This window comes from Aeromonas sp. FDAARGOS 1417 (assembly GCF_019046985.1).
Taxonomy (GTDB): Bacteria; Pseudomonadota; Gammaproteobacteria; order Enterobacterales; family Aeromonadaceae; genus Aeromonas; species Aeromonas veronii.
Window position 1 is genome coordinate 4,027,194 of record NZ_CP077221.1, and the last position, 56,829, is coordinate 4,084,022.

Consider the following 56,829-nt stretch of genomic DNA (forward strand, 5'->3'; position numbering starts at 1 on the left):
CGTCAGCATCTAAGAGAGGAGCCAGCTTATTGCTGGCTTTTTACTGTATGGGTGAATTTGAGCTGATTGATAAGTACTTCAAGGTCCCCCACGCCCGCAAGGACGTGGTGATGGGCCCTGGAGATGACTGTGCCCTGCTGACCCTGCCCCCCGATACCCAGCTGGCGGTGAGCACCGACACTCTGGTGAGCGGCGTACACTTCTTTCCCGACATGGATCCGGTGGATCTCGGCTACAAGGCGCTGGCGGTCAATCTCTCCGATCTCGCCGCCATGGGGGCCGAGCCGCGCTGGGTATCGCTGGCGCTGACCCTGCCTGCCATTAACGAAGGTTGGGTCGCCGGTTTTGCCGAAGGGTTTCTGGAGCTGGCCGAGTACTACAATGTGGCGCTGGTGGGCGGAGACATGACCCGCGGGCCGCTCTCCATCACCATCTCGGTGAAGGGATCGGTGCCTGTCGGTCGCGCCCTGATGCGCAGCGGTGCCAAAGCCGGTGACGGCATCTATGTGACCGGCACTCTGGGAGATGCCGCGCTGGCGCTCTCCCACCTGCTGGGCAAACGCACTCTCAACGAGAACCAGCTGGCGGCCGTGCTGCCACGGCTCGACCACCCCCATCCCCGCATTCTGGCCGGTCAGGCGCTGCGCGGGCTGGCGGGCAGTGCGCTGGATCTCTCCGATGGTCTGGCATCGGATCTCGGCCATATCCTCAAGGCCTCCGGCGTGCGGGCCCAGATCGATCTCGATCTGCTACCGTTCTCGCCGGTGCTGCAGGATGCGGTGAGCGAGCAGGAGGCGTGGCAACTGGCGCTGGCCGGTGGCGATGACTACGAGCTCTGCTTCACCGTACCGGAGGAGCACCGCGGCGCGCTCGATACGGCGCTGGCCCACAGCGGGGTCAAGTTCAGCCGCATCGGCCGCATCGTGGCGGGCGAGCCGGGCATCGACTACCTGCGTGGCGACCAAGCGGTCGAGCTGCAACTGAAAGGGTGGGATCACTTCGCATGAGTTTGTTCAGGATAAAGCCCGAGCTGACACGACTGGATCTGAAAAATCCGCTTCATTTTTTGGCGGTGGGGTTTGGTTCCGGTCTCTCCCCCAAGGCGCCGGGCACCATGGGCACCCTGGCGGCCATTCCGCTCTACCTGCTGGTGAGCGGGCTGCCGACCTATTGGTTTATCGCCTTGCTGGCGGTGGGTTTTGTTGTGGGGATCCGTATCTGCCAGAGCGCCACCGATGCCATCGGCATGCCGGATCACGGCGCCATCGTCTGGGACGAGGTGATCGGCTTTGGCGTCACCATGATCGCCGCGCCAGCCGGTTGGGAGTGGGTGGTGGCGGGCTTCGCGCTGTTCCGGTTGTTTGATGTGCTCAAGCCCTGGCCCATCTCCTGGTTTGATCGCCGGATCCACGGTGGCCTGGGCATCATGCTGGACGATCTGATCGCCGGCCTGTTCGCCCTGTTTTGTATGCAATTACTGGCATTCTGGCTCGGTTGAGAGCCATCTTCCGGGGGATGACCGCTCTGGCATCCCCCGATTTATATCTGCTTAATTTTCATTCATCGGCATATGCTGCCGTTTATCATCCATTTCACATAAATATTCACTACTCATTCGGGGCTCGTGATTGTTTTGGAAATAGTGATAAATGCTGCTTGTTGCGTTGTTGTTGAAATTAAAGTAATGATACCAATAGATGTACGGACGCACCGGCCATTTTTGTGATGAAAATCATCATTTATCTCTGCCGAATTGGTGGTTATCTGCACAAAACATTGCGGAATTGTATAACTCAATCATTTACACCCGTGGTCAAACCGTCTAAGTTACTCGCGGGTTATTCCAAAAAAATGCAAAAAACCCGCCCGGATCGCTGGTTTCGCTGCCTCATGGATTGAGCAAATATTGCCCAAGGTAACAACCGGCATCTGCGGCTGATTTACGGACGAATTATTTGGGACGGATGTCCCCCGCAGAGGTAAACATGTCCTTGCTCGAAGTAAAGAACTTGCGGATCGAGTACCCCTCCCGCTACGGGGTGCTGGCCGCGGTGAAGGATCTCTCTTTCTCTATCGAAAAGGGTGAGATTGTCGGGGTGGTCGGTGAATCCGGCGCCGGCAAGTCCACCATCGGCAATGCCGTTATCGATCTCCTGAGCCCGCCGGGTCGCATCGCCCGTGGCGATATCTATCTCAATGGCGAGCTCATCTCCGGCAAGAGCCAGAATGAGATGCGGGCCATCCGTGGCTCCCGTATCGGGTTCATCTTCCAGGACCCCATGACCTCCCTCAACCCGCTGTTCACCGTTGAGCATCAGCTGGTGGAGACCATTCTGGCCAATACCGACCTCTCTCGCGAAGCCGCTTTTGCCAAGGCATTGGAGCTGATGGGGGCGGTGGGTATCCCGCAGCCGGAGCTGCGCATCAAGCAGTACCCACACCAGTTTTCCGGTGGCATGCGTCAGCGGGTGGTTATCGCCATTGCGCTCTCCTGCGATCCGGAGCTGATCATCGCCGACGAGCCGACCACGGCGCTCGACGTCTCCATTCAGGATCAGATCCTCCAGCTTATCCGCGCCCTCTGCAAAGAGCGTCAGGTGGGTTGCATGCTGGTGACCCACGATATGGGGGTGGTCTCCAACGTGACCGACAAGGTGGCGGTGATGTATCGCGGCGATCTGGTGGAGTTCGGCCTGACCGAACAGGTGCTGGGCAGCCCCAATCACCCCTACACCCGCAGCCTCATCTCGGCGGTCCCCCGCTCTGACGTGAAGCTGGTGCGCTTCCCGCTGGTCTCCTATATCGAGGATGCCAGTGCGCCGGATACCAATATCGACCTCAAGACCCACTGGCTCGGCCAGAGTCAGGACGAGCGTGCCTATGAAGGGGCGCTGCTGCGGGTGGAGGACGTCGATCTGAAGTTCGTCACCAAGGACTCCATCTTTCCGAGCCGCCGCCAGTATGTGCGCGCCTGCAACAACATCAGCTTCGAGATCTTCGAGGGTGAAACCTTCGGTCTGGTAGGGGAGTCGGGCTCCGGCAAATCGACCATTGCCCGCGCTATCACCGGTCTCTATCCGCCTGATACCGGCAAGATTTTCTTCGAGGGGATCGATCTGACCGCTCTCAAGAGCGAGCGCGAGCGTCGCCCGCTGCGTCGCCAGATGCAGATGGTGTTTCAGAACCCCTATTCCTCGATGAACCCGCGGATGAAGGTGCGCGACATCATTGCCGAGCCGATCCGCTTCCATCAGCTGGCGAGCAGCGAGAGCCAGATCGAGGGGATCGTCGGCGATCTGCTGGATCACGTGGGTCTCGGTCGTGGTGCTGGCCTCAAGTACCCCCACGAGTTCTCCGGCGGCCAGCGCCAGCGTATCTCCATTGCCCGCGCCCTGGCCACTCGCCCGCGCTTCCTCATCTGCGACGAGCCGACCTCGGCGCTGGATGTGTCGGTGCAGGCCCAGATCCTCAACCTGCTCAAGGATCTGCAGCAGGAGCTCAAGCTCACCATGCTGTTTATCAGCCACGATCTGCCGGTGATCCGCCAGATGTGCGACCGCATCGGGGTGATGCAGCACGGTCATCTGGTGGAGGTGGCCGAGACCGAGAAACTCTTTACCAATGCCGAGCATGAGTACAGCCGCAAGCTGATCTCCCTCATGCCGGAGTTCAAGGGAATGTCCCGCGAGGGGCTGGAAATCGCAAGCTAGGAGAGCGCCGGTGCGCCGGTCTGCTTGTCAAAAAAAGTGTCATAAGAAAGCCAAAAGCATGGAGAACAAGATGAAGAAAGGATTGTCCAAGATTGCCCTGGCGCTGTTTGCCGCCGGTTTCGCCTTCAGTGTCTCAGCCGCTGATATCAAGGTGGGTGTCGCTTCTGACGCCACTTCGCTGGATCCACAGGAGCAGCTCTCCGGTCAGACCCTGGAGATGTCGCACCTGGTATTCGATCCCCTGATGCGTTACACCCAGGATCTGAAATTCGAGCCCCGTCTGGCCGAGAAGTTCGAGCGTGTCGATGACAAGACTGTCCGCTTCCACCTGCGCAAAGGGGTCAAGTTCCACTCCGGTAACGACTTCACCGCTGACGACGTGGTGTGGACCGTCAACCGCCTGAAATCCTCCGTCGACTTCAAGGCGATCTTCGATCCCATCAGCGAAGTGAAGAAAGTTGATGACTACACCGTGGATCTCGTCACCGCCAAGCCGTTCCCGCTGGTGCTGCAGACCGTCACCTACATCTTCCCGATGGACTCCAAGTTCTATACCGGCAAGACCGAAGCGGGTAAAGACAAGGCCGAGATCGTCAAAAACGGCGACTCCTACGCCTCTACCCACGTCTCCGGTACTGGCCCGTTCACCGTCAAGTTCCGCGAGCAGGGTGTGAAGCTGGATTATGCCCGCAACGCCAACTACTGGGACAAGGCCTCCAAGGGTAACGTCGAGAACCTGACCGTGGTGCCGATCAAGGAAGATGCGACCCGTGTTGCAGCCCTCCTGGGTGGCGACGTGGACATGATCTATCCGGTTGCGCCGAACGATCTGGAGCGCGTGAAGAATGGCAAGGACTCCCAGCTGGTCACCCTGTCCGGTACCCGCGCCATCATCATCGAGCTGAACCAGAACACTAATCCGGCGCTGAAAGACAAGCGCGTGCGTCAGGCCATCAACTACGCCATCAACCAGGTGGGTATCGTCGAGAAGATCAACAAGGGCTTCGGTACCCCTGCTGGTCAGCTGAGCCCGAAAGGCTATGCCGGTCACAACGAGGCGCTGGTACCCCAGTATGATCTGGCCAAGGCCAAGGAGCTGATGAAGGAAGCCGGTTACGAAAAAGGCTTCAAGATGACCTTCATCTCCCCGGCTGCCCGCTACGTCAACGACGTCAAGATTGCCCAGGCTGTCTCCGCCATGCTGGCCAAGATCAACATCAAGGTGGATCTGAAGACCATGCCGGTGGCCCAGTACTGGCCCGAGTTTGACAAGTGTGCCGCAGACATGCAGCTGATCGGCTGGCACTCCGACACTGAAGATACCGCGAACTTCTTCGAGTTCCTGACCTTCACCAAGGACGCCAAGACCGGTATGGGTCAGTACAACTGCGCCGGTTATGCCAATGCCGAAGCTGACAAGCTGGTGATGGATGCCAACGCCGAGACCGATCCGGCCAAGCGTGCCGAGATGCTGAAGAAGGTCGAAGCCATGCTGATCGAAGATGCTGCCTACGTGCCGTTGCACTGGGAAGATCTGGCCTATGGCGCCAAGAAAAACGTCGACATCAAGCCGGTGGTCAACGTGATGAACTTCCCTTACCTGGGTGACCTGGTGGTCAGCAAGTAAGAGAAGCGCTAAGGAAGGACGGGGCGGGGTGGTCAGCTGGCCACTCCGCCCACTAACAGAAGCCTGTGCCACGACACAGGCCACGTAGAAGGACAAGCATGTTTACATTCCTGCTGAAACGGTTCTATCAGGCCGTGATAGTGATGTTCGTCATCAGCCTGGTCGCCTTCTCCATCCAGGACAACCTGGGTGACCCGTTGCGCGAGCTGGTGGGACAATCCGTCTCCGAAGCCCAGCGTCACGAGTTGCGCGAGAAGATGGGCCTTAACGATCCCTTCCTCATCAAATACAGCCGCTTTTTGAAAAATGCGGTGCATGGGGATTTGGGCACCTCCTATTTCTTCAAGCGACCTGCTCTCGAGGTGATCCTCGACAAGCTGGTGGCTACCCTTGAGCTGGTGTTTGCTGCCGCGCTCATCATCGTGGTGGTCTCCATCCCGCTCGGTGTCTATTCGGCGATCCGCCCGCGCAGCATTCCCACCAAGATCATCATGGCGGGGAGCAGTATCGGCATCTCGATCCCGGTATTTTTGACCGCCATCATGCTGATGTACCTCTTCTCCATCCAGCTGGGCTGGCTGCCGGCCTATGGCCGCGGCGAGACCCATAACCTGCTGGGCTGGGAGTCGGGCTTCTTTACCTGGGATGGCATCCTGCACCTGATCCTGCCCGCGGTGTCCCTCTCTTCCATCATGTTGCCGCTGTTTATCCGGCTGGTGCGCTCCGAGATGCTGGAGCAGCTCTCCTCCGAGTACGTCAAATTCGCCCGCGCCAAGGGGCTGGACAACAACAAGGTCTACTATCAGCACGCTCTCAAAAACACCATGCTGCCGGTCATTACCGTCGGCGGGGTGCAGATCGGCACCATGGTGGCTTACACCATCCTGACCGAGAGCGTGTTCCAGTGGCCGGGCACCGGCTTCCTGTTCCTTGAGGCGATCCACCGGGTCGATACGCCCCTCATCACCGCCTACGTCATCTTCGTGGGACTGATCTTCGTGGTGACCAATACCCTGGTCGACCTGCTCTACGGGTTGATTAACCCGACCGTTAACCTGACTGCCAAGGGGTAAGCATGAGTAACGCTGTAACTGCAAGCCCAAGCCGTTGGGCACGATTCAAGAACTCTGACATCGTCTACTACTTCCTGCGGGACAAGGTAGCCATGTTCAGCTTTGCGGTGTTTGTGGTGTTCGTGCTGGCGGCGCTGCTGGCGCCCTGGCTCGCCCCGCACAACGTCTATGACCAGACCAGTTTTGATCTGATGGATGCCGAGTTGCCCCCCTCCTGGCTCGAAGGCGGCGAGGAGCGCTTCTGGCTCGGCACCGACAACCAGGGGCGGGATATCTGGAGCACCATTCTCTATGGCGCCCGTATCTCCCTCACCATCGGCCTGTTTGCGGTGGCGCTGCAGCTGGTGCTCGGTATCGTCATCGGTCTGATTGCCGGTTACTTCGGTGGTCGTATCGACAACCTGCTGATGCGCTTTGCCGATGTGCAGCTGTCGTTCTCCACCATGATGGTGGCGATCATCATCTCCGCTATCTTTCAGGCAACATTTGGCTCTGAGTTTTACTCGAAGTTTGCCATCATGATGCTGGTGGTGATCATCGGTATTGCAGAGTGGCCGCAGTATGCCCGTACCGTGCGCGCCTCTGTGCTGGCGGAGAAGAAGAAGGAGTATGTGGAAGCGGCCAAGGTGATGGGGTTCCGCGCACCGCGCATCATGTTCCGCCACATTCTGCCCAACTGTTTGTCGCCCATTCTGGTGATCTCCACCGTGCAGGTGGCCAACGCCATCATGAGCGAAGCGGCGCTCTCCTTCCTCGGTCTGGGGATGCCGGTTGATCAGCCCTCGCTCGGTTCGCTTATCAGCGTCGGCTTCAACTACATCTTCTCCGGCTCCTGGTGGATCACCGCCTTCCCGGGCATCTGTCTGGTGGTGCTGGTGCTGGTCATCAACCTGCTGGGTGACTGGTTGCGGGATGTGTTTAACCCCAAGATCTACAAAGGTTAACGCGGGCTGATTCTTAGGCGCCGAGTCGCAGCTATCAGGCCATTTGGATGAAAAAAATCCGAAACCGGTTTTGCCGGTTTCGGATTTTTATTGGTCTTGAGCAGACAGCTTGTTTATTGCACACCCATCAATAGTGCGGCGGCGGGGTCTCTTCGGCCATGCTGGCAATCTGGCTGGGCTGTACGCTTTGCAGTTTGTCGATCAGCAGCTGGATCTGGTATTTGAGTCGATCGAGTTCACGGCCCTGGGTGGTTACCTCGTCGTTGAGCTGCTCTATGGTGTATTCCGCATAGGCGAGACGGGTTTCCAGGGTTTCGATGCGATCGTTAAGTTGCTGACTCATGGGCCTTCGGGTCCTTACTTGATTGTCCAGATTTCGGCCAGACCACTGGAGCTGGCACTGACAAGGTGGCTATTGTCGCGCAAAGCGACGCCGTAGACCACTGCGCTGGGCGGTTTCACCTTGGGTTGCGGCGAGACGCGCCAGCTCTGCAGCAGGGCACCATCGCTCACTTGCCACAGGGAGAGCTGACGGGAAGGGGCGCCGGTGATGAGCCACTTGCCATCGTTGGCAAAGCGGGCGCTGGTGTAGACCTCGAAGCGGTGATCATATTGCAGCTGACTCACCTCCTTGCCGGTTTTCAGATCCCAGATGCTGGCCCGGCTGCTGTCGGCGGTGAAGGCGTAGCGGCCGCTCGGCTCCAGTCTGGCCATGATCACCCGGCCACCATGGTTGAAGCGCCAGATCACCTGCCCGCTACGGGTATCCCACAGATAGGCGCTGTAGTCGTTGCCGCCGGTCAGGGCGTAGCGACCGTTGGCGGAGAGATCCACCGTATTGACCTGTTCGGTGTGCCCCAGAAACTGCAGGCGACGGCCGCTTCGGGTGTCGAGCCACTCGGCCTTGCCATCTTCCCGACCTATCAGCACATAACGACCGTCGGCAGAGAGCGCGATGTCCCTCAGCCTGGATTCAGGAAGTGAGTAGTAGCCTTGTGATTGCCCGTCGTTCAGCCGCCAGGTAGCAAAGGTGTCTGGGGTGGCGGTGACGGCATGGCTGTTGCCTTCGGAAAAGCGGGTAATGAATACCAGATCTTCCGTAGAGTCGGATTGCTTCCAGCGCCAGCGTTGACGGTTCTGTTCCAGATCCCAGACGATGATGCCCTGGCTGATGCTGGAGACGATGGCCTGCTTGCCATCACTGGAGAGATCTGCGGTCAGCAGACCCGTGCTGGCGAGGGTCATTTGCTGGTTGGGTTGGGAGCTTTGCTCGCAACCGGTGAGCATTAAACAGAGGCTCACCAGATAAATGGCACTTTTTATCATTTTTGCGGTCTCACGCTTTTGTTACCTGCGATCACGGCGTTAGTATAAGGCGCTTATCACGATAAACCTCTCATTTCACGATGGAACCGAGAGCGGTATTTGGAGTTTGGAGAAACTGATGAACAAATTTCTGAAGGTGTCCCTGTTGGCGGCGGCCGTTGCCGTCGGTCTGACTGCTTGCCAAAAAGACGAGAAGCCTGCTGCGGCCAATACCGCCGAAGTGAAGGCAGAAGCCAGCAAGCCGGCAGAGGCGACCAAGGCCGAAGCCAAGAGCTTTGAAGAGCAATCTGGCTACGCAATTGGCCTCTCCATGGGTCGTTACATCGCCAATACCCTGGAGCGTCAGCAGGAACTGGGCATCAAACTGGACAACGCCGTGATCCTGAAAGGGGTGACTGACGGTCTGGGCAAAGAAGCCAAGATGACTGATGAAGAGATCCAGAAGGTACTGCAGAATTACGATGCCAAGATCAACGAGCTGACCAAGGCCAAGGCCGAGAAAGACGCCGTTGAGAATCTGAAGAAGGGCGAAGAGTTCCTGGCTGCCAACGCCAAGAAAGAGGGTGTGAAGAGCACTGAATCCGGCCTGCAATACGTGGTCGAGAAGATGGGCACTGGCGCCAAGCCGAAATCTACCGATATCGTCAAGGTGCACTACACCGGTACTCTGACCGACGGCACCAAGTTCGACAGCTCCGTCGATCGCGGCGAGCCGGCTACCTTCCCGCTCAACCAGGTTATCCCGGGTTGGACCGAAGGCGTTCAGCTGATGCCGGTTGGCTCCAAGTTCAAGTTCTTCCTGCCGTCCAAGCTGGCCTATGGCGAGCACGGTGCAGGCTCCATCCCGGCGAATGCCGTACTGGTGTTTGACGTTGAGCTGCTGGCTATCGAGAAGCCGACTGCAGACGATGCCAAGAAGTAATCTTTTCTTGTAGTGAAAAACGGCTCCTTAAGGAGCCGTTTTTACTTGTGTATTCCCTGCAATCGCGGGATAACAGAGCTGTCTTGGCGTTGGGTTTGCGCGCGAAAATAAGGCAAAATAGATCGCAGAATCAAATACAAGGATGAGTCCAGTGGCTGAAAATAAATCGCGTGTCCTGCTGGTGGAAGATACCCGTAGTCTGGCGGTGGTCTATGAACAGTACCTGCGCCAGGAGGGGTACGAGGTAGTGCTGGCCGACTGTGGTCAGCAAGCGTTGGCACAGTTGCTGGCAAGTCCTCCCCCCGTGGTGCTGCTGGATCTGGAGCTGCCGGATATGTCCGGTATGGATATTCTGCAAATGATCACCGAACAGCAGTTGCCCTGCTCTGTGGTGGTGATCACCGCACACGGCTCGGTGGATGTGGCTGTGGAGGCGATGCGCCTCGGTGCCTTCGATTTTCTGACCAAGCCGTTTGACAGCAAGCGGCTCTGCGCCACCGTTCGCAATGCCTTGAAACACCAGCAGTTGAGCTCGCTGGTTGCCCACTATCGGGAAAACTTCGAGCGTAGCTCCTTCTTCGGTTTTATCGGTGCCTCCATGTCGATGCAGGCGGTCTATCGCATCATCGAGAGCGCGGCGCCCAGCAAGGCGACCGTTTTTATCACTGGCGAGAGCGGCACCGGCAAAGAGGTGTGTGCCGAGGCGATTCACCAGTGCAGTCCCCGCAGTGAGCAGCCCTTTATTGCCCTCAACTGCGCCGCCATTCCCCATGATTTGATGGAGAGCGAGATCTTCGGTCATGTGAAGGGCTCTTTTACTGGCGCCCAGGGGGATCGCAAGGGGGCGGCCAGTCTGGCCGATGGCGGTACCCTCTTTCTCGACGAGATCTGCGAGATGGACCTGGATCTGCAGAGCAAGCTGCTGCGCTTTATCCAGACCGGCACAGTGCAGCGAGTCGGCAGCGGCAAGCTCGAGACGGTGGATGTGCGCTTTATCTGCGCCACCAACCGGGATCCGCTGGTGGAGGTGAAAGCAGGCCGTTTTCGCGAGGATCTCTACTATCGGCTCCACGTCATTCCCCTCACCCTGCCGCCGCTGCGGGAGCGTGGCGAGGATATCCTGCTGCTGGCGCGTACCCTGCTGCAGAGCTACGCCAAGGAGGAGAACAAACGCTTCAAGGATTTTGATGTCGAGGCTGCGCGAGTGCTGCTCGACTACCCCTGGCCCGGCAACGTACGCGAGTTGCAGAACGTGGTGCGCAATATCGTGGTGCTCAACGATAAGGAGCTGGTGAGCCCGGATATTCTGCCGCCACCGCTCAATGGGGTTCGTCCCCAGCTGCCGGCTGCGATTGCGGCAGCGGTGGCATCGGCTCCGGCAGCCACCGGGGTGGCCAACGGGCCAATTCGTCCGCTCTGGCTGGTGGAGAAAGAGGTGATCGAACAGGCCATCGCCAGCTGTGACGGCAACATTCCCAAGGCGGCGGCCCTGCTCGAGATCAGCCCCTCCACCATTTACCGTAAAAAGCAGGGGTGGGAGGAGTCCAATCGGGCCTGAACCATCTTGCCAGCAGAAAGGGCGGCTAGCGTGCCGCCCTTTCTATTTTGGGGATCAGAGTTTGGCGAGGCGCTTGAGGCGGGCCAGTCGCTCCCCCTCGTTGGCGCTGAACCAGCGGTCCTGCGATAGCAGAAACCAGGCACGGGAGAAGTATTCCGCGGCCAGCGGATCGTCCAGCACCAAGGCATTCTCCCCCAGCTCCTCGAACAGATAACCATCCTCAGGTTCGCCTGCCTCGGCCATATCAACCTTGAGTTGGTGCAGCTCTGCCTGCGCCTGCTGGTGCTGACCCTGGGCCCGGGTCAGGCGAGCCAGACTCCAGCGGGCGATAAACGCCTTGGCCGGCTGGTTATGCTGCAGATGCCAGGCCAGACACTTCTGCTGCTGGATTTTCGCCTCCTCAAAGCGACCCAGTTCGAACAGGGTCCAGCCCTGATTGTTGTAAAGGGGGGCCAGCCAGCCACGCACCTTCTCATCACTACTGCGCTCCGCCAGCTCCATCGCCAGTTGATGCCAGCGGCTCTGCTCTTCCAGCGGTGCGGCGATGGCGATCATGTGAGCGGCGTCGATGGCAAGATAGGTCTCCTTCTCCTTGAGCCCCCATTGCCAGGCTTGTTCAAACAGCGGTTTGGCACTGGCTTTGTCGCCCGCCGAGTTAAAGGTGCGGCCTCGTTCCAGCAGAGCCCGGATCCGCGCTCTGGGGGTTGTATCTGTGAGGCGAGGCGCTATCTCGTCGAGCAGCTGATGGGCTTCGGCAAACTGGCGCTGCAGCGAATGGGTGCGGGCAATTTGGGTCAGCAACTCCAGTTCGAGTTGCAGGTCGGCGGCGGCGCGCGCTTCGGGAAGACGGGTGTGAAAACGCAGGGCGCTGGCGGCGGGATCCTGATAATCCCACAACGCCATGAAATCGGGCGGATTGTCCATTTGGCCTCCTTGCTGGTTATCCTGTCACCAAGATGCCTGCAGGCCATTGTTTGTACAAGGGGCTCCCGTCACAGAGCGCCCCTTGCATCATACTAACGGCTGTGGCCGGTTGGTCAGTAGACCATGGCCAGGCTCATCAGCATCAGGCCGAGGGCGGCAAAGGCCCCCTCCTTGATCGCGAGCCGTGGCACCAGCGCCTTGGGCAGGGCCGGAAACAGGCTCAGGGCAAAGCCAAGGCCCGGCATCAACCAGTGGAATGCTGGATCGCGCAGGGTGGGATCGGCGGCACCGTTGATGATGATCAGTAAAATAAACAGGGTGAAGGCGGGGAGGATAAACCAGCGTACCCCGCCGGCGGCGACCGCCCGCAGCGGCGAAATGCGATAGAGCAGCATGGTCACAAGGAACAGTACAAAAGGGGCCAGCAGATAGAGCGGAGCGGGGTTCATAACATCTTTCCTGAAAACTGATCGTCAAAAAACCGGTTGCCCGGTGCAAGAGGCGCGGGATTTAACCACTCTTCGCTGGTAATCACCAGCAGCCCGGGCCCGGGCTGTGAAGAGGATCCCGGATAAAGGTTTGCTAGCGCGTCTTAGTGCAACCAGAACCAGGCTGCAGCAAATCCAAGCCAGCTCAGCACCAGCAAGATCCAGGGCAGGGGATGCTGATGGCTTACTTCAACCAGCTCCAGCTGATCGTCTTGTTCTTCGGTTTGTGGCGTGCCCTGTGGCTGCCTGGCTTTGGCCTGCAATTTTTTCTGGCGGCTCGCTTCACGGGCCCGCGCCTTCATCTGTTTCTTGTATTCGTCGATGCCTTTCTGGATCCCTTGCGCGATAAGCTGGGTCTGCTCCTTGGTCTGCCCCGGCTTCTGGTTGGCACGGGCAATTTTCATCGCCTCCTGCTGGGTCTCGGGGGAAATCTTGTCGTACTTGGCCATCAAATCATCTCCTCGGGCATGGCTGGCTGGGGAGTATGCCATAAAGGCGCGTCCGGGTGGCGTCTCCTTGGTGCGGGAGGGGATCAAGTGAGTGACAGCTCAACAAAAAACCTGACAAATCAGCAGGAAGCCGGATGTTGGGCCGAAGATCACAATTAGCAGAATTTGTGAGTCATCGATGAAAAACGGTCATCTGTTGTTTGTTATATTGGCGCCCGACCCGCTGGATAGGGTTGATAAATAACAAAACAATCAAGGTGATATGGAAATGAATAATAACTTTATCAAAGGCGGCGTGGCACTGGCCGTGCTTGCTGCACTGACTGGCTGTAATACCTCGAGCAATGACACCGTTGCACCCTGCACCGAAAATGTCTGCAAACTGACTATCCTGCACACCAACGATACCCACGGCCGTTTCTGGCACAACGCTGAAAATGAGTATGGTATGGCTGCCCAGAAGACTCTGGTCGAACAGCTGCGTGCCGATGCCAAGGCTGCTGGCAGTGACGTACTGGTTCTTTCCGGTGGTGATGTGAATACCGGCGTGCCGGAGTCCGATCTGCAGGACGCCGAGCCTGACTTCATGGCGATGAACAACATTCGCTACGATGCCATGGCAGTGGGCAACCATGAATTCGACAACCCCCTCAGCGTGCTGGAGAAGCAGCGCAAGTGGGCCCAGTTCCCCATGCTCTCGGCCAACATCTATGACAAGGCCAGTGGCAAACACTACTTTGACCCCTACAAGGTGTTCAAGCTGGAGAGCGGTCTCAAGGTCGCCGTACTGGGCCTGACCACCGAGGATACCGCCCAGCTGGTTGATCCCAACAACGTGCAGACCCTGGAGTTCCGCGATCCGACCAGCGAGGCGGCCAAACTGGGCCAGCAGATCCGCAGCAACAAGGAGGCCAATCTGGTCTTCGCCATCACTCACATGGGCCATTACGAGAATGGTCAGCACGGCAGCAATGCGCCGGGCGATGTAGAGATGGCTCGTGCACTGCCGGCAGGGACTCTGGATGCCATCATTGGTGGCCACTCCCAGAATCAGGTCTGTATGGAACCGGGTACCACCAACAAGTACGCCAATTTCAAACCGGGTGATAACTGCCAACCGGACCAGCAAAACGGCACTTGGATCATGCAAGCCCACGAGTGGGGCAAGTATGTGGGCCGTGCCCAGTTTGAGTACCAGAATGGCAAGTTGACCCTGACCAGCTATGACCTGATCCCGGTCAACCTGATCAAGCGCAACGCCAAGGGCGAGGCGATCGATGCCAACGGCGCCGTAACCAAGGACCCGACCAAGATGCAGTTCGTACAGGACGAGATCACCAAGGATCCCGAGCTGTATAACACCCTGCTGGGTTATCAGGAGAAAGGTCAGCAAGAGCTGAATGTCGTCATTGGCTCGGCAGATGGCTTGCTGGTTGGTGATCGCAACTCGGTTCGCAACAAGCAGACCAACCTGGGTCGCCTCATCACCACGGCGACCAGCAGCAAGCTGGGTGTCGACTTTGGTATCGTCAACTCAGGCGGTGTGCGCGACAGCATCCCGGCCGGTGATATCACTTACCGCAGCGTGCTGCTGGTGCACCCCTTTGGCAACACGGTCAACAAGGCTGTCATGAAGGGAAGCGAGCTGGCGACCTATCTGGGCCAGGTGGCAAGCAAGACCCGCAATACCGGTGGTTATGCCCAGTTTGGCGGTATCAACATGGCGGTGGATTGCCAGGCCAAGAGCGTCAATATCACCAGTATCGGTGGCAAGGCGTTTGATCCGGCAGCAACCTACAGCTTCGCGATCCCGAGCTTCAGCGCCTCCGGTGGTGATGGCTATCCGAAGATCGATACCATCAATGCCGGTTTGGTCGATGCTGCCGTGCTGAAGGAGTACATCGAGATCAAGAAGACCATCAACGTGGCCGATTATCAGCCAGGCAATGAGGTGAGCTACCTGAACTCAACCTCTACCGAAGGGTGTAACTAAGCGCTGTCGATTTGGTATCGTCACAACAGTAGTCACACTCTGCTGTCTTCTTAAAAAAATCCCCAGGCATTACCTGGGGATTTTTTCGAACAGTTAGTGAATTTTCCTGTCTATTGCATCACATCGTGTCTCGTCAGGCTTGCAGCCAGCTTTCGATACTGCGCTGGATGCCAGCATCGTCCAGACCGAGCAGGGCATAGATCTCCTGCTGGGTACCCTGTTCCACGAAGCGATCCGGCAAGCCAAGGTTGAGCACCGGCTTGCACTGCTTGCTGCGCATCAGCAGTTCGTTCACCGCCGAACCGGCGCCGCCCATGATGGCGTTGTCTTCGATGGTGACGAACTGATCGTGGCTGGCTGCCAGCGACAGCACCAGCGCCTCATCCATCGGTTTGACAAAGCGCATGTCCACCAAGGTGGCATCCAGAGCCTCGGCGGCCGCTTTGGCGTGGTGCAGCAAGGTGCCAAAGGCCAGAATGGCAGTGCCCTTGCCCTCTCGCAGGATACGTCCCTTGCCGAGCTCCAGTGCCTGCATTTCTGACGAGATGGGGGCGTCGCCCAGGCTGCTGCCGCGGGGGTAGCGCACTGCGGCAGGGCCCTGATGGAGATAGCCGGTATAGAGCATCTGGCGGCACTCGTTCTCATCAGATGGCGTCATCACCACCATGTTGGGCACGGTGCGCAGGAAGCTGATGTCGAACGCCCCCTGATGGGTCGGGCCATCGGCGCCCACCAGACCAGCCCGGTCGATGGCGAACAGCACCGGCAGATCTTGCAGCGCTACGTCGTGGATCACCTGATCGTAGGCGCGCTGCAGGAAGCTCGAATAGATGGCCACCACCGGCTTCTTGTCGGCGATGGCAAGACCCGCAGCGAACGTGACTGCATGTTGCTCGGCAATGGCCACATCGAAGTAGCGATCCGGATATTGCTGGCTGAATTTCACCAGACCGGAGCCTTCGCGCATGGCAGGGGTGATGCCGACCAGTTTCTCGTCTTTGGCAGCCATGTCGCACAGCCACTGGCCAAAGATGGCGGAGAAGGTGGGTTTGGCACTGCTCGCCTTGGGCAGGGAGCAATCGTCAGGATTGAACTTGGGCACGGCGTGATAACCGATGGGGTCTTTCTCCGCCGGCTCGTAACCCTTGCCCTTCTTGGTCTTGACGTGCAGCAGCTGCGGGCCCTTGAGGTTGCGCATGTTGCGCAGGGTCTCGACCAGCGCCTCGATATCGTGACCGTCGATGGGGCCGATATAGTTGAAGCCGAACTCCTCGAACAGGGTGCCGGGCACCACCATCCCCTTGAGGTGCTCTTCGGCCCGTTTGGCCAGCTCCTTGACCGGTGGCAGACCTGCCAGCACCTTCTTGCCGCCTTCGCGGATGGTGGTGTAGAGCTTGCCGGACATGACCCGGGCCAGATGGTTGTTGAGCGCACCGACATTTTCGGAGATGGACATCTCGTTGTCGTTGAGGATCACCAGCATGTCTTTATGGACATCGCCGGCGTGGTTGAGCGCTTCAAAGGCCATCCCTGCGGTAATGGCACCATCACCAATCACCGCAACGACCTTGCGACCCAGCCCTTCGCTCTCTGCGGCAACCGCCATGCCAAGGGCCGCACCAATGGAAGTGCTGGAGTGGCCGACGGAGAGTACGTCGTACTCGCTCTCGCCACGCCAGGGGAAGGGGTGCAGACCGTCTTTCTGACGGATGGTGTGGATCTGATCACGGCGCCCGGTCAGGATCTTGTGGGGATAGGCCTGATGGCCCACATCCCAGATCAGCCGATCGAACGGGGTGTTGTAGACGTAGTGCAGGGCCACGGTCAGTTCGACCGTGCCGAGACCGGAGGCAAAGTGTCCGCTGGAGCGGCTGACAGAGCGCAGCAGATATTCGCGCAGCTCGTTGCACAGCACCGGCAGCCGATCTTTGGGCAAGGAACGCAGCTCGACCGGAGTGTCCGCGAGGGCCAGGTTGGGGAAATTGCTAATATCAACGCTCATATTGTTACTGTTATCCAGCGTTTAGTGGGTTCGCTCGATGATGTAATCGGCAAACGCTTCCAGAATGTCGGTATTGTAGGGCAAGGATTGCAGGGCTGTTAAGGCTTTCCCATGCAGTTCGCGAGCCAGCTCACGGGCATTTTCGAGTCCGAGCAGGGCCGGATAGGTACTTTTCTCCAGCGCCAGGTCAGAACCTTGTGGCTTGCCTAGGGTGGCGGTATCACCTGTGATGTCGAGGATGTCATCCTGCACCTGAAAGGCGAGGCCAATCGCGGCGGCATAGGTTTGCAGTGCAGCCAGCGTGGCGTCATCGACATCGGCTTTGCACAGGGCGCCGAGCGCCACGGCGCATTCAATCAGCGCTCCTGTCTTGTGGCGGTGTACCTGCTCCAGCTCGGCGAGCGAGATCTGGCGCCCTTCGGCCTGCAGGTCCAGCGCCTGGCCGCCACACATACCGAGATAGCCGGAGGCGCGGGCGAGGGTACTCAGCATCCGCACCCGGTTGGCCATCAAGGAGTCAGGCATGGGGTGATCGGCCAGAATGGAGAACGCCAGGGTCTGCAGCGCATCACCGGCCAGAATGGCGGTTCCTTCGTCAAACGCCTTGTGAACGGTTGGCTGACCACGACGCAGGTCGTCGTTATCCATGGCGGGCAGGTCATCGTGAAGCAGGGAGTAGGCGTGGATGCACTCCACGGCAGCTGCGGGGCCATCCAGCAGTTCGCTCTTGACGCCAAGCATCTCGCCGACCGCGTAGACCAGAAACGGGCGAACCCGCTTGCCGCCCAGCAGTAGGCCATAACTCATGGCATCGCGCAGGCGTGGCGCCATGGCGGGCAAGGATTCAAGTTGTGCTGACAGACAGTCGTCAATACGCTGACGATGCAGACGGGAAAAATGGTCCAGCGCCACTCACTCCTCTCCTTGTTCTGGCTGGAAGGGGGCGAGCTGGTCACTGCCATCGGCTTGACTGAGCAGGATCTGGATCTTCTGTTCGGCCAGTTCCAGCTTCTGCTGACCGGCCCGAACCAGATGAACGCCCTGCTCGAACTGCTTGAGTGCCTCTTCCAGGGGTAGGGAACCTTGTTCCAGCTGATGAACGATGGTTTCCAGCTCTTCCAGAGTGGCATCAAAACTCAGACGGTCGATTTTTTTACTGGCCATGTCCATCCTCGGGGATTGAAAAAACGGCTTATATTAACATCGACCGTCCACAGGGGGGAGGCAGAAAAGCACTGGCTCCTCAAACTCTCGCTAAACTGGCCGATAATGAGCCATCATTCTCAGTGGATGCATGCTTGCCGCATGGGTCGCAATAGCAGAAAATTCAACAGACTATAAATAGACATAAGAACCGGTGACAGGAGTAGGGACGTGGATCTAGGCAGTCTGATAGGGATAGTGCTGGGTTTCGGGGTGGTGGTGTACGGCATGCTGCTGGGTGGCCCCATGAGCATGTATGTTGATATGCCATCGGTCTACATCACTGTATTGGGCTCAATCTTCATCGCCATGATGAAGTTCAACCTTGGCCAGTTCCTGATGGCATTCAAGGTGGCGGGCAAAGCCTTTATGTACAAGGGCGACAAGCTTGAAGACCTGATTACCAAAGCCGTTGAACTGGCTGACGCGGCTCGCAAAGGGGGCTTTTTGGCGCTGGAGGCCGCAGAGATCCCCAATGCATTTATGAAAAAAGGGATAGACATGCTGGTGGATGGTCACGATGCCGATGTAGTGCGTGCCGTGATGGAAAAGGATATCGACCTGACAGCCGAGCGCCATGTCATTGCCATCAAGGTATTCCGTACCCTTGGGGATCTGGGTCCTGCCATGGGGATGATAGGTACGCTGGTGGGCCTGGTGGCCATGCTGGCCAACATGAGTGACCCCAAGTCGATCGGTCCGGCGATGGCGGTGGCCTTGCTTACCACCCTGTACGGTGCGATAGAGGCCAATATGTTGGCGATCCCGATTGCCGACAAGCTGGAGCTGCGCAGCGGGGAGGAGAAGCTCAGTCGTACCCTGATCCTTGATGCCATTATGGGGATTCAGGATGGCCAGAACCCGCGGGTGATCCAGTCCATGCTGCAAAACTATCTGAACCAGTCCAAACGTAATACCGGCACCGAATAGGGGGCGTTATGTCTGATTGCAAGTGCCCACCACCAGGTCTCCCTGGTTACATGGGAACCTTTGCCGACCTGATGTCGCTGCTGATGTGCTTCTTCGTGCTGTTGCTCTCCTTTGCCGAGATGGATGTGCAGAAGTTCAAGCAGATAGCCGGTTCCATGGACAAGGCATTCGGGGTACAGAACATCCTTGAGGTGAAAGATATTCCCAAGGGAACCTCGGTGATTGCCCAGGAGTTCAGGCCCGGTCGCCCGGAACCCACGCCGATTGATACCGTGATGCAGCAGACCATCGATCTGACCCAGACCGAGCTGGAGTTTCTGCCCGGCGAGTCGGATCAGGCCGGTGGTCAGGACAAGAGTGATGGCAAACAGACGGGGGGCGATACCGCGCAGGATGCGAAGAAGGCGCAAGAACAGTCCAATACCCTGGCCAAAGCCCTCGCCGAGCAGATGAAAGATCAGATCCAGGATGGTGCCATCGAAATTGAGGCGCTGGGCCAGCAGATCATCATCCGGATCAGGGAAAAAGCGTCGTTCCCGGCCGGTTCGGCGTTTCTGCAGCCCCAGTTCTGGCCGGTCATTCGCAAGGTCGCGACCCTGCTCAAGGATGTGCCGGGTGAAATCACCATCTCCGGTCACACCGACAACGTGGCGACCGAAGATGAGCTGTTCCAGTCCAACTGGGAGTTGTCGTCGCAACGGGCGGTGGCGGTGGCGCACCAGATGCTGAAGGTCCCCGGTTTTGATCAGGGGCGACTGGTGGTGCAGGGGATGGCGGATTCCCAGCCATTGGTGCCCAATACCACCCCGGAAAATCGTCGGATGAACCGGCGGGTGGAGATCGCCATCATGCAGGGCAAACCGACCGTTTCGTCCCCCATTTCCGTACCGGAAGGGAAGTAAGCGAAGGGAATGTCGATGACGCAAGTGGGATCTGCATCAGGGGGCTGACGTGGATTTTGTGTTGGCTTCATATTAAGATGCCTCATCCGAACCGATTGCTGCGGCCTCCTTGCAGATGGCCGCAGTTTCTATTTTCAAGCAACCCAGGTTTCGACTATGAATCATACTCCGATGACTGTTCGCGGCGCTGAGAAGCTGCGCGAAGAGCTCGATTATCTCAAGACCGAGCTTCGTCCCCAGATTATCGAAGCGATTGCCGATGCCCGTGAGCACGGTGATCTGAAGGAAAACGCCGAATACCATGCCGCTCGCGAGCAGCAGGGGTTCTGTGAAGGCCGCATTCAGGAGATTGAAGCCAAGCTCTCCAATGCGCAGGTGATCGATGTCACCAAGATGACCAACAACGGTCGCGTTATTTTTGGCGCGACAGTGACTCTGCTCAAGAGCGAGACAGAGGAAGAGGTGGTTTACCGCATCGTGGGTGATGATGAGGCTGATATCAAACAGAACCTCATCTCTGTCAACTCCCCCATTGCCCGCGCCCTGATTGGCAAGGAAGTGGACGATGTCGCAATCGTCAAGACCCCTGCTGGCGATGTGGAATACGAAGTACTGGAAGTCGCTTATATCTAAGCGAATGCTACAGATGATGAAACAGGGGGGCTAGCGCTCCCCTGTTTGTCTTTATCTATATGATTATTGATAAAAATCAGGACAGATACGCCTCGGTAAAGGCGTCCTGATGACGCTGAAACAACCAGTGGCGCAGCCGTTCGATGTTGCTCTCGCTCATTTGAAAGCTCAGCGCCCAGGTGGCATGGTCGGCATTGGCTTTGATGCGCCTTACCAGTCGTCCCTGCAGTGGAAGAGGGGCCTCTTGCTCGATGCAGAGCTCGCCGTTGATGGGGGTATCGGCCACCATGTCGGTTGGCAAATTTTCCACGATGAGGCCGTTGAGGGAGAGGCTGAGCACCTGAAACAGGCCCAGGTCGCTGCAAAGCTTGGCTTTTTGGGTGAGACGCCAGGCGCGCGGTTGCGCAAATCCCAGCTCCCTGATGACCGGTGCAGATAACCGGGGCTCGACGAAGCCATCTTCCCCTTGGGTAAAGCTCAGAGGAAAACGCAGCTGATGGCCTGCGAAGCGAGCTTCGAGTACAAGGTGTTCGGCTTTTTGCAGCAAGCCAAGCATGGGGGCATCGAGGTGACCACTCAGAACATGGGTGTCCTGATTGCTCCCCAAGTCCCGCAGCATGGCCAGCTCATCGTCGGTCAGAATAGGATGGTGAGCCATAATGCGTGTCCGGAAGTATTCATCGCAGGTTAAGGGCTTTGCGACTACTTTGGCAAGCGACTCGGGAAGAAGTGGAATAAGGAAAGAGCGATGCTCTTTCCTTTTACTTGCGGGGCAGCTGGATTTTGGGTTCGTTGGCTTGACGATAAATGGTCAGCACATGACCCATGCTTTGCACCTTGATTGAACCGGTTTCACGGACGATAGCATCCATAACCAGTTGTTTCATTTCGCGATCTTCAGAGGCAACCTTAACCTTGATCAGCTCGTGATGGTTCAGTGCCAGATCGATCTCGGCCAGTACACCTTCGGTCAGACCATGCTGACCCAGCAGGACGACAGGCTTGAGGCTATGGGCAAGGCCCTTGAGGTACTGTTTCTGTTTATTGTTGAGAATCATCGCAATTTCTTCATAAGTCAGGGTTGAAAGGGGCGTATTCTACCCCCACTTAGCCCTTAATACTAATAACCCTTGTGGTTTTTTAAAGTCGATTATCATGACCCAGAAAAAACGTTCCCCCAGTTCAACTCGCTGGTTAAAAGAACATTTTGACGATCAATACGTCAAAAAAGCCCAGAAAATGGGCCTGCGTTCTCGTGCTGTTTTCAAGATTGACGAGATCCAGGGCAAGGATCGCTTGCTGAAACATGGCATGACCGTAGTGGATTTGGGTGCAGCCCCCGGTGGTTGGTCCCAGTTCGCGGTTGAACAGGTTGGTGATTCGGGTCGCGTCATCGCATGTGACATTTTGCCGATGGATCCCATTGCCGGTGTCGATTTCCTGCAAGGGGACTTTCGGGAGGAAACTGTACTCGGCGCTTTGCTGGAACGAGTAGGTCCCGACAAGGTCGATGTCGTGATGTCTGATATGGCGCCCAACATGAGCGGTACCCAGCAGGTGGATCAGGCTCGCGCCATGTATCTGGTCGAGCTGGCGCTGGACATGTGCAATCAGGTATTGCGTAGTGACGGCAGTTTCGTAGTGAAGGTGTTTCAGGGAGAGGGATTTGATGCCTATCTCAATGAAATTCGTAAACTTTTCTCCGCTGTCAAAATTCGTAAACCAGACTCATCCCGCGCCAGATCACGGGAAGTCTACATTGTGGCTACCGGTTTTAAACTGTAGTACCCTAACCTTCATCGTTAACTGTCAGTCTGCGAGGTTACTGATTTGAGTGACATGGCGAAAAACTTAATCCTGTGGCTGGTCATCGCCGTCGTTTTGATGTCGGTGTTCAATAGCTTCAGCCCCAGCGATACCACTAGTCGCCAGCTGGACTATTCCAGCTTCGTTAAAGAGGTGACCCAAGAGCAGATCCGTGAAGTGCGGATGGACGGTAAGGTCATTAATGGCGTCAAGCGTACTGGTGAACGATTCACCACCATCATCCCTGCGCCGGATCCCCAGCTGCTCAACGACATGCTCAATCACAATGTCAAAGTGATGGGCGAGAAGCCGGAAGAGCCGTCTCTGTTGACCTCTATCTTCATCTCCTGGTTCCCGATGCTGCTGCTGATCGGTGTCTGGGTCTTCTTCATGCGTCAGATGCAGGGCGGCGGTGGCAAAGGTGCCATGTCGTTCGGCAAGAGCAAGGCTCGCCTGATGAGCGAAGATCAGATCAAGACCACCTTTGCTGACGTTGCAGGTTGTGATGAAGCCAAGGAAGAGGTGAAGGAGCTGGTCGACTATCTGCGCGACCCGAGCAAATTCCAGAAACTGGGTGGCAAGATCCCGACCGGTGTGCTGCTGGTTGGTCCTCCCGGTACCGGTAAGACTTTGCTGGCCAAGGCCATTGCGGGCGAGGCCAAGGTGCCGTTCTTCACCATCTCTGGTTCCGATTTCGTGGAGATGTTCGTCGGTGTCGGTGCCTCCCGGGTGCGTGACATGTTCGAACAGGCCAAGAAATCTTCCCCCTGCATCATCTTCATCGATGAAATTGATGCGGTCGGTCGCCAGCGTGGTGCCGGTCTGGGTGGGGGTCACGATGAACGTGAGCAGACCCTTAACCAGATGCTGGTCGAGATGGATGGTTTTGAAGGCAATGAAGGCATTATCGTCATCGCTGCCACCAACCGTCCTGACGTACTGGATCCGGCACTGCTGCGTCCGGGCCGTTTCGACCGTCAGGTTGTGGTCGGTCTGCCGGATGTCCGTGGTCGCGAGCAGATCCTGAAAGTGCACATGCGCAAAGTTCCGTTGGCGGATGACGTGAATCCGGCGCTGATTGCCCGTGGTACCCCCGGTTTCTCCGGTGCGGACTTGGCCAACCTGGTCAACGAAGCTGCCCTCTTCTCTGCCCGTGAGAGCCGCCGAGTGGTCTCCATGGCCGAGTTCGAGAAGGCCAAGGACAAGATCATGATGGGTGCGGAACGCCGCTCCATGGTGATGAAAGAGTCCGAGAAAGAGATGACTGCGTATCACGAAGCTGGCCACGCCATCATTGGTCGTCTGGTGCCGGATCATGACCCGGTTTACAAGGTCTCCATCATTCCGCGCGGTCGTGCGCTGGGTGTGACCATGTATCTGCCGGAGCAGGATCGCTGGAGCCACTCCAAGCAGCATCTGGAGTCGATGATTTCCAGCCTGTATGGCGGTCGTCTGGCAGAAGAGCTGATCTATGGTGCCGAGAAGGTTTCTACTGGCGCTTCCAACGACATCGAGCGAGCGACCGACATTGCACGCAAGATGGTGACCCAGTGGGGTATGTCCGAGCGTCTCGGCCCAATGCTCTACGCGGAAGAAGATGGTGAGGTGTTCCTCGGTCGCAGCATGGCCAAGGCCAAGCACATGTCCGACGATACCGCTCGCGTTATCGATGCCGAAGTCAAGCAGGTCATCGACCGCAACTACGCCCGTTCCAAGCAGATCCTGCTGGATAACATGGACGTGTTGCACAGCATGAAAGATGCGCTGATGAAGTACGAAACCATCGATGCCAAGCAGATCGATGATCTGATGGCCCGCCGCGAGGTACGTGCTCCGAGCAACTGGCATGACGAGCACGGTGATACCCCGCAAGGTGGTTCCACTGTGGCTGCCGAGGCCAAGCCTGCCGATGAGGCTGCATCGGTGGCGGATGTCACTATCGACAAAGCCAACGATGCTCCGGCCAAATAATTGTGACTCTCCAAACCCCGGGCTTGCCCGGGGTTTTTCTTTATCAGATGGACGTGAAAATGCAGTTAACCAGCAAGGGGCTCAGTCTCTCCCTCGATCGTCCCCATGTGATGGGGATCCTCAATGTGACGCCCGACTCCTTCTCCGATGGCGGTAATTTCAACCAATTTGAACGGGCAATGGGCCATGCGCGCCAGATGGTCTCTGACGGTGCGACCCTCATCGACATCGGTGGCGAGTCAACCCGCCCTGGTGCGCCCGATGTGAGCGAGCAGGAGGAGCTGGACAGGGTCATTCCTGTCGTGGAACAGATGGTCCGTGAGCTGGATGTGATGATCTCCCTCGATACCTCCAAAGCTGCTGTGATGCGGGAGGGTTGCAAGGCGGGTGCCCATCTGATCAACGATGTGCGGGCACTGCAAGCACCTGGAGCACTGCAGGCCGCGGCTGAGGCTGCTGTCCCTGTCTGTCTGATGCATATGCAGGGGCAGCCGAGAACCATGCAAGTCGAGCCGCACTATGACGACCTGATCGGGGAGGTACGCGCCTTCTTTGATGAGCGTATTGCGGCTTGTCTGGCGGTCGGGATCCGTCGTGAAGAGCTGTTGCTGGATCCGGGATATGGCTTTGGCAAAACCCTTGCACACAACTATCAGCTGTTGGCGGCTCAAAAGGAACTGCTTGATTATGGCTTGCCGCTATTGGTGGGGATGTCGCGAAAGTCTATGATAGGCAACCTGCTGGGCCGTCCGGTGGATGAGCGTCTGGCAGGCAGTCTGGCATGCGCCCTTATCGGCATGCAGCATGGGGCCCGTATCATCAGGGTACACGATGTACGGGAGACCATGGACGCATTGCGCGTCGGTTGGCTGGCAATGACGGGACAAGATTTTATTTCCAGATAATAAAGAGAACAGACAATGGCAAGAAAGTATTTCGGTACCGATGGTGTGCGCGGCAAGGTTGGCGAATACCCGATCACCCCTGATTTTGTAATGAAATTGGGTTGGGCTGCCGGCAAGGTGCTCTCCAAGAAGGGCACCAAAAAGGTGCTGATTGGCAAAGATACCCGCATCTCCGGTTACATGCTGGAATCCGCGCTGGAAGCGGGGCTCTCCGCGGCAGGCCTTAAAGCCATTCTGATGGGGCCCATGCCAACACCGGCGGTTGCCTACCTGACTCGCACCTTCCGTGCCGAAGCAGGCATCGTCATCAGCGCTTCCCACAACCCCTTCTATGACAACGGCATCAAGTTCTTCTCCGCCGATGGCACCAAGCTGCCCGATGATGTCGAGCTGGCTATCGAAGCCGAGCTGGATCACGAGCTCAAGTGTGTCGAGTCTGCCGAACTTGGCAAAGCGGTGCGCATTGATGATGCCGCCGGTCGCTATATCGAATTTTGCAAGAGCACCTTCCCCTCCCAGATGAATCTGGATGGGGTGAAAATGGTGGTCGACTGTGGCCACGGCGCCACTTACCACATTGCGCCGTCGGTTTTCCGCGAGCTGGGTGCCGAGGTGATTACCATGGGCTGTGCCCCGGATGGTCTCAACATCAATGATGGTGTCGGTTCGACTGCGCCTGATGCACTGGTTGCCAAGGTGCTGGAGTGCAAGGCCGATCTGGGGGTTGCCTTTGATGGTGATGGTGACCGTCTGATCATGGTCGACCATACCGGCTATCTCATCGACGGTGATGAAGTGCTCTATATAATCGCGCGCGATGCCCTGCGCAATGGTCGCCTCAAAGGCGGTGTCGTCGGCACCCTGATGGCCAACATGGGTCTGGAGCTGGCGCTGCAAACCCTGGGCATTCCGTTTGCCCGTGCCAAGGTGGGTGACCGCTATGTGCTGGAGATGATGGAAGAGAAGGGCTGGCGTATCGGTGGCGAGAACTCCGGCCACATTATCTGTCTGGATCAGACCACTACGGGTGATGGCATCGTGGCTGCCTTGCAGGTGCTTACCGCCATGCGCAGCGCCGAGATGCCGCTGGCCAAGCTGCGCTCCGGCATGAGCAAGTTCCCGCAGGTGCTGGTGAATGTTCGCTTTGCCGAAGGCAAGGATCCGCTGGCCGCTGATGCTGTCATGGCTGAGGTTGCCAAGGTGGAACAGGAGCTGGCTGGTCGTGGTCGCGTACTGTTGCGCAAATCAGGTACCGAACCGCTGATCCGGGTCATGGTCGAAGGGGAGCATGAACAGCAGGTGCGTGACATGGCTCAGCGCATCGCCAAGCAGGTTGAATCGGCGTTTTAATGAACAACCAGGGCGGCTTTTTAGCCGCCCTGGTTGTATCTTGTTCAAACGATTCAAAAATTTAAAAATAGCACTTGTCAGCTGAGCATCCTCTGGATATTATCAGCCCCGCTTTCGCAAGGGAGTTGCCGATGGGACATCGCAAGCCGTTTGTAGCAGCCAACTGGAAGTTGCACGGTAGTAGGTCGAAGTTAGAGCAGTTTACGAGTCAGTGCCTAAACGGTGTTGACGGAAAAGTAGATGTGGTTCTCTGTCCTTCCCATGTACATCTCGACTTTAGTGCTTCACTGCTCAATGAGCAGAAGGTAATAAAGTTGGGGGCTCAGAATGTGAGTCAGCACGCTACTGGCGCTTACACTGGAGAAGTCTCGTGTCAGATGCTGGTTGAGGCAGGGTGTCGTTACGTATTGGTAGGGCACTCCGAGCGCAGGCGTCTCTTTGGTGAGACCAGTTTTATCGTCGCAGAGAAGTTTGCGGCAGCCAGAGCGGCAGGCTTGATTCCCATCCTCTGTTTAGGTGAATCAGGTGCGGCGAGGCAGGCGAGAAGAGCCTTTGAGGTGATCGCTGAAGAGCTGGATATCGTCATAGAGAAAAATGGCGCGATGGCTTTCGATAATGCTATCATCGCCTACGAGCCGATTTGGGCTGTAGGTACAGGTAAATGCGCCACACCCGAGCAGGCACAAGAGGTTCATTCCTTTATACGTGGTCGCTTGGCGGAGGATACTCCGGTAATAGGTGAGAAAGTTAGAATCATCTATGGTGGGAGCGTAACGCCGAGCAACGCGAGAGATTTGTTTGCACAGCCCGACATTGATGGCGGACTGATTGGCGGAGCAAGCCTCGATAGCGATGCGTTTTTAGGAATTGTTGAAGCGGCAAAGGGTGCAAGTTAAATGTACGAGATTCTTTTAGTCGTTTATCTGCTGGTTTCACTGGCTCTGATTGGTCTGGTGATGATTCAGCAAGGTAAAGGGGCTGATATGGGCGCCTCCTTCGGCGCAGGGGCATCGAACACAGTATTCGGCTCCGGTGGTTCAGGCAGTTTCCTGACCCGAACAACAGCAATTTTGGCTACTCTGTTTTTCGTTATCAGCCTGGTGCTCGGATCTATGTCCAGCAACAAGGTAAAGCAGGGTAGTGAATGGGAAAATCTGCAACAAACCCAACAGGTTGAGCAGACCAAAGCGCCAGTGAAGAAAGATACTGACGTTCCCGAGTAAGAGTTTTGCCGTGGTGGTGGAATTGGTAGACACGCTATCTTGAGGGGGTAGTGCTCTAGGGTGTGCGGGTTCGAGTCCCGCCCACGGCACCAATTAAGCAGTGAGCTCGGGAAACCGAGTGTATTATAGCCAGTCAGTCTTGTATCGAGAGAGTGAAGTGGCTATAATCTCGCACGATTTCGGACGCGGGGTGGAGCAGCATGGTAGCTCGTCGGGCTCATAACCCGAAGGTCGTCGGTTCAAATCCGGCCCCCGCAACCAAATTTCACGCATTTCCTACGCTCAGGAAGGCGGTCGCTGCGAGGCGACAATCAGGGTAAAGCGCCAAGCCCCGATTTGACATCGGGGCTTTTTGTTATGTGCAATTTACTCTGAATCGATATCTATCTGGGCTTTATGCCCTTTTTTTGTTTTTCGGAGGGTGACTTTGGCTACGTTGGAACAACGTTTGACCGATCTGCTCGAGGCTCCGGTCGTTGCCTTGGGTTTTGAACTTTGGGGTATTGAGTTTATCCGTGCGGGTAAACACTCCACCTTGCGTGTCTATATCGACGGCGAGCAGGGTGTGACTGTCGAGAACTGTGCTGAGGTCAGCCATCAGGTTGGCGCCATCATGGACGTCGAAGATCCCATCACCGAGGAGTATTACCTCGAGGTATCCTCCCCCGGCCTGGATCGTCCCCTGTTCAAGGTTGCCCATTTCGAAAAATACGTTGGCCAAGAGGCGGCGGTAACGCTTCGGATGGCAACAAACAACCGCCGCAAGTTCAAAGGCGTAATCAAAGCTGTGCAAGGCGACATGATCACCCTGACAGTAGATGGTAAGGACGACGTGTTGGCTTTCACCAATATCCAAAAAGCGAACATAGTGCCGAACTTTGGTTAACGAGGCTATCGGATATGAATAAAGAGATTTTGCTGGTCGTTGACGCAGTATCCAACGAGAAAGCGGTACCCCGTGAGAAGATCTTCCAGGCTCTGGAAACCGCGCTGGCGACTGCGACCAAGAAGAAATATGAAGGCGAGATTGAAGTTCGGGTCGAAATCGATCGCAAGACCGGTGACTACGACACTTATCGCCGCTGGGTAGTCATTGCGGATCAAGCCGCGATGGAGAACCCCTATGCTGAAATCACCCTGGAAGCGGCACAAATTGATCAGCCGGAAATCCAGATCGGTGAGTATGTTGAAGACCAGATCGACTCTGTAACCTTCGACCGTATCACTACCCAGACCGCCAAGCAGGTTATCGTGCAAAAAGTGCGCGAAGCCGAGCGTTCACAAGTAGTTGATCAATTTAAAGATAAAGAAGGCACCATCATCAGTGGTGTGGTCAAGAAGAGCAACCGCGACAACGTCATCCTGGATCTGGGCAGCAATGCTGAAGCCGTGATCTTCCGTGATGACATGCTGCCGCGTGAAACCTTCCGCCCGGGCGACCGTGTCCGTGGCCTGCTGTATGCAGTGCGTCCGGAAGCCCGTGGTTCCCAGCTGTTTGTCAGCCGTTCCAGCCCGGACTTCCTGAAAGAGCTGTTCCGTATCGAAGTACCGGAGATCGGTGAAGAGATGATCGAAATCATGGGCGCTGCCCGTGATCCGGGTTCCCGCGCCAAGATCGCGGTGAAGACCAACGATCGTCGTATCGACCCGATCGGTGCCTGTATCGGTATGCGTGGTGCCCGTGTGCAAGCTGTCTCCGCCGAGCTGAGCGGTGAGCGTGCAGACATCGTGCTGTACGATGACAACCCGGCCCAGTACGTGATCAATGCCATGGCACCTGCCGATGTGGCTTCCATCATCGTTGATGAAGACAACCACACCATGGATATCGCCGTGGAAGCTGCCAACCTGGCTCAGGCCATCGGTCGCAATGGTCAGAACGTGCGTCTGGCCTCCCAGCTGACCGGTTGGGAGCTGAACGTGATGACCGTTGAGGACATGCGTGCCAAGCACCAGGCCGAAAACGACCGCATCATGAACCTGTTCACCAGCACCCTGGACATCGACGACGATTTCGCCGGTCTGCTGATGGAAGAGGGCTTCTCTACCCTGGAAGAGATCGCCTTTGTACCGGTCAACGAGCTGCTGGCTATCGACGGTCTGGATGAAGACATGGTCGAAGAGCTGCGCAAGCGCGCGAAAGATGCCCTGACTACCAAGGCACTGGCCAAAGAAGAGTCTTTCGATGGCGTAGAGCCGTCCGAAGAGCTGCTCAATCTGAACGGTCTGAGCCGCGAACTGGCTTACGCTCTGGCGGGCCGTGGCGTGGGCACCCTGGAAGATTTGGCTGAGCAAGGTATCGATGACCTTGCTGATATTGAAGGGCTGACTGCCGAGAAGGCAGGTGAGCTCATTATGGCTGCTCGCAATATCTGTTGGTTCGGAGAAGAGCAGTCCGAGTAAGATCAAACGGAGGAAAATGAATGGCAGAAGTATCAGTCAAACAACTTGCCACTGACATCGACACACCGGTTGATCGTCTTCTCCAGCAGTTTGTCGATGCCGGTATCAGCAAGAGCAAGGCCGACGACATGGTCAGCGAGTCTGAGAAACAGGCTTTGCTGGCACACCTGAAGAAACAGCATGGAGGTGACGAGGTCGCCGCTCCTGCCCGCATGACCTTGCAGCGCAAGACCAAGAGCACCATCAGTGTTCAGGGGACTGGCGGCAAGAACAAGGAAGTGCAGGTAGAAGTGCGCAAGTCTCGCACCTATGTAAGACGCTCGGCGCTGGAAGATGAACAGCGTCAGGCGGAAGCCGAGGAAACAGCGCGTTTGGAAGCAGAAGAAAAAGCTCGTCGCGAGGCCGAAGAGAAGGCTCGCCTCGAAGCTGAAGAGAAGGCTCGCCGTGAGGCTGAGCAAGCTCGTCGTGAAGCTGAGGAAAAGGCGCGGATCGAGGCACAATCAAAGGCTCGACAGGCTTCACAGCCCGCCAAAGCAGCCAGTAGCACAGCTCAGCAAGAGGCAGAAAAGATGGCCAAGCGCGAAGCAGAAGAACTGAAGCGCCAACAGGAACAAACAGCTTTGAAAAAAGCTGAAGAACTCGCCGCGAAGAAAGCCGAAGAGGCTCGTCTCATGGCGGAACAGAACGCAGCCCGCTGGGCTGAAGAAGAGGCCGCTCGCGCCAAAGAGAGCAGCGACTACCATCTGACCACCAACAAGCATGCGCAAGCCGCAGAAGACGAGTTGGATCGGAAAGAAGAGACCAGCCGCCGCACTGCCGCAGCTGCCAAGGCACCGAAGAAAGCCGGTCGTCGTGAAGATGATCGTGACTCTCGCAACCCGCGTGCCCGCAAAGGCAAGCGCGGCAAGGTCGCCATGCCGAACGCCATGAAGCACGGCTTCAACAAGCCGGCTGCCGTGGTGAACCGCGACGTCGTCATCGGCGAGACCATCACTGTGGCCGAGCTGGCCAACAAGATGGCCGTCAAGGGCGTTGAAGTCATCAAGGTGATGATGAAGATGGGTGCCATGGCCACCATCAACCAGGTGATCGACCAGGAGACCGCTCAGCTGGTCGCCGAGGAGATGGGTCACAAGGTTGTGCTGCGTCGTGAGAACGAGCTGGAAGAGGCGGTACTGTCCGATCGTGACGAGACCTCCGAAGCCAAGCCGCGCGCACCGGTCGTGACCATCATGGGTCACGTTGACCACGGTAAGACCTCGCTGCTCGACTACATTCGTAAAGCCAAGGTTGCTGCTGGCGAAGCCGGTGGTATTACCCAGCATATCGGTGCTTACCACGTCCAGACCGACAGTGGCATGATCACCTTCCTGGATACCCCGGGTCACGCGGCGTTTACCTCCATGCGTGCTCGTGGTGCCAAGGCGACCGATATCGTTGTTCTGGTTGTTGCAGCTGACGACGGCGTGATGCCGCAAACCATCGAAGCTATCCAGCACGCCAAGGCTGCCGGTGTGCCGCTGGTTGTTGCGGTCAACAAGATCGACAAGCCGGAAGCGGATCCGGATCGCGTCAAGACCGAACTGGCCCGTTACAACGTCATGTCCGAAGATTGGGGTGGAGACTGCCAGTTCGTGCACGTGTCCGCCAAGTCTGGCGAAGGCATCGACGACCTGCTGGAAGCCATCCTGATCCAGGCCGAAGTACTGGAGCTGAAAGCGGTGGTTGATGGCATGGCCAACGGCGTCGTGATCGAATCCTTCCTGGATAAAGGTCGTGGTCCGGTTGCTACCGTACTGGTACAAGAAGGTACTCTGCGTCAGGGCGACATCGTTCTGTGTGGTCTCGAGTACGGCCGTGTTCGCGCCATGCGTGACGAACTGGGTCGCGAGATCAAGGAAGCGGGTCCGTCCCTGCCGGTGGAAATTCTGGGTCTGTCCGGCGTTCCCTCTGCCGGTGACGAAGCCACCGTTGTCCGTGACGAGAAGAAAGCCCGTGAAGTAGCGCTCTATCGTCAGGGCAAGTTCCGCGAAGTCAAGTTGGCTCGCCAGCAGAAGGCCAAGCTGGAAAACATGTTCGCCAACATGACCGAGGGCGAAGTGTCCGAAGTGAACGTGGTGATCAAGGCCGACGTACAAGGTTCTGTGGAAGCGATCTGCGATGCGCTGGTCAAACTCTCCACCGACGAAGTGAAGGTGAAGATCGTGGGTTCCGGCGTAGGTGGTATCACCGAAACCGACGCGACCCTGGCTGCTGCTTCCAGCGCCATCCTGGTTGGTTTCAACGTCCGTGCCGACGCATCTGCGCGCAAGGTCATCGAATCCGAGAGCCTGGATCTGCGTTACTACTCCGTCATCTATGACCTGATCGACGAAGTGAAGCAGGCCATGAGCGGCAAGCTGGCCCCTGAGTATCGTCAGGAAATCATCGGTCTGGCTGAAGTGCGTAGCGTCTTCAAGTCTCCGAAGTTCGGCGCCGTTGCCGGCTGTATGGTTACCGAAGGTGTGGTCAAGCGTTCCAACCGTATCCGCGTTCTGCGTGACAACGTGGTTATCTATGAAGGCGAGCTGGAATCCCTGCGCCGCTTCAAGGATGACGTCAACGAAGTTCGCAACGGCTACGAGTGTGGTATCGCGGTCAAGAACTACAACGACGTGCGCGAAGGCGACCAGATCGAAGTTTACGAGACTGTTGAAATCCAACGGACTCTGTAAGCCGAGAGTTAGACAAAATAGGGGGCCGCGGCCCCCTTTTATCGCAGGATAGAATATGGCCAGAGAATTCAGCCGGACCCGTCGGGTCGGACAGCAGATCCAGCGTGAAATTGCGCTGATCCTGCAGCGCGAGGTGAAAGACCCGCGCATCGGCATGGTGACCGTTTCCGATGTGGAAGTGTCCCGTGACCTCAACTATGCCAAGATTTACGTCACCTTCTTGCAGCTGGAAAATGATGCCGAGCGCATCAAGGAAGGCTTGCAGGGTCTGACCGAAGCAGCCGGATATATCCGTAGTCTGCTGGGCAGTGCCATGCGTCTGCGCGTGGTGCCCGAGCTGCGTTTCTACTACGACCAGACCCTGGTCGAGGGGATGCGTCTCTCCAACCTGGTGACCAACACTGTGCGTGAAGACAAGCGTCGCATGGCCGAATCCGGCCGTGATGAAGAAGCTGAATCCGCACCGGATGACACGACTGAGGATAAAGCCTGAGATGACCCGAAGACGTCGTTTCAAGGGCCGTGATGTGCACGGCATTCTGCTGCTGGACAAGCCGACCGGCCTGACCTCCAACGATGTGTTGCAGAAGGTCAAGCGCATCTACAACGCCGCCAAGGCCGGTCACACCGGCGCACTGGATCCGCTGGCGACCGGCATGCTGCCGATCTGCCTCGGCGAGGCCACCAAGTTCTCCCAGTATTTGCTGGAAGCGGACAAGCGCTATGAGGTGACCGCCAAACTGGGCGAGCGCACCAACACCAGCGACTCCGACGGTGAGGTGGTCTCCACCCGTCCGGTGAACGTGGCTGTCGGAACCCTGATCGAGGCGCTGGACCAGTTCCGCGGCCCCATCATGCAGGTGCCCTCCATGTACTCCGCGCTCAAGCACAACGGCCGTCCGCTCTATGAATATGCCCGCGAAGGCATCGAGATTGAGCGTGAAGCCCGTCCCATCACCGTATTCGAGCTCAAACTGCTGAGCTTCGAAGGTGATGAAGTGCGCCTTGAAGTGCACTGCAGCAAAGGCACCTACATCCGCTCTCTGGTGGATGATCTGGGTGAAGTGCTGGGCTGTGGCGCCCACGTGACTCAGTTGCGCCGCACCCAGGTGGCCAGCTATCCGTATGAGCGGATGCTGACTCTGGAGCAACTCGAGTGCATCTTCGAGCAGGCCAAGGCCGAGAGCATCCCGCCGCGCGAGCAGCTGGATCCGCTGTTGTTGCCGATGGATACCGCCGTGGCAAGCTTGCCCGAGGTGAACATGCTGGCGGTTGTGGCTGCCTATGTGAATCAGGGCCAGGCCGTGCAGGTAGCGGGTGCGCCGCAAAGCGGTCAGGTTCGCATGACGGTCGGCCCGGAGCGCGAGTTCATCGGGGTTGGCGAGATTGATGATGATGGCCGCGTCGCTCCCAAGCGACTGGTGCGTTATCACGACGAGGAGTGATCCTCAGGCGGTATCAGCGCGTCTTTCCTGTTTCGCCTCTTTATCGTTGCGAAAAGGGGCGGGGACGATTATGATACCGCCCTCATTTCACGGCTGAATTAGAGATTGGCTGTGAACCTTTAAACACTCTACTGGAGTATTACCATGTCTCTAAATGCTGAGATCAAAGCTCAAATCGTTGCTGACAACGCTCGTTGCGCCAACGACACCGGTTCCCCCGAAGTGCAAGTTGCCCTGCTGACTGCCCAGATCAACCATCTGCAAGGTCACTTCAAAGAGCACTCCAAGGACCACCACGGTCGTCGCGGTCTGCTGCGCATGGTTTCCCAGCGTCGTAAGCTGCTGGACTACCTGAAGCGTAAAGATTCCGAGCGTTATGCTGCTCTGATCGCCAAGCTGGGTCTGCGTCGTTAATCGACCATCAGATTTCGCGAAAAAGGGGAACCGTCAGGTTCCCCTTTTTTATTGCTCTTCAAGCCGTTGCCTGCCTCACAGAATTTGCGTCGCCGCTTACCTTTTGCATCGAATCAAGTATACTTGTGCGCGAATTTAAAGAGCCAAATTGTAAAAAGGAAATTCACGTGAATCCTATTGTAAAGTCATTCCAGTACGGTCAACACACCGTCACTCTGGAAACCGGTGTGATGGCCCGTCAAGCCACTGCGGCCGTTATGGTCAGCATGGACGATACCTGCGTATTTGTGACCGTAGTCGGCAAGAAAGAGGCCGATCACGGCCGTGATTTCTTCCCGCTGACCGTCAACTACCAGGAGCGTACCTATGCTGCTGGTCGTATCCCGGGTGGTTTCTTCCGTCGTGAAGGCCGTCCGAGCGAAGGCGAGACCCTCATCTCCCGTCTGATCGACCGTCCTATTCGTCCGCTGTTCCCGGAAGGCTTCCTCAATGAGGTTCAGGTCGTTGCGACCGTAATGTCCGTGAATCCGGCCGTATCCCCCGACATCGTTGCCATGATCGGTGCCTCTGCCGCACTGGCCATCTCCGGTATCCCGTTTGGCGGCCCGATCGGTGCTGCTCGCGTGGGTTACATGAACGGTCAGTATGTGCTGAACCCGACCACCACCGAACTGCCGCAGAGCGATCTGGATCTGGTAGTTGCCGGTACTGCCAATGCCGTGCTGATGGTTGAGTCCGAAGCGGCCATCCTCTCCGAAGAGGTAATGCTGGGCGCCGTGGTATACGGTCACGAGCAGATGCAGACCGTGATCAATGCGATCAACGAGTTTGCCGCTGCCGTCGGCACCAAGCCGTGGGACTGGACTCCGCCTGCCGTCAACGAAGCGCTGAAAGCCAAGGTTGCCGAGCTGGCGAGCGCCGAACTGGGTGAAGCCTACCGCATCACCGAGAAGGCTGTTCGTTACGAAACCATCGCTGCCATCAAGGGCCGTGTGGTTGAGCAAGTTATCGCTTCCGGCGTGGAAGAAGATGCCAAGAAGATCGGCGAAGAGTTCCACAGCCTGGAAAGCCGCATCGTACGTGGTCGCGTAGTACGTGGTGAGCCGCGTATCGATGGTCGCGATCCGGAAATGATCCGCGCCCTGAGCGTAGGTACCGGCATTCTGCCCCGTGCCCACGGTTCTGCCCTGTTCACCCGTGGTGAAACTCAGGCCATCGTGGTCGCCACTCTGGGTACCGAGCGTGACGCCCAGAACATCGACGAGCTGACCGGCAACCGTGCCGATCGCTTCATGCTGCACTACAACTTCCCGCCATACTGTGTCGGTGAGACCGGCATGATGGGTAGCCCGAAGCGTCGTGAAATCGGTCACGGCCGTCTGGCCAAGCGCGGCGTTGCTGCCGTGATGCCGAGCGCCGCCGAGTTCCCGTACGTGGTTCGCGTGGTCTCCGAAATTACCGAATCCAACGGTTCCTCCTCCATGGCGTCTGTCTGTGGTTCCTCTCTGGCGCTGATGGATGCCGGTGTGCCGATCAAGGCCTCCGTTGCCGGTATCGCCATGGGTCTGGTGAAGGAAGAAGAAGGTTTCGTTGTGCTGTCCGACATTCTGGGTGACGAAGATCACCTGGGCGACATGGACTTCAAAGTAGCCGGTACCACCGAAGGTGTGACCGCGCTGCAGATGGACATCAAGATCGAAGGCATCACCAAAGAGATCATGGAGATTGCGCTGAAGCAAGCTCGTGGCGCTCGTCTGCACATCCTGAAAGTGATGGATGAAGCTATCCAGGCTCCCCGTGCCCAGATCTCCGATTTCGCACCGCGTATCCACACCATCAAGATCAATCCTGAGAAGATCAAGGATGTGATCGGTAAGGGTGGTTCCGTGATCCGTGCGCTGACCGAAGAGACCGGCACCAACATCGAGCTGGACGATGACGGTACTGTACGTATCTCCGCCGTGGCCAACGAAGCCGCCATGGAAGCGATCCGTCGCATCGAGGCCATCACTGCCGAGATCGAAGTGAACCGCATCTATGAAGGTAAAGTTGTTCGTCTGGCCGATTTCGGTGCATTCGTCAACATTCTGCCGGGCAAAGATGGTCTGGTACACATATCCCAGATCACCGACGCTCGCGTGCAGAACGTGGCTGACCACCTGACCATCGGTGACGTGGTCAAGGTGAAGGTACTGGAAGTGGACCGTCAGGGCCGCGTACGTCTCTCCATCAAGGAAGCAAACGCCCCGACCGAAGCGGCTGCACCTGCTGCTGACGCCGCTCCGGCCGCTGAAGAAGCGCCTGCTGCAGAGTAATCTGCTCGCCTGATACCGGATTGGTTCCGGTTGATGTAAAAAGTCCGGCTCCCCTTGGGGAGCCGGACTTTTTTATGGTCAAAACGCGCGATAAGGGATTACTTGCCGAGGATGGCGTATTGCATCTCTTGTAAGGGGAGCACATGGCGAGCAGCTCCCAGCTTGATCGCCTCCTTGGGCATGCCGAAGACCACGCAGGATGCCTCATCCTGGGCATAGGTGTTGGCACCCGCATCCAGCATCTCGCGCAATCCCCGGGCTCCGTCATCCCCCATGCCGGTCATGATGATGCCGGTGGCATTCTTGCCGGCATATTTGGCGACGGAGCGAAACAGCACATCTACCGAGGGGCGATGGCGGTTGATAAGCGGCCCGTCGACTACCTCGACGTGATAGTAGGCACCGCTGCGCTTGAGCAGCATATGCTTGCCGCCGGGGGCAATCAGCGCCAACCCCGGTATCACCCGGTCATTGTTCCTCGCCTCCCGCACTTCTATCTGGCAGACCCCGTTCAGGCGTTCGGCAAACATGGCGGTAAATTTCTCTGGCATGTGCTGCACGATGACGATACCGGGGCTGACCCGGGGCAAGGCAGTCAGCACGGCTTCCAGCGCCTGGGTGCCGCCGGTCGAGGTGCCGATGGCGATGAGCCGCTCGGTGGTTTGTGCCATGGCGTGCTGGTTGGGCGCCAGCATGGCATCCGCGTTGAGCTTGGTGCTGACCGGCACAGATGAGGGCTTGCCCACGCGCTTGAGGTTGGCCTGGGCCGCAGCACGTACTGCCATAGCCAGGTCGTGGGCAGATTCTTGCAGAAAGCTTTTTATCCCCATGGTCGGCTTGGTGATGATGTCCACCGCGCCGGCAGCCATTGCCTGCAGGGTGGTCTCGGCCCCCTTTTCGGTGAGGGAGGAGCAGATCACCACCGGGGTTGGATGCTCTGCCATGATCTTGGTGAGAAAGGTGATGCCATCCATACGGGGCATCTCCACATCGAGCACGATGACGTCAGGCCACTCTTTCTTCAGTTTTTCCTGCGCAAACAGGGGATCCGATGCTGTGGCGATCACCCGGATATCGGGCTCTTGCTCCAGCACCGCTTGCAATACCTGTCTGACCACGGCGGAATCATCCACCAGCATGACCCGGATCTGCTTCATTCTCGCGACTCCCGTTGATGTGGCAGACGATGATGGCGGAGCCAGACACTGCCGTTGCTGAGCTCAAAGAGCAAGCTTCGGTGGCCGCTATGGCCAAGATGATGAGCCTTGATATCAAGGCCAAGGTGTCGGGTCAGCTGCCAGGCTGCCTGAATATTTTTGGCGGCGACATTGTTGTCGCTCTGTGCGTATTGAGGCTCGGTAAACATGTTGCCACCCCCGAACAACTTGGCCTCATATTCATGGATAGGGGCGGGATAGTGACTGGCCGCTTGCAGCAGCAAGGCGAGGGCCTCATCGGCATAGCGCCCATCCAGCTTGGTAGAGGGATTGCGCCGACTTGGCAGCATGTAGTGACACATTCCTCCCTGTTTCTGCTCCGGATGCCACAAGGTGATGGCAATACAGGAGCCCAGTACGGTTCTGACCACCACATCCTCCTTGCCAAAAAAGAGTTCTCCCGGTTGCAGGATCACCTCCCGAGTCATGACTTATCTCTTCTGATAGATGGAAGGCGAGACAAGCTGCAGGCCGTGGTGCAGGCCATGCAGGCTCTCGGCGTGGCTCACCAGCAGGTAGCCACCGGGTTTGAGTCTGGGTACCAGCCGCTGCAATACTTGCCCTTTGGTCTCCTTGTTGAAGTAGATCATCACGTTTCTGATGAAGATGACGTCAAACATGCCGATGTCCGGTAGATCCTGATTGAGGTTGATCTGCATGAACTGCACCTTGTCCCGCAACTTGCGATCGATGATGAAGATGCCCTCCTGCAGGCCCACACCCTTGAGGCAATATTTCATCAAAAAGGGCAGTGGAATATTTTGCGCCCGCTCGATGGGGTAGCGACCGCTCATCGCCTGTTCCAGCACCCTGGACGAGATATCGGAGGCCAGGATCTCCCAGTTGAAGGTGCTGCGTTTTTCCGCGAGGGTCATGGCCAGACTGTAGGGCTCCTCGCCAGATGAACTGGCGGCACTCCAGACTCGCAGTGATTGCTCTGGCGGGAGGGTTGAGACTATCTCCCGCGTCAGAAACTCGAAGTGTTTGGGCTCCCTGAAAAAGTAGGTTTCGTTGGTGGTAAGGAGATCGAGCGCCAGCTGCAGTTCGCTGCTGCGATCGTTCATGATGAGCTGGAAGTAGTCGTCATAACTATCCAGCTCATAGTGGCAGAGTCGCTTAGCCAGGCGGCTGGCTACCAGCGCCTTTTTGGCTGGAGACAGCTCTATCCCCGCCGTTTGATGAAGCCAGCGCTGGAAACGGGAGAACTCATCATCATGCAGCTGGGTTTGATACAAAAAACTGTCCCTCTACCTGTGTTGTCGGAGATGGGAGAGGCAACGCCTCTCCCGTGACTAGAACCGGACAAAATCGCCATCGCCGATGGGGCGTTGGGCTGTGGCGGCTCGTTCCCGACTGTTGGCAGTGCTCTCGTTCATAAAGCGACCTCGGGTATTGGGGTGAAGATGCGAGGTGGCTGCTTTACCTTCTTTGGCGTGAGCCTCCAAGGTAAAGAACTCCATGGCCAGCTGCAGCTGTTCAGCCTGGCTGCTCATCTCTTCTGCTGTGGCAGCCAGCTCTTCGCTGCAAGAAGCGTTCTGCTGGGTAACCTGACTCAGCTGGTTCATGGCCTGGTTGATCTGGCTGACACCGGTGGATTGTTCAACCGAAGCGGCACTGATCTCCTGCACCAGATCCGAGGTCTTGTTGATTGAAGGAACCATCTGATCCAGCAAACGACCTGCTTTTTCCGCCATCTCGACACTGCTGGAGGCTAGCTCACCAATCTCCTGTGCTGCCACCTGGCTGCGTTCGGCCAGTTTGCGCACCTCCGCCGCCACTACGGCAAAGCCCTTACCGTGATCGCCAGCCCGCGCCGCTTCGATAGCTGCGTTGAGTGCCAGCAGATTGGTCTGGTAGGCGATGTCATCGATGATGCCAATCCGTCTGGCGATCTGCTTCATGGCATCCACAGTCAGTTTGACCGCTTCTCCTCCCTCTACGGCCTCTTTGGCTGCCTTGCTGGCCATGCCATCGGTGACCTGGGCATTGTCGGTATTCTGGTTGATGCTGGCGCTCATCTGCTCGATGGAGGCGCTGGTCTCCTCCATGCTGGAGGCCTGTTCACTGCTGGATTGGCTGATCGACTGGGCGGTCGCGCTTACCTGCTCGGCGGCACTGGAGAGGTTGTCAGAGGCGCCGCGCACTTCGGTGACGATGTTGGTGAGCGAAGCGATAGTTTTGTTGAGCGCATCCTTGGTGGTGCCAAACACGCCAGGGTAGTCCGCCTCAATCTGTTGGGTCAGGTCACCTTTTGCCAGACATTGCACGACCCGGATGACGTCGTTGAGGGTGCTGTCGATCACTTCGGCAATCTGGTTGATCCCTTCTCCCATCGCCTGAAAGAAGCCGCTCTTGCCAGTAAGTTCCATCCTGCGGTGCAGCTCGCCATTGATCACGGCCTGCACAATTTCGGACATCTCTTTCTCTATCATCACCTCCTTGGTTCTGTCGGCCCATTCGACCACGGATCCCAACCGTTCACCGGTATCGTTGAAGACCGGATTGGCGATCAGGGAGAAGGTGCGCCCCCCCAGCTGGATCTGGGTGCGGTAGGTGCTGTTGAGTTTGGCCAGCATGGCGCGCTGATGGCCGGGATTTTTATGAAAGCTGTCGATGTTGGCGCCCATCAGCTGATTGGCGTTGAAGCTGTATAGCTCTTTCTTGATGTCGGTCTCGGCCTGATTGAGCATGCCGGTCACTGCCTCGTTCATATAGATAATGTCGAGGTTGGTATCGGCAATCATCACGTTGGTGCTGGCGCAGTCGAGGGCTTTGCGAACCAGCTGGTTCTCATGGAGCAACACCTGGTTCTTTTTAATGTCGTTGCGGCTCTGTTCCAGCTTGTCACTGAGCAAGGTGACCACCTCGTTGATGGCATGTCCTACTTCACGCAAGGGGCTATCCATACCGGAAAGATCGAGTGGTGCTGGAACCTGCTCTGCCAGGACTGCGTGTTGCAGTTGGCCGATTGCGTCGAGTAACAGGGTCCGCTGCCTCACTTCGGTGGCATTGTCTCCGAAGAGTTTTCCTAAGAGTGATTGGGTCATGAGCGTTTCCTTATGCTGCATGTCGTGGAGTATGGAGGCCTGTTCAGGAGGGTTGCAGGTTGCCTTGTGGCAACCTTGCCTGTGGCTGGGCCAGTTCGTTGAGTTGAGCCATCTCATCGAGTGACAACACTTTTCCGGTATCGATGAGGATGACGAATTTGCCGTTGACCTTGCCCATGCCACTGATGAAATCGGCCCGGATGCGGGCACCAAAACTGGGTGGGGGCTCGATATCTGCTTGTGGGATACCCAGTACTTCCGATACGGAATCCACCACAACGCCAATATCCTGACCTACAGGTTCATCGCCCTGCGGGGCCACCCCCTCAATAATGACGATGCAACTGCGGCGAGTGATGACCGAAGGTGCATTGCCAAAGCGGGCATTCAAGTCTACGACCGACACTACCGCTCCTCTGAGGTTGATTACGCCGCGAATAAAACCCGGCATCATCGGAACCGGAGTGATATTGCCGTATTCGATGATCTCTTTGACCCCCAGAATATTGATGGCGAACATCTCGTTGTTGATCAGAAATGTCAGGTACTGGGCATCGCCACTGCTCTCGTCAGCGGCCGCTGATGGCACCGTGATGTCGGTGGATGTATGCATGGTCGCCTCCGGTTAAAAGCGGACAAAATCCGCGTCATCAATGGAATGGGATGATGGTTGATTGGGCTGGCTGGCCCGTTGTGGGGGGGCGATGAAACTGCCTCTGGGAGGCATGCCCTTGTGGCCGGTTTCATGGGGCCTGGTGTTGAGCTGTGCACTTTGTTTCAGAGCAAAAAAGGCCATGGTTTGCTGCAGTTCGCTGGCTTGTGAACTCATCTCTTCGGCCGTGGCCGCCAGCTCCTCGCTGCTGGCCGCATTCTGCTGTGTCACCTGATTAAGCTGGTTCATGGCCAGACTGATCTGGTTGGCTGCGCTGGCCTGTTCACCTGAGGCGGCATTGATCTCTTGTACCAGGTCAGAGGTCTTGCGAATGGAGGGGACGATCCTCTCCAGCAGGTTGCCAGCCCGCTCTGCCTTGCTGACGCTGTCGGAGGAGAGCTCACCAATCTCCTGCGCAGCGATCTGGCTGCGCTCTGCCAGCTTTCTCACCTCGGCAGCAACCACCGCGAAGCCTTTGCCATGCTCTCCGGCGCGAGCCGCCTCAATGGCGGCGTTGAGGGCAAGCAGGTTGGTCTGGTAGGCAATGTCGTCGATGATGCTGACTTTCTTGGCGATTTGCTGCATGGCGGTCACCGTCTGTTGAACGGATTGGCCCCCTTCGGTGGCCTCCAGTACCGAGTTGCTGGCCATGCTGTCGGTGATCTTGGCGTTCTCGGTGTTCTGATTGATGCTGGCGCTCATCTGCTCGATAGAGGCGCTGGTCTCTTCAACGCTGGCTGCTTGCTCACTGGTGGCCTGGCTCAATGCCTGCGCAGTGTTGCTCACCTGATTGGAGGCATTGGTCAGGTTGTCGGCGGCGTTGCGTACCTCTTCGATGATATTGGTCAGCGCAGTGATGGTCCGGTTGAGGCCGTCTTTGGTCTGGCCGAAAATACCTGGGTAGGGCTCATCGATCCGTTGGGTCAGATCCCCCTTGGAGAGCGCGGTGGCGATGCGCATCACATCTTCCAGGCTGGTATCTGTCACATGGGAGAGGCGATTCAGCAGCTCGGATACCCGCTTGATATAGCCTTGACGATCCTCCAGCGCAATCTTGTGGCTGAAGTCGCCCTGTTCGACAGCGGCAGTGACCAGGGTCTCGATATCCGTGATCAAGGCACCCAGTTTCTTGACCATGTTATCCATCGCCATCAAGAGCTGACCCGCTTCATCGTTGGACTCTATCCGGATCGATACATCTAGATTGCCCTCAGCCAGACTATTGGCCACGCGCAGAGCCTGTTCGATGGGGGTGATGATGCTTTTGATCAGCAAGGTGCCAAACCAGGCTGCGAGTGCAATGCCGACCGCGATAACCACCGCCATGGTTATCAGCATGATGTCATACCAGGATTGCGCTGCGGTATATTCCGACTTGGCCACATTGAGCTGCAGGTTGACCAGCTCGGTGATTTTGTTGCCTATCGGGTCGATGGAGCCATAGAGGGCACCGTCAAAAGTGTTCAGCATGCCAGTAATCATGCCGTGCTGGGTGGCGAGGTATTTCTCCAACTTGCCAATATCGGTATCGGCCGCGTTGAACAGGGTTGTCGCCTCGGCTGACAAACGCTGTTCATCTGGTGTGAGAGTGGTGGACTGGTAGTGATGCCACTCGTTTTTGATTGTCTGCTGTGCCTGTTGTATCTGCTTTAAAGCCTCTTCTGCCGGGATCAGTCCCGCATTGGCCTTGTTGAGGTTGTCGATGATCGAGACGGCATAGCTGTCGGAGATAGTCTTCAGCTGCTTGAGGGGAACCACCCTGTCGTTGTAAACGCGCTGCAACCCGGTATTGCTGCTCTGCATGTTGTATAACCCGAGGCTGCCAACGGCCAGCAGCAGTAGGCAGAGCATGCAGAGCAGTACGATAAGACGCAATTTGATGGTGGAATTTTTTAACATGATGGTCCCCTCAGTTGATGCTGGATTGAGGCAGGTTGCGCGACACTGTCAACCTGTTGAGCTGACAGGATTCCTGAGTGATTGCGTGCTGGATCAGCGAAGGAATGTCGAGGATCAGGGCGACCTCTCCCCCCCCCAGAATGGTTGAACCACTAATGCCCTGCAGGCGCTGGAACAATTTCCCCAACGGCTTGATGACGGTCTGGAATTCTCCCAGCAGTTCATCCACCACCAGTCCGGATTTTTTGCCTGCATGGCTGACCACTACAATGTTCTCGCGCCTCCCTTTGCTGCCATTGGTATCGAAGTAGTGTTGCAGGCGGATAAAGGGCAGCACCTCGCCACGCAAATTGATGTAATTGCGACCCTGGGTGTCGGACAGTGCACTTTGGGTCAATTCAACGCACTCGATCACCATATCGAGGGGAATGACGTAGTGGGTGTCGCAGACTCGTACCAGGAAGCCGTCGATGATGGCAAGGGTGAGCGGCAGGCGGATCTGCACACGGGTTCCTTTTCCCGGGATGCTGTCCAGATCGACCGTGCCGCGCAGGGCAGTGATGTTGCGTTTGACGACATCCATGCCCACCCCGCGACCGGAGAGGTTGGTTATCGCCTCGGCGGTAGAGAACCCCGGCTCGAAGATCAGGTTGTATATCTCCTGATCCGTCAGCGTGGTGGTTGGGCTGATCAGGCCGCGCTCGATGGCTTTTTGTTGGATCCTGGCTTTGTTGAGACCAGCTCCATCATCCCGAATTTCGATGACGATACTGTTGGAGTCGTGATAGGCATTAAGATTCAGGGTGCCACGGGGGGGTTTGCCTGCCAGCAGCCGTTGCTCTGCCGATTCGATGCCGTGATCCATCGAGTTTCTGACCAGATGCATCAGCGGATCGCCGATCTTCTCTACCACCGATTTGTCCAGTTCTGTCTCTGCTCCGGAGATCACCAGAGTGATATCCTTGTTCAGTTCCTGACTGACATCGCGCACCACCCGCTGGAAGCGGTTGAAGGTATCGCCGATAGGCACCATGCGCAGGCGCAGTGCACTGTCGCGGATCTCTTCCACCAGCATGGCAATGACCGAGGTGGCTTCCTGTAGCTGGCTTTCGCGGGTGCGTTGGGCCAGCAGATTGGCTCCTGAACTGGCGACTACCAACTCCCCGACCAGATTGATCAGATCGTCCAGCTTGTCGGCATGCACCCTGACGTAACGGCCCTCTTTGCTCTTGCTCTCCTTGGTCTGATTCTGTTTTTTCAGGGCGGCATCGACAACGGCTTCGTTGACGGCACCCTGCGCAATCAGGATCTCCCCGAGTTTGGGCGCTTGTTCTGCCGGGGTCGATTGTTGTGCCTGCAGACCGCTTGCTAACTCCTCTGCAGTGAGGGCGCCGGTGTTGACCAACAACTGGCCCAGCATGGTGCTATCTTCCGGTAGCGACTCGATCAGGTTGATGAACTCGGCGATCTTGCTGTGGGGCGGCAAGATGGTGATCTGGCAGTCATCTCTGACAAATTCAAAGACATCGCTGATGGCAGCCTTATCTGCCTGCGAGTCGAAGTCTATCTCGTAGCCGAGGTAGCAATTCTCCGGATCGAACTGTTCCCAATCCGGTAACGCCTGATGGATGGTCTCCACCGAGCATATGGTTCCGAGGGTGCCGAGATAGCGCAGAAATGCGGCCGGATCCATGCCATTGCGCAGCACATCGGGGCCAAAACGCAGGGAGATATGCCACAGGGAGGCGGAACTGGTAATTCCTCCCTCTTTTTCGATCTTGGGTTCCGGCGTATGCACAGTATCTGGCAGCGTGGCATGGGGGACGCACTGATGACGGGTGAGGGTGAGCCTCAGCCGTTCATCTTGGTTGGCATCGCCATCGCTTAACGTGCTGCCCTGTTCTGCAACGACACTGATGAGCGTCTGGATATGGTCACAGCTCTCCAGCAGATCCTTGATCAGAGGAGAGGTGACGGTGAGCTGCTGATTGCGGATCTGGTCTAGCAGATCCTCGACGATATGGGTAAACCCGACGATGGGTTGCAGACCAAACAGGCCAGCCGACCCTTTGATGGTATGAGCAGCACGGAAGATGGCACCAATCAGCTCGCTATTGTCAGGGTCAGATTCCAGTGATAGAAGGGCTGACTCCATCTCTTCAAGCAACTCGCGTGCCTCGGCGATATAGGTTTGTAAAGCCTGATCAAGATCGATGCTCACGGTGACTCCTTGTCATGGTGGCTCAGGGCCGTTCGCCATGGGTGATGAGGGTGGGGTCGCCAAAAAAGGCAGAGAGCTGGCAGAGCTCCAGCAGTTCAAGCACAACATGGCTGTGCCAGACCAGTGCCAGGGAGGAGCCTTGCTGCAGAGCGGTTTTCTTCGCTGCCAGCAGCAGTTGCAGCCCGGCGCTGTCTATCTCGGATACCGCTGCCAGATTCAGCTCCAGTTCGTTCCTCTGATGCAATAAGGGTGAGAGAGCATCTTTCAGCTCGCTGACTGTATAAATGGTGATCTCGTCCGGCATGGTCACCACTACCTTGTTGTCGAGTAGCTCACTCTGTAGTTGCATGATGCGCTCCGGATCACGGCATGATGAGCTTGGCGACTGCGGCCAGCATCTGTTCGGGCTGGAAGGGTTTGACCACCCAGGCTTTGGCTCCTGCGGCTTGTCCCTCCTGCTTCTTGCTGTCCTGAGACTCGGTGGTCAGCATGATGACAGGGGTAAATTTGTAGTTGGCCAGCTTTTTGGCCTCTTTGACGAAGGTGATGCCATCCATGTTCGGCATGTTGACGTCACTGATGATCAGGTTGATTTTCTTGCCATCTAGTTTGTTGAGCGCATCTTTGCCGTCAGAGGCTTCCATGACCTCATAACCGGCTCCCTTGAGGGTCATGCCCACGACTTGGCGAATAGTTGCCGAGTCATCCACGATCAGGATCGTTTTGCCCATATCTCTCTCTCCTAGAAAAATGTGATGTCGGCGCTGCTTGGTTGCGCGTTGACAGAACGGGTGGTGCGACCATGGTGAATATTGCGCTGTTCGTCGGTGGCGTATGAGAGCTCCATCTCTGCCAGCCAGCGATTGGCATCGATTTGGATTGGCCCTGTCGCATTGCTGCTCTGCTCCGAAGCAACCAGATGGCTGGAGAGGCTCTCCATGTTTTGTCTGACGTGGCTGAGGATCTGGCTGACCCTGTCTTGAAATTGCAGCGAGACAATGACGCTGGAGATTTCGCGATGGATATCGGTGCTCTCGTTTTGGAGCAGGGAGGCGGATTCCGCCAGGCTGTCAGTGGCATGGCGAAAACGGGCCAGCACCTGTTCGATTGTCTGCTCCGAGTTGAGCGCCGAGGCGTGATCCCGTGCGGCAGCATTTTCGGCAATCTGGAAGGCGCGACCGATAGCAGTATTGATGGTATCTACCTTGTCGGTCATCTTCTGGGCGGTTTCGCTGGAGAGGCGGGAGAGGTTGCGCACTTCATCCGCGACCACAGCAAAGCCACGGCCTGCTTCCCCTGCACGAGCCGCTTCAATGGCGGCGTTGAGGGCCAGCAGGTTGGTCTGGGAGGCGATTTTGGCCACATCCATGGCCATGGTGTTGAGCTCTATGGTGTAGGTGGTCAGGCTTTTTATCTCACCCAGCATGGCGTCCCGATTGGCTTGGGCGGAGTGCAGGATGGCCACTACCTCATTGAGTTGCTGCTGGCTCTCGCTCAAGACTCCTGCCATGCCACGGGAATTGGCATCACCCAGTTCTCCGGCTGCCAGATGAGAAGCATTGACTGCTTCCTCCAGCTTGTTGGCCAAGCCGCTGAAGCGTTGGGTCAGGTCAATCATCGCGGCTTCGGTTTGTTGACGAGAGCTTTCAATTTGCTGGGACCAGATAGGTAGAGCCTTCTCGCACACCTGTTCGAGCCCGATGATGGAGTGGGCGAGAGGATCGGTCGCGACGGTTTGTTCCTTTCCTGCATGATGTCGGAGTGTGTGCTGGTGGAAGTGACTTGATGTCCAGAGCGCGGCGGCAATAGCGACCAGCACATTGAGCAGCAGGTAGAGAGGTGACAGCGCATCGGCAAGCTGCAGCAACAGGCAGCTCAGCAGAGCAAGCCCGATGCAGCAAATCCAGCAAACCGGTTCCCAAAGCGGTGTGTTCACGCCACTTTTGTGTTGTGCCATACGTAGCTTATCCCTGTGCAATTATTTGGTAAGAGGTAAAGGCGCGGGACCGAAACAGTCATGGTGCCCCTTGACGCTCTTTTCTTTATTTATAGTTGGCACAATAAGGTTAGCGGAAAAAAATTAATTGGCTGCAAATCGGAGTTGTTTGTATCAGCGATTGCCGTATCAAGCGGCTTGCGAAGTGGGGGGCAGAGCCAGGTGGGGATGAGAAGGAGAGAAGGAGCCTGAGGATTCAGGCTCCTGATGAGGATCAAGCCTCGTTGGCGTGGGCCTTCTGGCACCCTTCGACGGCATGGGCGATGAGCTCCAGCGCGCTCTGGTCGCACGGGGGCAGTTCGGCATCGCACGCCTTGATAGGGGTAACGCGATCGCCCCATTTGATGATGGCGGCCCCCCAGGTCAGGCCGGCACCGAAAGCGGCGGTCAGCAGATAGGAGTTCGGCTTGACGCGGCCCTGCTCCAGCGCTTCGCAAAGGGCGATGGGCACGGTAGCTGCGGAGGTGTTGCCGTAATTTTCGATGTTGACCATCACCTTCTCCATCGGCGCATTCATCCGCTTGGCGAGGGTCTCGATGATGCGGATATTGGCCTGATGGGGAACGATCAGGTCGACCTGCTCCGGCGCAATACCGGCCTGTGCCAGCACCGTGCTGGTGGCTTCCCCCATGCCGCGCACGGCGCGTTTGAAGATCTCCGGCCCTTCGAAGTTGAAGGTGAACAGCCCATCGATATCGGCAAAACGCACCCGATCGGTACCGAAGTTCGGTACGTGCAGGATCTCCCGCGCTTCGCTGTCGCAGCCCAGCTTGTTGGCGATCAGGCCACACTCCTGCTCGCTCGCCTCGATTACCACGGCACCGGCACCATCGCCAAACAGCACGGCGGTATCGCGGCGCGCCCAGTCCAGCAGGTAGGTGAGGCGCTCGGCGCCAATCACCAGCACCTTCTTCATCATGCCGGTCTGCACCAGCGAGGTGGCGACGGAGAGGGAGTAGACGAAACCGGTGCAGGCCGCGTTGAGGTCAAACACGGCGGCATTGACGGCACCGAGCTTCTTCTGCACCGCAGAGGCGGCACTTGGCAGCAGGTTGTCCGGGGTGGCGGTGGCCAGGATGATGCCATCGAGATCGCTCGCTTCCAGACCGGCGCAGGCCAGCGCGCGGCGACCGGCCAGGGTGGCGAGATCCGAGGTGCTGACATGGGAGATCCGGCGGGCCTTGATGCCGGTGCGCGGATAGATCCACTCGTCTGACGTATCCATGATGGTGCTGAGGTCATCGTTGGTCAGCACGGAGGGAGGCAGGCATTTGCCCCAGCCGGTGATATTGGCGTATTTCATCTTGTTACCGCTTCTCAAAGTGGATCGCCCGCGGGCGGAAAATCGTGCAATTATGCCGTACGAGACAACCACTGTCATCTTGTGGTCATGGTTATGTGCAGGGCGAGCGGCTGCGCTATCTGGTCGCAAAGGGCTGCAATGCGCTGAACATGGCAGGAAATTTCGCTTAAAGCGCGGGACTCCTCTGCCCTAAGATAGGCATTTCGCCACCGATGAGGGTATCTCCTTGCTCAGAGCCAATCTCAACTTGTTGCCGACCCTCAAGGTGCTGCTGGAGACCCGCAATATCAGCCGCACCGCCGAGCTGTTGCACCTGAGTCAGCCCTCCATCAGCAAGCAGCTTGCCCAGTTGCGCAGCGAGTTTGACGACGAGTTGCTGGTGCGGGAGGGGCAACGCTGGCTGCTGACGCCAAGGGCCGAAGCGCTGGCCGCCCAGCTGGCGGATTCTCTCGGTGCGCTGGAGCGGCTCTACGAGGCCCCCGGGTTTGACCCGAGCCGCTGCGAGCGGGTATTTCGGCTCGCCTCCTCCGATTATGTGGCCCAGCATATCCTGCCCGATATCTGTGCCGCGCTCGCCAAAGAGGCGCCGTTGGCGGCGCTGGAGTACAGCCTGTGGGACAAGCGTCAGCTGCCGCAACTGTGGCAGTCCGAGCTCGATCTGGTCTCCACCATCACCGAGCAGGTACCGGAGCAGATCCGTGGTCTGCATCAGGGGGAAGATCGGCTGGCGGTGCTGATGGGACGTCACCATCCGCTGGCAGGCAAGGCGCTGAGTCTCGATGACTATCTCGCCTGGCCTCACCTGCAGGTGAGTGGCGGTGGTGACAAGGACAGCCCGGTGGAGCAGGTATTGGCGCCGCAGGGACTGAGTCGGCGCTGGTTTGCCAGAGTTCCCTTCTTTCAGGCGGCAGTGGAGGTGTTGCTGCGCACCGATTGCCTGATGACCACTCCGGCTCATATCGCCTGGCAGCTATCCTGTGGCCATGAGCTCACCTTTGTCGATCTGCCCTTTGCTACCCGCGACCAGCTGTATCATCTGCTGTGGCATCAGCGCCATCATCAGGATCCGGCTCACCGCTGGTTTCGCGAGCTGGCCTACCCCTTCCTGCGGGATCACCTGCAACGTACCGTCGGCGAGAGTCGCAAGCTGCTCGATCTCGGCGGTTAGCCCCGGTCAGTTGTGTGGTGCCATAGCCATTGGTTATGGAATCTATTCATAACTTTCACTACTGGCATAATGGCTCAGCCCGTACCCTGAGTGCAGGTCATCATATCGAGCATATAAAGAGGAAATGCATGGAACTGACGAGTTGGCTGGCACTGGCCGCAATCTGCGTGATGGGGGCCATCAGCCCGGGGCCGAGTCTGGCGCTGATCATCCGCAATACGGTGCAGGGTGGGCAGGGGCACGGCGTCGCCACCGCGCTCGGTCATGGCTTCGGGGTTGGTATCTATGCGCTGGTCACGGCGCTCGGCCTCTCCATTTTGATCACCCAGACCCCGATCCTGTTTGATCTGATCCGCTACGGCGGCGCCGCATTTCTTGCCTGGCTCGGGGTGAAAGCCCTGCAGGCAAAACCAGCCAGTGACGAAGGGAATGAAGAGGTGCATCAGTTGCGTGGTCGGCAGGGGGCATTTGAAGGCTTTATGGTGGCCTTCCTCAACCCCCAACTGGCGGTTTTCTTCATCGCTCTGTTCAGCCAGTTTGTGCGGGCCAATACCGGCTGGAGCGAAGGGGGCATCATGATGCTCACCGCGGGCGGGATCGATGCCGTCTGGTACGTGCTGGTGGCGCTGGTGCTCTCTCGTGGGCCGGTGCTGGCGTGGCTTAAAGCCAAATCCTTTGTGATCGATAAGGTGAGCGGCTTGGTGCTGCTGGGACTGGCACTCAAGGTGGTTATCTAATCCTGCATTTTACGGATACCTTAAGCGGGATCAAGGCACGTGGGTGGTGAATGGGCTAGAGTAGCGCCCATTTGCTGTCCGCCCTGATCCCGAGACCATGCACCAGAACAAGCACCCGTTAAGCCACAACAACCGGTTGGAGCTGCTGGCTCCGGCCAAGAACCTCGCCTACGGCATCGAAGCCATCAACCATGGTGCCGATGCCGTCTACATGGGGGGGCCGGCCTTTGGCGCCCGCAGTGCGGCGGGCAACTCCATCGAGGATATCGAAGCGCTGGCACGTCACGCCCACCGTTTCGGCGCCCAGGTCTTTGTCGCCTTCAACACCCTGCTGCACGATCATGAGCTGGAGCAGGCGCGGCGGCTGACCCACCAAATCTATGAAGCAGGAGCAGATGCGCTCATCGTGCAGGATATGGGGCTGCTGGCGCTCGATCTGCCACCCATCGCGCTCCATGCCAGTACCCAGACCGACAACCGCACGCCGGAGAAGGTGAAGTTTCTGCAGGATGTGGGCTTCTCTCAGGTGGTGCTGGCACGCGAACTGTCTCTTGCGCAGATCCGCGAGATCAGTGCGGCGACCAATGTGCAGTTGGAGTTCTTTATCCACGGCGCGCTCTGCGTCTCCTACAGCGGCCAGTGCAATATCAGCCATGCCCGTACCGGCCGCAGCGCCAACCGTGGCGAGTGTGCCCAGCTCTGCCGTCTGCCCTGCTCGCTGCAAAAGCCGGACGGTGAAGTGCTGGTGGCCGACAGCCACCTGCTGTCGCTCAAGGATATGGATCAGACCGATAACCTGGAGGCCTTGATCGAGGCGGGGATCCGCTCCTTCAAGATTGAAGGGCGACTCAAGGGGCTCGACTACGTCAAGAACGTTACTGCCTGGTATCGCCAGAAGCTGGACGCCATTCTCGATAGTCGCTCCGATCTGGTCGCAGCCTCTGCGGGTCGTTGCAGCTACAGCTTCACGCCTGACCCCAAGAAGAGCTTCAATCGTGGCAGCACCGACTACTTCCTCCATGGCCGTCATCAAGGGATCGACTCCACCAAGAGCCCGAAATATGTGGGGGAACCGCTGGGGCGGGTCACCAAGGTGACCCGTGACGGCATCGAGATCGACGGCAAGCAGGTCAGCCTTAACAACGGCGATGGTCTGGGCTTCTTCAAGCCGAATAACGAGCTGGTGGGGATGCGCCTCAACAAGGTCGAAGGTAAGCAGTTACTCCTGTCAGAACGCATGCCGGGGCTGAAGGTGGGGACAGAAATCTACCGCAACCACGATCAGGCGTTCAGCAAGATGCTGGAGAAGGCGAGCGCGGATCGCCGCATCCGGGTCGATATGGTGCTGGCTGAGTGCGATGAGGGCGTGATCCTCATGCTCACCGACGAGCAAGGCATCAGCGCCGCGGTGACGCTTCCCTGTGACAAACAGCCTGCCGACAATCCGGAGCGGGCGCTGCAGCAGGCGCGGGATCAACTTGGCAAACTTGGCAATACCCTCTTTGTGGCGCGCAAGATTGAGTTGGCATTCACTCACCCGCTATTTATCGCCGCATCACAGCTCAACGGCTTGCGCCGGGATGGCATCGCTGCGCTGGAGGCCGCACGCGTGGCCAGTTATCAGCGCCCCGAGCGACGCATCGCCCTGCGGGATATCAACTATCCCCAGCACCGTCTCTCCTACCTTGGCAATGTGCTTAACAGCGCGGCCGAGCAGTTCTTCCATGAGCACGGGGTGGAGCGGATTGCTCCTGCCTATGAGGCGAACAAGGAGGAGCGGGAAGTGGTGCTGATGATCACCAAACACTGCATCCGCTATAGCCAGAACCTCTGCCCGAACGAGGTGCCCGGTCTCAAGGCCGAGCCGCTGGAACTCAAGATGGGTAAGGACACCTTCCGCCTGCGTTTTGACTGCAACCGCTGCGAAATGCATGTGATGGGCAGCCTGAAACGCTGATCAAATAGCCCCTTTCTCCGTCCGGAAAGGGGCAGTTTTTTATCGCAGGTTCTCTGTCTACCCTCCTTTAATTGCCCCTCTCCAGCGCCAGCAGCGCTTTTTTGATCTCCAATCCTCCCGCATAGCCGGTCAGGCTGCCGTTTTGGCCGATCACCCGATGGCAGGGAACGATGATCGAGAGCGGATTGCGGCCGTTCGCCGCGCCCACTGCCCGCACCGCATCGGGTTTGCCGATGGCGCGGGCAATATCGCTGTAGCTGCGGGTCTCGCCGTAGGGGATGTCACACAACGCTTGCCACACTGCCTGCTGAAAAGCGGTGCCACGGGCGGCAAGGGGCAGGGAGAAGCGCTGCAAGCGACCGGCAAAATAGGCGTCAAATTCGGCGAGGAAGGGAGCCAGCGCTCCGTGATCTTGCTGCCAGCCACTCATATCGGGCAGTGCCCGCAGGCCCGCCACAAAGTCCACATGCACCAGACCATGCTTGTTGATGGCAACCAGCAGATCGCCGCAGCGGGTCGGCAGGATATCGTAGCGGATCATGGGGTTATCTCCTGTTGTTGGGTATCTGGCTGTTGTTCATTGCTGGTGGCATGGCGCAGCAAATCGGGCGCTTCACTCATGGCATGCCACAGCCAGCTGGCCGCATAGCTGCGCCACGGCTGCCACGCCGCACTTTGCGCCAACACCTCTTTTACCGGCAGCTTGGTGCCGCCGCCGAGTGCCTTTTGCAGTACCAGATCGGAGGCGGGGAAGGCATCGGTATCCAGCCCGCAACGCAGCCGCCAGTAAGCGACCGTCCAGGGGCCTATGCCCGGCAGCGCCAGCAACTGCTCGTCACTGGCTGTCGTGAGGGTCAGCTCACCGCTGGCCAGTGCCTTCGCCACTCCCCGCAGGGTACGAATACGGCTGCCGGGCATGCCGATACCGTCGAGATCGAGTTCGCACAACTGGATGGGGGTCGGTAGTTGCGCCACCCCGAATTGCGCCTCGGTACGGGCTACCAGTCGCCCGAGTATGGTGATGGCTCCCTTGACCGACACCTGCTGGCCGACGATGGCGCGCAGCATCACCTCGTATTCGTCCCAGCCACCCGGCAGTCGCACGCCAGGCCAGCGCGCCTGCAAACGGGCGAGCAGCGGATCCTGACCGAGCAGATCACCGATCCGCTGCATATCGGCATCGAGATCCCACATCCGGCGCACCCGATAGAGCAGATCGGGCAGCGCAGCGAGCGGCAGATCATGGACGGTGAGCTGCAGGCTATGCCCCTTGCCCTGCGCGATACGCACCAGCGCGACCTGATCGCCGACCCGGTAGCGCCGCTCATACACCTCACCATCCACCCGCTCCAGCCCCGGGATTGCCCGCAGCCGATAGAACGCCAGCATGGCTGTCACGTCATACGGGGGGCGGTAGGGCAGTTGCAGGGTCAGGGTTGCGCCGCGCGGCTGATCGCTCATGTGCTCTGGCGCATGATCCTCTTGTTGGCGCAGGGTGCGTGGGGCCAGCCCGTAGGCGTTGAGCCAGGCGTCATTGAAGCGACGGATGCTGGCAAAGCCAGCGGCAAACGCGATGTCGGTGATGGGTAGCCCGGTTTCAGTCAGCAGTCGTTTCGCGAGCAGCAGGCGGCGCGTCTGCTCCACCTGCTTTGGTGAGGCGCCAAGGTATGCCTCGAACTGGCGGCGCAGGGTCCGTTCGCTGATCCCTGCCTCAGTGGCCAGTTTGGCGAGCGTGCTGTCTGCCAGCTCGCCGCGATCGATACGCGCCAGCAGACGTGCCAGTTCAACCGGCAGATCGCCACGCGCGGCGGGGGCCAGCTCAGGGCGGCAGCGCAGGCAGGGTCGCAGCCCATACTGCTCGGCGGCCGCGGCGCTTTGGAAGTAGCGCACATTGTGCTCGTGCGGTGGACGTGCCGGGCAGACCGGTCGGCAGTATATGCCGGTCGAGAGCACGCCGGTAAAGAAGCGGCCATCGAAACGAGCATCGCGGGCGAGCCGTGCGGCGTGACACTGTTCGCGGCTGAGGGTGTTGATCACCTCATCCGGTGACGACTCAGGGCTTGGCTTTGCATTCATGGTGTTGGCGGCTTTGCTGGAATAGATGGCAAGAGAGTAAGGGGGCTCGGGGGCCATGACTAGCCAGAAACGGACAGAGATAGCAAAAATTGGCCAGAGGTTTTTTTGCTCTTTCATTGCACGGCCGGGTTTCACTCTTCGTCACGCTGTTATTCATATGTCTCGGCTCGGCAGAAGGGGGCATAACGGACGGGTCGGAGGCACGATTGGCCTAGCTTTATTTTCTGAGCGAGATTAGTGGCGGCGAAAACTGCTTAAAAATTAATAACAGATCACATAACTATCTTTTTTACATTGAGTGTGGTGATTTTGTGTTGTTCAATCGAGTCAGTTAATTTTTGATGATTATTAAGTCATCACATCTACGGCTCAGGGCCGACCAATAACAACAACACTTGCCAAGGATGATAAGTGAACGACTGTAAGGCATGGCCCCATTGCCGGGGCTTTAGTCTGATCGAGTTGTTGATCGCCATGACGGTTGTCAGCATTCTCGCGGCCATCGCGTTGCCAGCGTATCAGGGTTATCTGCAACAGGGACGTCGTTACGAAGCACAGCAGCAATTGCTGGAGCAGGCGCTCGCCCTCGAACGTATCTATACCCAACAGGGCCGTTATCCCGACACGTTTGCCACCCCTTCCAACACGGATTTCTACCAGTTCAGCTACAGCCAGCAAGATGCTGGCGACTACCTGCTCAAAGCCATTCCAACGACGCGTCAACAGGATGAGTGCGGCACACTGACCCTCGATCAGACCGGTTATCGCGCGGCCAATCGCCATGACTGCTGGGGATCATAAGATGAATGTGCGCGGATTTACTCTGATTGAGTTGATGATCACGGTCGGCATCGCCGCCATCTTGCTATTGGTCGGGTTGCCCTCCATGAGTCAGCGCCTCGCGGCTGAACGGCTCGATCGCAGTGCGACCGAGCTCGCGTCAGCCTACCGCTTTGCCCGCAGCGAAGCGGTCAAGCTGACCCTGCCGGTGGTACTGCAGGGCACCGAGAACGGTGGCTGGGAGGTGATGGCTGACAGCAAGTTGCTGCGTCAGGCGGCAGCACCTGCTGGCGGTGTGGTGATCAAGCCGTTTGACCCTATCCAGATCGCGCCAACCGGCAGCAGCAGCCACGCCGAGATCACTCTGGCCAATCGCCTCGGTGAGCAGCGGGTGCTCTGCGTGGCCCCGAGCGGCCAGCTGCTGCAAGGGAGCTGCTCATGAGACACGCCGCACTTGCCCGCCAGCAGGGCTTCAATCTGGTGGAGATCATGGTCTCCATGGTGTTGGCGGTGATGGTGTTTCTCGGTCTCGCCAAGGGGCAGGTA

General features: G+C 57.7%; 54 protein-coding genes and 2 tRNA genes (1 of these 56 cut by a window edge). 33 read left to right on the forward strand and 23 right to left on the reverse strand.

The window, feature by feature from the left end:
• Nucleotides 1-47: 47 nt before the first annotated feature.
• The 6 genes from thiL (at nucleotide 48) to I6L47_RS18800 (ending at nucleotide 7,354) form a co-directional block, all read left to right on the forward strand.
• Nucleotides 48-1,007 carry a thiamine-phosphate kinase gene (gene thiL, locus I6L47_RS18775; protein ID WP_216948090.1) on the forward strand — a complete coding sequence of 320 codons (960 nt, stop codon included), beginning with the start codon at nucleotides 48-50 and terminating at the stop codon, nucleotides 1,005-1,007.
• Nucleotides 1,004-1,498, forward strand: a complete 495-nt coding sequence (locus tag I6L47_RS18780) for a phosphatidylglycerophosphatase A (RefSeq protein ID WP_021230380.1) — start codon at nucleotides 1,004-1,006, stop codon at nucleotides 1,496-1,498. The genes thiL and I6L47_RS18780 overlap by 4 nt, the downstream gene beginning before the upstream one ends.
• Nucleotides 1,499-1,985: 487 nt before the next feature.
• Complete coding sequence (locus I6L47_RS18785; protein ID WP_216948091.1) at nucleotides 1,986-3,710, forward strand: ABC transporter ATP-binding protein; 1,725 nt, start codon at nucleotides 1,986-1,988, stop codon at nucleotides 3,708-3,710.
• 70 nt (nucleotides 3,711-3,780) lie between these two features.
• Nucleotides 3,781-5,337, forward strand: coding sequence for an ABC transporter substrate-binding protein (locus I6L47_RS18790; protein ID WP_216948092.1), 1,557 nt, complete (start codon nucleotides 3,781-3,783; stop codon nucleotides 5,335-5,337).
• Between the two features lie 98 nt (nucleotides 5,338-5,435).
• Nucleotides 5,436-6,410 (forward strand): ABC transporter permease, encoded by a 975-nt coding sequence (locus I6L47_RS18795; RefSeq protein WP_113739053.1) that lies wholly within the window; start codon nucleotides 5,436-5,438, stop codon nucleotides 6,408-6,410.
• A gap of 2 nt (nucleotides 6,411-6,412) precedes the next feature.
• Nucleotides 6,413-7,354, forward strand: coding sequence for an ABC transporter permease (locus I6L47_RS18800; RefSeq protein ID WP_040068611.1), 942 nt, complete (start codon nucleotides 6,413-6,415; stop codon nucleotides 7,352-7,354).
• 127 nt (nucleotides 7,355-7,481) lie between these two features.
• On the opposite strand, the gene I6L47_RS18805 is transcribed toward I6L47_RS18800, so the two are convergent.
• Both I6L47_RS18805 and I6L47_RS18810 read right to left on the reverse strand, forming a co-directional pair.
• Nucleotides 7,482-7,697, reverse strand: coding sequence for a SlyX family protein (locus I6L47_RS18805; protein WP_005335285.1), 216 nt, complete (start codon nucleotides 7,695-7,697; stop codon nucleotides 7,482-7,484).
• A 14-nt stretch (nucleotides 7,698-7,711) separates the two neighbouring features.
• A complete protein-coding gene (locus I6L47_RS18810) occupies nucleotides 7,712-8,680 on the reverse strand; it encodes a hypothetical protein (RefSeq protein ID WP_100645230.1) in 969 nt (322 codons plus the stop codon).
• 118 nt (nucleotides 8,681-8,798) lie between these two features.
• On the opposite strand from I6L47_RS18810, the gene fkpA reads away from it, so the two are divergent.
• The gene (fkpA, locus tag I6L47_RS18815; protein WP_201952500.1) at nucleotides 8,799-9,602 is read left to right on the forward strand and encodes an FKBP-type peptidyl-prolyl cis-trans isomerase; all 804 of its coding nucleotides are present in this window, start codon (nucleotides 8,799-8,801) and stop codon (nucleotides 9,600-9,602) included.
• 151 nt (nucleotides 9,603-9,753) lie between these two features.
• The gene (locus I6L47_RS18820; protein WP_005348258.1) at nucleotides 9,754-11,160 is read left to right on the forward strand and encodes a sigma-54 dependent transcriptional regulator; all 1,407 of its coding nucleotides are present in this window, start codon (nucleotides 9,754-9,756) and stop codon (nucleotides 11,158-11,160) included.
• Nucleotides 11,161-11,214: 54 nt separating this feature from the next.
• On the opposite strand, the gene I6L47_RS18825 is transcribed toward I6L47_RS18820, so the two are convergent.
• The 3 genes from I6L47_RS18825 to I6L47_RS18835 form a co-directional block, all read right to left on the reverse strand.
• On the reverse strand, nucleotides 11,215-12,084 hold the full coding sequence (locus I6L47_RS18825) for a hypothetical protein (protein ID WP_216948093.1): 870 nt from the start codon (nucleotides 12,082-12,084) through the stop codon (nucleotides 11,215-11,217).
• A 113-nt stretch (nucleotides 12,085-12,197) separates the two neighbouring features.
• Complete coding sequence (locus tag I6L47_RS18830) at nucleotides 12,198-12,533, reverse strand: hypothetical protein (RefSeq protein WP_005335280.1); 336 nt, start codon at nucleotides 12,531-12,533, stop codon at nucleotides 12,198-12,200.
• Between the two features lie 143 nt (nucleotides 12,534-12,676).
• On the reverse strand, nucleotides 12,677-13,021 hold the full coding sequence (locus tag I6L47_RS18835) for a DUF2956 domain-containing protein (protein ID WP_139460287.1): 345 nt from the start codon (nucleotides 13,019-13,021) through the stop codon (nucleotides 12,677-12,679).
• Nucleotides 13,022-13,289: 268 nt separating this feature from the next.
• Here I6L47_RS18835 and ushA point away from each other — a divergent pair, with 268 nt between their 5' ends.
• On the forward strand, nucleotides 13,290-15,014 hold the full coding sequence (ushA, locus tag I6L47_RS18840; protein ID WP_216948094.1) for a bifunctional UDP-sugar hydrolase/5'-nucleotidase UshA: 1,725 nt from the start codon (nucleotides 13,290-13,292) through the stop codon (nucleotides 15,012-15,014).
• A 133-nt stretch (nucleotides 15,015-15,147) separates the two neighbouring features.
• Here ushA and dxs read toward each other — a convergent pair whose 3' ends face one another.
• The 3 genes from dxs to xseB are packed head-to-tail and all read right to left on the reverse strand — an operon-like array spanning nucleotide 15,148 to nucleotide 18,180.
• A complete protein-coding gene (gene dxs / locus I6L47_RS18845) occupies nucleotides 15,148-17,016 on the reverse strand; it encodes a 1-deoxy-D-xylulose-5-phosphate synthase (protein ID WP_216948095.1) in 1,869 nt (622 codons plus the stop codon).
• 21 nt (nucleotides 17,017-17,037) lie between these two features.
• Nucleotides 17,038-17,928, reverse strand: coding sequence for a (2E,6E)-farnesyl diphosphate synthase (ispA, locus tag I6L47_RS18850; protein WP_005349523.1), 891 nt, complete (start codon nucleotides 17,926-17,928; stop codon nucleotides 17,038-17,040).
• Entirely contained in the window at nucleotides 17,929-18,180 is a 252-nt protein-coding gene (gene xseB / locus I6L47_RS18855; protein WP_005338838.1) for an exodeoxyribonuclease VII small subunit, read from the reverse strand.
• A 210-nt stretch (nucleotides 18,181-18,390) separates the two neighbouring features.
• Between xseB and pomA the strand changes: the two genes are divergently transcribed.
• The 3 genes from pomA to greA all read left to right on the forward strand — a co-directional run bounded on the left by pomA (nucleotide 18,391) and on the right by greA (nucleotide 20,684).
• Nucleotides 18,391-19,149 (forward strand): flagellar motor protein PomA, encoded by a 759-nt coding sequence (gene pomA, locus I6L47_RS18860; protein ID WP_005358490.1) that lies wholly within the window; start codon nucleotides 18,391-18,393, stop codon nucleotides 19,147-19,149.
• 8 nt (nucleotides 19,150-19,157) lie between these two features.
• Entirely contained in the window at nucleotides 19,158-20,051 is an 894-nt protein-coding gene (locus I6L47_RS18865; RefSeq protein WP_103250974.1) for a flagellar motor protein MotB, read from the forward strand.
• 156 nt (nucleotides 20,052-20,207) lie between these two features.
• Nucleotides 20,208-20,684: a transcription elongation factor GreA gene (greA, locus tag I6L47_RS18870; RefSeq protein ID WP_005343528.1), complete on the forward strand. Its 477-nt coding sequence runs from the start codon at nucleotides 20,208-20,210 to the stop codon at nucleotides 20,682-20,684.
• A 76-nt stretch (nucleotides 20,685-20,760) separates the two neighbouring features.
• Here greA and I6L47_RS18875 read toward each other — a convergent pair whose 3' ends face one another.
• Nucleotides 20,761-21,342: a PilZ domain-containing protein gene (locus I6L47_RS18875; protein WP_139743385.1), complete on the reverse strand. Its 582-nt coding sequence runs from the start codon at nucleotides 21,340-21,342 to the stop codon at nucleotides 20,761-20,763.
• Nucleotides 21,343-21,445: 103 nt separating this feature from the next.
• Nucleotides 21,446-21,742, reverse strand: coding sequence for a ribosome assembly RNA-binding protein YhbY (gene yhbY, locus I6L47_RS18880; RefSeq protein WP_005338829.1), 297 nt, complete (start codon nucleotides 21,740-21,742; stop codon nucleotides 21,446-21,448).
• A 97-nt stretch (nucleotides 21,743-21,839) separates the two neighbouring features.
• On the opposite strand from yhbY, the gene rlmE reads away from it, so the two are divergent.
• From rlmE to pnp, 15 genes are all read left to right on the forward strand, one after another.
• Nucleotides 21,840-22,469, forward strand: coding sequence for a 23S rRNA (uridine(2552)-2'-O)-methyltransferase RlmE (gene rlmE, locus I6L47_RS18885; RefSeq protein ID WP_005338828.1), 630 nt, complete (start codon nucleotides 21,840-21,842; stop codon nucleotides 22,467-22,469).
• A 45-nt stretch (nucleotides 22,470-22,514) separates the two neighbouring features.
• Nucleotides 22,515-24,461, forward strand: a complete 1,947-nt coding sequence (gene ftsH / locus I6L47_RS18890) for an ATP-dependent zinc metalloprotease FtsH (protein ID WP_139409937.1) — start codon at nucleotides 22,515-22,517, stop codon at nucleotides 24,459-24,461.
• A gap of 59 nt (nucleotides 24,462-24,520) precedes the next feature.
• A complete protein-coding gene (gene folP / locus I6L47_RS18895) occupies nucleotides 24,521-25,366 on the forward strand; it encodes a dihydropteroate synthase (RefSeq protein ID WP_201955142.1) in 846 nt (281 codons plus the stop codon).
• Between the two features lie 15 nt (nucleotides 25,367-25,381).
• Nucleotides 25,382-26,716, forward strand: a complete 1,335-nt coding sequence (gene glmM / locus I6L47_RS18900; RefSeq protein ID WP_216948096.1) for a phosphoglucosamine mutase — start codon at nucleotides 25,382-25,384, stop codon at nucleotides 26,714-26,716.
• Between the two features lie 131 nt (nucleotides 26,717-26,847).
• Nucleotides 26,848-27,612 carry a triose-phosphate isomerase gene (gene tpiA, locus I6L47_RS18905; RefSeq protein WP_216948097.1) on the forward strand — a complete coding sequence of 255 codons (765 nt, stop codon included), beginning with the start codon at nucleotides 26,848-26,850 and terminating at the stop codon, nucleotides 27,610-27,612.
• Nucleotides 27,613-27,939 carry a preprotein translocase subunit SecG gene (gene secG / locus I6L47_RS18910; protein ID WP_005338811.1) on the forward strand — a complete coding sequence of 109 codons (327 nt, stop codon included), beginning with the start codon at nucleotides 27,613-27,615 and terminating at the stop codon, nucleotides 27,937-27,939. It abuts the gene before it with no gap.
• A 7-nt stretch (nucleotides 27,940-27,946) separates the two neighbouring features.
• A tRNA-Leu gene (locus tag I6L47_RS18915) sits at nucleotides 27,947-28,031 on the forward strand.
• A 92-nt stretch (nucleotides 28,032-28,123) separates the two neighbouring features.
• Nucleotides 28,124-28,200, forward strand: a tRNA-Met gene (locus I6L47_RS18920).
• A 166-nt stretch (nucleotides 28,201-28,366) separates the two neighbouring features.
• A complete protein-coding gene (rimP, locus tag I6L47_RS18925; RefSeq protein WP_005338809.1) occupies nucleotides 28,367-28,825 on the forward strand; it encodes a ribosome maturation factor RimP in 459 nt (152 codons plus the stop codon).
• Between the two features lie 14 nt (nucleotides 28,826-28,839).
• Nucleotides 28,840-30,342 (forward strand): transcription termination factor NusA, encoded by a 1,503-nt coding sequence (gene nusA, locus I6L47_RS18930; protein WP_005338808.1) that lies wholly within the window; start codon nucleotides 28,840-28,842, stop codon nucleotides 30,340-30,342.
• Nucleotides 30,343-30,362: 20 nt separating this feature from the next.
• Nucleotides 30,363-33,056: a translation initiation factor IF-2 gene (gene infB / locus I6L47_RS18935; RefSeq protein ID WP_005338806.1), complete on the forward strand. Its 2,694-nt coding sequence runs from the start codon at nucleotides 30,363-30,365 to the stop codon at nucleotides 33,054-33,056.
• Nucleotides 33,057-33,111: 55 nt separating this feature from the next.
• Entirely contained in the window at nucleotides 33,112-33,549 is a 438-nt protein-coding gene (rbfA, locus tag I6L47_RS18940) for a 30S ribosome-binding factor RbfA (RefSeq protein ID WP_005338799.1), read from the forward strand.
• A gap of 1 nt (nucleotide 33,550) precedes the next feature.
• On the forward strand, nucleotides 33,551-34,501 hold the full coding sequence (truB, locus tag I6L47_RS18945) for a tRNA pseudouridine(55) synthase TruB (protein ID WP_005338798.1): 951 nt from the start codon (nucleotides 33,551-33,553) through the stop codon (nucleotides 34,499-34,501).
• 144 nt (nucleotides 34,502-34,645) lie between these two features.
• Nucleotides 34,646-34,915, forward strand: coding sequence for a 30S ribosomal protein S15 (rpsO, locus tag I6L47_RS18950; RefSeq protein WP_005338797.1), 270 nt, complete (start codon nucleotides 34,646-34,648; stop codon nucleotides 34,913-34,915).
• A gap of 167 nt (nucleotides 34,916-35,082) precedes the next feature.
• Complete coding sequence (gene pnp / locus I6L47_RS18955; RefSeq protein ID WP_005338796.1) at nucleotides 35,083-37,230, forward strand: polyribonucleotide nucleotidyltransferase; 2,148 nt, start codon at nucleotides 35,083-35,085, stop codon at nucleotides 37,228-37,230.
• A gap of 98 nt (nucleotides 37,231-37,328) precedes the next feature.
• Here the strand turns inward: pnp and I6L47_RS18960 are convergent, their stop codons facing one another.
• From I6L47_RS18960 to I6L47_RS19010, 11 genes are all read right to left on the reverse strand, one after another.
• A complete protein-coding gene (locus tag I6L47_RS18960) occupies nucleotides 37,329-38,387 on the reverse strand; it encodes a chemotaxis response regulator protein-glutamate methylesterase (protein ID WP_005338795.1) in 1,059 nt (352 codons plus the stop codon).
• Nucleotides 38,384-38,875, reverse strand: coding sequence for a chemoreceptor glutamine deamidase CheD (gene cheD / locus I6L47_RS18965; protein ID WP_005349556.1), 492 nt, complete (start codon nucleotides 38,873-38,875; stop codon nucleotides 38,384-38,386). Before cheD ends, I6L47_RS18960 begins: the two co-directional genes overlap by 4 nt.
• Before the next feature lie 3 nt (nucleotides 38,876-38,878).
• A complete protein-coding gene (locus tag I6L47_RS18970; protein ID WP_064338649.1) occupies nucleotides 38,879-39,682 on the reverse strand; it encodes a protein-glutamate O-methyltransferase CheR in 804 nt (267 codons plus the stop codon).
• Nucleotides 39,683-39,739: 57 nt separating this feature from the next.
• Nucleotides 39,740-41,494, reverse strand: a complete 1,755-nt coding sequence (locus I6L47_RS18975) for a methyl-accepting chemotaxis protein (protein WP_216948098.1) — start codon at nucleotides 41,492-41,494, stop codon at nucleotides 39,740-39,742.
• A gap of 43 nt (nucleotides 41,495-41,537) precedes the next feature.
• Entirely contained in the window at nucleotides 41,538-42,107 is a 570-nt protein-coding gene (locus tag I6L47_RS18980) for a chemotaxis protein CheW (RefSeq protein WP_042080654.1), read from the reverse strand.
• Nucleotides 42,108-42,119: 12 nt separating this feature from the next.
• Nucleotides 42,120-44,045: a methyl-accepting chemotaxis protein gene (locus I6L47_RS18985; RefSeq protein ID WP_216948099.1), complete on the reverse strand. Its 1,926-nt coding sequence runs from the start codon at nucleotides 44,043-44,045 to the stop codon at nucleotides 42,120-42,122.
• A 10-nt stretch (nucleotides 44,046-44,055) separates the two neighbouring features.
• Nucleotides 44,056-46,266 carry a chemotaxis protein CheA gene (locus I6L47_RS18990; protein ID WP_216948100.1) on the reverse strand — a complete coding sequence of 737 codons (2,211 nt, stop codon included), beginning with the start codon at nucleotides 46,264-46,266 and terminating at the stop codon, nucleotides 44,056-44,058.
• Nucleotides 46,267-46,288: 22 nt separating this feature from the next.
• Nucleotides 46,289-46,615, reverse strand: a complete 327-nt coding sequence (locus I6L47_RS18995; RefSeq protein ID WP_216948101.1) for an STAS domain-containing protein — start codon at nucleotides 46,613-46,615, stop codon at nucleotides 46,289-46,291.
• 13 nt (nucleotides 46,616-46,628) lie between these two features.
• Nucleotides 46,629-46,997 carry a response regulator gene (locus I6L47_RS19000; protein ID WP_005338778.1) on the reverse strand — a complete coding sequence of 123 codons (369 nt, stop codon included), beginning with the start codon at nucleotides 46,995-46,997 and terminating at the stop codon, nucleotides 46,629-46,631.
• An 11-nt stretch (nucleotides 46,998-47,008) separates the two neighbouring features.
• Nucleotides 47,009-48,223 (reverse strand): methyl-accepting chemotaxis protein, encoded by a 1,215-nt coding sequence (locus I6L47_RS19005; RefSeq protein WP_216948102.1) that lies wholly within the window; start codon nucleotides 48,221-48,223, stop codon nucleotides 47,009-47,011.
• A gap of 253 nt (nucleotides 48,224-48,476) precedes the next feature.
• On the reverse strand, nucleotides 48,477-49,565 hold the full coding sequence (locus I6L47_RS19010) for a ketoacyl-ACP synthase III (protein WP_042080660.1): 1,089 nt from the start codon (nucleotides 49,563-49,565) through the stop codon (nucleotides 48,477-48,479).
• Between the two features lie 226 nt (nucleotides 49,566-49,791).
• On the opposite strand from I6L47_RS19010, the gene I6L47_RS19015 reads away from it, so the two are divergent.
• The 3 genes from I6L47_RS19015 (at nucleotide 49,792) to I6L47_RS19025 (ending at nucleotide 53,427) form a co-directional block, all read left to right on the forward strand.
• Nucleotides 49,792-50,733 carry a LysR family transcriptional regulator gene (locus tag I6L47_RS19015; protein WP_216948103.1) on the forward strand — a complete coding sequence of 314 codons (942 nt, stop codon included), beginning with the start codon at nucleotides 49,792-49,794 and terminating at the stop codon, nucleotides 50,731-50,733.
• A gap of 128 nt (nucleotides 50,734-50,861) precedes the next feature.
• Nucleotides 50,862-51,470, forward strand: coding sequence for a LysE family translocator (locus I6L47_RS19020; protein ID WP_216948104.1), 609 nt, complete (start codon nucleotides 50,862-50,864; stop codon nucleotides 51,468-51,470).
• A gap of 97 nt (nucleotides 51,471-51,567) precedes the next feature.
• Nucleotides 51,568-53,427 carry a U32 family peptidase gene (locus I6L47_RS19025; RefSeq protein WP_216948105.1) on the forward strand — a complete coding sequence of 620 codons (1,860 nt, stop codon included), beginning with the start codon at nucleotides 51,568-51,570 and terminating at the stop codon, nucleotides 53,425-53,427.
• A 67-nt stretch (nucleotides 53,428-53,494) separates the two neighbouring features.
• Here the strand turns inward: I6L47_RS19025 and I6L47_RS19030 are convergent, their stop codons facing one another.
• Both I6L47_RS19030 and I6L47_RS19035 read right to left on the reverse strand, forming a co-directional pair.
• Nucleotides 53,495-53,968, reverse strand: a complete 474-nt coding sequence (locus I6L47_RS19030) for a methylated-DNA--[protein]-cysteine S-methyltransferase (RefSeq protein WP_216948106.1) — start codon at nucleotides 53,966-53,968, stop codon at nucleotides 53,495-53,497.
• Nucleotides 53,965-55,503 carry a DNA-3-methyladenine glycosylase 2 family protein gene (locus I6L47_RS19035; RefSeq protein WP_216949388.1) on the reverse strand — a complete coding sequence of 513 codons (1,539 nt, stop codon included), beginning with the start codon at nucleotides 55,501-55,503 and terminating at the stop codon, nucleotides 53,965-53,967. The genes I6L47_RS19030 and I6L47_RS19035 overlap by 4 nt, the downstream gene beginning before the upstream one ends.
• A 411-nt stretch (nucleotides 55,504-55,914) precedes the next feature.
• On the opposite strand from I6L47_RS19035, the gene I6L47_RS19040 reads away from it, so the two are divergent.
• The 3 genes in view from I6L47_RS19040 to I6L47_RS19050 are tightly spaced (at most 1 nt apart) and all read left to right on the forward strand, a layout consistent with a single transcriptional unit that may run on beyond the window.
• Nucleotides 55,915-56,304, forward strand: coding sequence for a type IV pilin protein (locus I6L47_RS19040; RefSeq protein ID WP_005343572.1), 390 nt, complete (start codon nucleotides 55,915-55,917; stop codon nucleotides 56,302-56,304).
• A gap of 1 nt (nucleotide 56,305) precedes the next feature.
• On the forward strand, nucleotides 56,306-56,725 hold the full coding sequence (locus I6L47_RS19045; protein ID WP_058059418.1) for a GspH/FimT family pseudopilin: 420 nt from the start codon (nucleotides 56,306-56,308) through the stop codon (nucleotides 56,723-56,725).
• A protein-coding gene (locus I6L47_RS19050) for a prepilin-type N-terminal cleavage/methylation domain-containing protein (RefSeq protein ID WP_216948107.1) crosses the window boundary here: on the forward strand, nucleotides 56,722-56,829 show its 5' end (the start). Its footprint extends 285 nt past the window's final position; 108 of the gene's 393 nt are visible here — the first part of the coding sequence; its start codon is at nucleotides 56,722-56,724; its stop codon lies off the right edge, out of view. Before I6L47_RS19045 ends, I6L47_RS19050 begins: the two co-directional genes overlap by 4 nt.

Bases quoted from the DNA above. Each gene is read 5' to 3' on its own strand.
- thiL (WP_216948090.1), top strand. From the start codon at position 48: ATGGGTGAATTTGAGCTGATTGATAAGTACTTCAAGGTCCCCCACGCC.
- I6L47_RS18780 (WP_021230380.1), top strand. From the start codon at position 1,004: ATGAGTTTGTTCAGGATAAAGCCCGAGCTGACACGACTGGATCTGAAA.
- I6L47_RS18785 (WP_216948091.1), top strand. From the start codon at position 1,986: ATGTCCTTGCTCGAAGTAAAGAACTTGCGGATCGAGTACCCCTCCCGC.
- I6L47_RS18790 (WP_216948092.1), top strand. From the start codon at position 3,781: ATGAAGAAAGGATTGTCCAAGATTGCCCTGGCGCTGTTTGCCGCCGGT.
- I6L47_RS18795 (WP_113739053.1), top strand. From the start codon at position 5,436: ATGTTTACATTCCTGCTGAAACGGTTCTATCAGGCCGTGATAGTGATG.
- I6L47_RS18800 (WP_040068611.1), top strand. From the start codon at position 6,413: ATGAGTAACGCTGTAACTGCAAGCCCAAGCCGTTGGGCACGATTCAAG.
- I6L47_RS18805 (WP_005335285.1), bottom strand. From the start codon at position 7,697: ATGAGTCAGCAACTTAACGATCGCATCGAAACCCTGGAAACCCGTCTC.
- I6L47_RS18810 (WP_100645230.1), bottom strand. From the start codon at position 8,680: ATGATAAAAAGTGCCATTTATCTGGTGAGCCTCTGTTTAATGCTCACC.
- fkpA (WP_201952500.1), top strand. From the start codon at position 8,799: ATGAACAAATTTCTGAAGGTGTCCCTGTTGGCGGCGGCCGTTGCCGTC.
- I6L47_RS18825 (WP_216948093.1), bottom strand. From the start codon at position 12,084: ATGGACAATCCGCCCGATTTCATGGCGTTGTGGGATTATCAGGATCCC.
- I6L47_RS18830 (WP_005335280.1), bottom strand. From the start codon at position 12,533: ATGAACCCCGCTCCGCTCTATCTGCTGGCCCCTTTTGTACTGTTCCTT.
- I6L47_RS18835 (WP_139460287.1), bottom strand. From the start codon at position 13,021: ATGGCCAAGTACGACAAGATTTCCCCCGAGACCCAGCAGGAGGCGATG.
- ushA (WP_216948094.1), top strand. From the start codon at position 13,290: ATGAATAATAACTTTATCAAAGGCGGCGTGGCACTGGCCGTGCTTGCT.
- dxs (WP_216948095.1), bottom strand. From the start codon at position 17,016: ATGAGCGTTGATATTAGCAATTTCCCCAACCTGGCCCTCGCGGACACT.
- xseB (WP_005338838.1), bottom strand. From the start codon at position 18,180: ATGGCCAGTAAAAAAATCGACCGTCTGAGTTTTGATGCCACTCTGGAA.
- I6L47_RS18865 (WP_103250974.1), top strand. From the start codon at position 19,158: ATGTCTGATTGCAAGTGCCCACCACCAGGTCTCCCTGGTTACATGGGA.
- greA (WP_005343528.1), top strand. From the start codon at position 20,208: ATGAATCATACTCCGATGACTGTTCGCGGCGCTGAGAAGCTGCGCGAA.
- I6L47_RS18875 (WP_139743385.1), bottom strand. From the start codon at position 21,342: ATGGCTCACCATCCTATTCTGACCGACGATGAGCTGGCCATGCTGCGG.
- yhbY (WP_005338829.1), bottom strand. From the start codon at position 21,742: ATGATTCTCAACAATAAACAGAAACAGTACCTCAAGGGCCTTGCCCAT.
- rlmE (WP_005338828.1), top strand. From the start codon at position 21,840: ATGACCCAGAAAAAACGTTCCCCCAGTTCAACTCGCTGGTTAAAAGAA.
- folP (WP_201955142.1), top strand. From the start codon at position 24,521: ATGCAGTTAACCAGCAAGGGGCTCAGTCTCTCCCTCGATCGTCCCCAT.
- glmM (WP_216948096.1), top strand. From the start codon at position 25,382: ATGGCAAGAAAGTATTTCGGTACCGATGGTGTGCGCGGCAAGGTTGGC.
- tpiA (WP_216948097.1), top strand. From the start codon at position 26,848: ATGGGACATCGCAAGCCGTTTGTAGCAGCCAACTGGAAGTTGCACGGT.
- secG (WP_005338811.1), top strand. From the start codon at position 27,613: ATGTACGAGATTCTTTTAGTCGTTTATCTGCTGGTTTCACTGGCTCTG.
- nusA (WP_005338808.1), top strand. From the start codon at position 28,840: ATGAATAAAGAGATTTTGCTGGTCGTTGACGCAGTATCCAACGAGAAA.
- infB (WP_005338806.1), top strand. From the start codon at position 30,363: ATGGCAGAAGTATCAGTCAAACAACTTGCCACTGACATCGACACACCG.
- rbfA (WP_005338799.1), top strand. From the start codon at position 33,112: ATGGCCAGAGAATTCAGCCGGACCCGTCGGGTCGGACAGCAGATCCAG.
- truB (WP_005338798.1), top strand. From the start codon at position 33,551: ATGACCCGAAGACGTCGTTTCAAGGGCCGTGATGTGCACGGCATTCTG.
- rpsO (WP_005338797.1), top strand. From the start codon at position 34,646: ATGTCTCTAAATGCTGAGATCAAAGCTCAAATCGTTGCTGACAACGCT.
- I6L47_RS18960 (WP_005338795.1), bottom strand. From the start codon at position 38,387: ATGAAGCAGATCCGGGTCATGCTGGTGGATGATTCCGCCGTGGTCAGA.
- cheD (WP_005349556.1), bottom strand. From the start codon at position 38,875: ATGACTCGGGAGGTGATCCTGCAACCGGGAGAACTCTTTTTTGGCAAG.
- I6L47_RS18975 (WP_216948098.1), bottom strand. From the start codon at position 41,494: ATGACCCAATCACTCTTAGGAAAACTCTTCGGAGACAATGCCACCGAA.
- I6L47_RS18980 (WP_042080654.1), bottom strand. From the start codon at position 42,107: ATGCATACATCCACCGACATCACGGTGCCATCAGCGGCCGCTGACGAG.
- I6L47_RS18985 (WP_216948099.1), bottom strand. From the start codon at position 44,045: ATGTTAAAAAATTCCACCATCAAATTGCGTCTTATCGTACTGCTCTGC.
- I6L47_RS18995 (WP_216948101.1), bottom strand. From the start codon at position 46,615: ATGCAACTACAGAGTGAGCTACTCGACAACAAGGTAGTGGTGACCATG.
- I6L47_RS19000 (WP_005338778.1), bottom strand. From the start codon at position 46,997: ATGGGCAAAACGATCCTGATCGTGGATGACTCGGCAACTATTCGCCAA.
- I6L47_RS19005 (WP_216948102.1), bottom strand. From the start codon at position 48,223: ATGGCACAACACAAAAGTGGCGTGAACACACCGCTTTGGGAACCGGTT.
- I6L47_RS19010 (WP_042080660.1), bottom strand. From the start codon at position 49,565: ATGAAATACGCCAATATCACCGGCTGGGGCAAATGCCTGCCTCCCTCC.
- I6L47_RS19020 (WP_216948104.1), top strand. From the start codon at position 50,862: ATGGAACTGACGAGTTGGCTGGCACTGGCCGCAATCTGCGTGATGGGG.
- I6L47_RS19025 (WP_216948105.1), top strand. From the start codon at position 51,568: ATGCACCAGAACAAGCACCCGTTAAGCCACAACAACCGGTTGGAGCTG.
- I6L47_RS19030 (WP_216948106.1), bottom strand. From the start codon at position 53,968: ATGATCCGCTACGATATCCTGCCGACCCGCTGCGGCGATCTGCTGGTT.
- I6L47_RS19035 (WP_216949388.1), bottom strand. From the start codon at position 55,503: ATGAATGCAAAGCCAAGCCCTGAGTCGTCACCGGATGAGGTGATCAAC.
- I6L47_RS19045 (WP_058059418.1), top strand. From the start codon at position 56,306: ATGAATGTGCGCGGATTTACTCTGATTGAGTTGATGATCACGGTCGGC.